Annotated in this window: 39 protein-coding genes and 3 pseudogenes; 18 read left to right on the forward strand and 24 right to left on the reverse strand. The window is 70.2% G+C overall.

The genetic code is table 11. The features are described from left to right. Positions 1-83 precede the first annotated feature (83 nt). The 3 genes from ACFVYE_RS33965 to ACFVYE_RS33975 all read left to right on the forward strand — a co-directional run bounded on the left by ACFVYE_RS33965 (position 84) and on the right by ACFVYE_RS33975 (position 2,511). On the forward strand, positions 84-1,058 hold the full coding sequence (locus tag ACFVYE_RS33965; protein ID WP_389608104.1) for an acetylxylan esterase: 975 nt from the start codon (positions 84-86) through the stop codon (positions 1,056-1,058). Positions 1,059-1,201: 143 nt separating this feature from the next. Next, positions 1,202-1,885 carry a hypothetical protein gene (locus tag ACFVYE_RS33970; RefSeq protein WP_389608091.1) on the forward strand — a complete coding sequence of 228 codons (684 nt, stop codon included), beginning with the start codon at positions 1,202-1,204 and terminating at the stop codon, positions 1,883-1,885. Continuing rightward, positions 1,882-2,511, forward strand: coding sequence for a hypothetical protein (locus ACFVYE_RS33975; RefSeq protein ID WP_389608092.1), 630 nt, complete (start codon positions 1,882-1,884; stop codon positions 2,509-2,511). The genes ACFVYE_RS33970 and ACFVYE_RS33975 overlap by 4 nt, the downstream gene beginning before the upstream one ends. Positions 2,512-2,523: 12 nt before the next feature. Here ACFVYE_RS33975 and ACFVYE_RS33980 read toward each other — a convergent pair whose 3' ends face one another. The 12 genes from ACFVYE_RS33980 to ACFVYE_RS34035 all read right to left on the reverse strand — a co-directional run bounded on the left by ACFVYE_RS33980 (position 2,524) and on the right by ACFVYE_RS34035 (position 18,475). Continuing rightward, the gene (locus tag ACFVYE_RS33980; protein ID WP_383967603.1) at positions 2,524-4,254 is read right to left on the reverse strand and encodes a protein kinase; all 1,731 of its coding nucleotides are present in this window, start codon (positions 4,252-4,254) and stop codon (positions 2,524-2,526) included. 53 nt (positions 4,255-4,307) lie between these two features. Next, positions 4,308-7,319, reverse strand: coding sequence for an alpha-mannosidase (locus tag ACFVYE_RS33985; protein WP_389608093.1), 3,012 nt, complete (start codon positions 7,317-7,319; stop codon positions 4,308-4,310). Between the two features lie 46 nt (positions 7,320-7,365). After that, positions 7,366-8,091, reverse strand: coding sequence for a polysaccharide deacetylase family protein (locus ACFVYE_RS33990; RefSeq protein WP_383967597.1), 726 nt, complete (start codon positions 8,089-8,091; stop codon positions 7,366-7,368). After that, positions 8,088-9,134 carry a Gfo/Idh/MocA family protein gene (locus ACFVYE_RS33995; protein ID WP_389608105.1) on the reverse strand — a complete coding sequence of 349 codons (1,047 nt, stop codon included), beginning with the start codon at positions 9,132-9,134 and terminating at the stop codon, positions 8,088-8,090. The genes ACFVYE_RS33990 and ACFVYE_RS33995 overlap by 4 nt, the downstream gene beginning before the upstream one ends. 160 nt (positions 9,135-9,294) lie before the next feature. After that, the gene (locus tag ACFVYE_RS34000; protein ID WP_383967594.1) at positions 9,295-10,929 is read right to left on the reverse strand and encodes an FAD-dependent oxidoreductase; all 1,635 of its coding nucleotides are present in this window, start codon (positions 10,927-10,929) and stop codon (positions 9,295-9,297) included. 14 nt (positions 10,930-10,943) lie between these two features. Beyond that, positions 10,944-12,116, reverse strand: a complete 1,173-nt coding sequence (locus tag ACFVYE_RS34005; RefSeq protein ID WP_383967591.1) for a LacI family DNA-binding transcriptional regulator — start codon at positions 12,114-12,116, stop codon at positions 10,944-10,946. Between the two features lie 181 nt (positions 12,117-12,297). Continuing rightward, complete coding sequence (locus tag ACFVYE_RS34010) at positions 12,298-13,368, reverse strand: LacI family DNA-binding transcriptional regulator (RefSeq protein ID WP_383967588.1); 1,071 nt, start codon at positions 13,366-13,368, stop codon at positions 12,298-12,300. An 87-nt stretch (positions 13,369-13,455) separates the two neighbouring features. Next, positions 13,456-14,697, reverse strand: coding sequence for a mandelate racemase/muconate lactonizing enzyme family protein (locus ACFVYE_RS34015; RefSeq protein ID WP_389608094.1), 1,242 nt, complete (start codon positions 14,695-14,697; stop codon positions 13,456-13,458). 12 nt (positions 14,698-14,709) lie between these two features. Continuing rightward, positions 14,710-15,675: a D-2-hydroxyacid dehydrogenase gene (locus ACFVYE_RS34020; protein ID WP_389608095.1), complete on the reverse strand. Its 966-nt coding sequence runs from the start codon at positions 15,673-15,675 to the stop codon at positions 14,710-14,712. Then, positions 15,669-16,610 carry a PmoA family protein gene (locus tag ACFVYE_RS34025; RefSeq protein ID WP_389608096.1) on the reverse strand — a complete coding sequence of 314 codons (942 nt, stop codon included), beginning with the start codon at positions 16,608-16,610 and terminating at the stop codon, positions 15,669-15,671. The genes ACFVYE_RS34020 and ACFVYE_RS34025 overlap by 7 nt, the downstream gene beginning before the upstream one ends. A gap of 116 nt (positions 16,611-16,726) precedes the next feature. After that, the gene (locus ACFVYE_RS34030; protein WP_389608097.1) at positions 16,727-16,906 is read right to left on the reverse strand and encodes a hypothetical protein; all 180 of its coding nucleotides are present in this window, start codon (positions 16,904-16,906) and stop codon (positions 16,727-16,729) included. 327 nt (positions 16,907-17,233) lie between these two features. Then, the gene (locus ACFVYE_RS34035) at positions 17,234-18,475 is read right to left on the reverse strand and encodes an MFS transporter (RefSeq protein WP_389608098.1); all 1,242 of its coding nucleotides are present in this window, start codon (positions 18,473-18,475) and stop codon (positions 17,234-17,236) included. Between the two features lie 99 nt (positions 18,476-18,574). Between ACFVYE_RS34035 and ACFVYE_RS34040 the strand changes: the two genes are divergently transcribed. Next, on the forward strand, positions 18,575-19,660 hold the full coding sequence (locus ACFVYE_RS34040; protein ID WP_383967570.1) for a DUF5937 family protein: 1,086 nt from the start codon (positions 18,575-18,577) through the stop codon (positions 19,658-19,660). 480 nt (positions 19,661-20,140) lie between these two features. On the opposite strand, the gene ACFVYE_RS34045 is transcribed toward ACFVYE_RS34040, so the two are convergent. Beyond that, positions 20,141-20,803, reverse strand: a complete 663-nt coding sequence (locus ACFVYE_RS34045; RefSeq protein ID WP_389608099.1) for an antibiotic biosynthesis monooxygenase — start codon at positions 20,801-20,803, stop codon at positions 20,141-20,143. 7 nt (positions 20,804-20,810) lie between these two features. On the opposite strand from ACFVYE_RS34045, the gene ACFVYE_RS34050 reads away from it, so the two are divergent. Further along, complete coding sequence (locus ACFVYE_RS34050; RefSeq protein ID WP_389608100.1) at positions 20,811-21,101, forward strand: hypothetical protein; 291 nt, start codon at positions 20,811-20,813, stop codon at positions 21,099-21,101. 145 nt (positions 21,102-21,246) lie between these two features. Here the strand turns inward: ACFVYE_RS34050 and ACFVYE_RS34055 are convergent, their stop codons facing one another. Continuing rightward, positions 21,247-21,438 carry a DUF6381 family protein gene (locus tag ACFVYE_RS34055; RefSeq protein WP_383967562.1) on the reverse strand — a complete coding sequence of 64 codons (192 nt, stop codon included), beginning with the start codon at positions 21,436-21,438 and terminating at the stop codon, positions 21,247-21,249. Positions 21,439-21,570: 132 nt separating this feature from the next. Here ACFVYE_RS34055 and ACFVYE_RS34060 point away from each other — a divergent pair, with 132 nt between their 5' ends. Both ACFVYE_RS34060 and ACFVYE_RS34065 read left to right on the forward strand, forming a co-directional pair. After that, on the forward strand, positions 21,571-22,254 hold the full coding sequence (locus tag ACFVYE_RS34060; RefSeq protein WP_383967559.1) for a ribonuclease H: 684 nt from the start codon (positions 21,571-21,573) through the stop codon (positions 22,252-22,254). Between the two features lie 173 nt (positions 22,255-22,427). Beyond that, on the forward strand, positions 22,428-23,159 hold the full coding sequence (locus ACFVYE_RS34065; RefSeq protein ID WP_383967557.1) for a CDP-alcohol phosphatidyltransferase family protein: 732 nt from the start codon (positions 22,428-22,430) through the stop codon (positions 23,157-23,159). On the opposite strand, the gene ACFVYE_RS34070 is transcribed toward ACFVYE_RS34065, so the two are convergent. After that, positions 23,125-23,574: an adenylyltransferase/cytidyltransferase family protein gene (locus tag ACFVYE_RS34070; protein WP_114242908.1), complete on the reverse strand. Its 450-nt coding sequence runs from the start codon at positions 23,572-23,574 to the stop codon at positions 23,125-23,127. The two genes, ACFVYE_RS34065 and ACFVYE_RS34070, sit on opposite strands and share 35 nt — an antisense overlap. A 211-nt stretch (positions 23,575-23,785) precedes the next feature. Here ACFVYE_RS34070 and ACFVYE_RS34075 point away from each other — a divergent pair, with 211 nt between their 5' ends. From ACFVYE_RS34075 to ACFVYE_RS34085, 3 genes are read left to right on the forward strand one after another with little or no spacing between them, the layout of a single operon-like run. Beyond that, entirely contained in the window at positions 23,786-25,051 is a 1,266-nt protein-coding gene (locus ACFVYE_RS34075) for a glycosyltransferase (protein ID WP_383967552.1), read from the forward strand. Next, positions 25,048-26,745 (forward strand): lipopolysaccharide biosynthesis protein, encoded by a 1,698-nt coding sequence (locus ACFVYE_RS34080; protein WP_383967551.1) that lies wholly within the window; start codon positions 25,048-25,050, stop codon positions 26,743-26,745. Before ACFVYE_RS34075 ends, ACFVYE_RS34080 begins: the two co-directional genes overlap by 4 nt. Next, a complete protein-coding gene (locus tag ACFVYE_RS34085) occupies positions 26,742-27,986 on the forward strand; it encodes a hypothetical protein (protein ID WP_383967548.1) in 1,245 nt (414 codons plus the stop codon). The genes ACFVYE_RS34080 and ACFVYE_RS34085 overlap by 4 nt, the downstream gene beginning before the upstream one ends. On the opposite strand, the gene ACFVYE_RS34090 is transcribed toward ACFVYE_RS34085, so the two are convergent. Continuing rightward, complete coding sequence (locus ACFVYE_RS34090) at positions 27,955-29,469, reverse strand: hypothetical protein (RefSeq protein WP_383967545.1); 1,515 nt, start codon at positions 29,467-29,469, stop codon at positions 27,955-27,957. The genes ACFVYE_RS34085 and ACFVYE_RS34090 overlap by 32 nt on opposite strands. A 105-nt stretch (positions 29,470-29,574) precedes the next feature. Here ACFVYE_RS34090 and ACFVYE_RS34095 point away from each other — a divergent pair, with 105 nt between their 5' ends. Beyond that, a complete protein-coding gene (locus ACFVYE_RS34095; RefSeq protein ID WP_383967543.1) occupies positions 29,575-30,735 on the forward strand; it encodes a glycosyltransferase in 1,161 nt (386 codons plus the stop codon). Position 30,736: 1 nt separating this feature from the next. Here the strand turns inward: ACFVYE_RS34095 and ACFVYE_RS34100 are convergent, their stop codons facing one another. From ACFVYE_RS34100 to gmd, 5 genes are read right to left on the reverse strand one after another with little or no spacing between them, the layout of a single operon-like run. Continuing rightward, on the reverse strand, positions 30,737-31,564 hold the full coding sequence (locus ACFVYE_RS34100) for a glycosyltransferase family 2 protein (protein ID WP_383967542.1): 828 nt from the start codon (positions 31,562-31,564) through the stop codon (positions 30,737-30,739). After that, positions 31,561-32,256, reverse strand: a complete 696-nt coding sequence (locus ACFVYE_RS34105; protein WP_389608101.1) for a hypothetical protein — start codon at positions 32,254-32,256, stop codon at positions 31,561-31,563. Before ACFVYE_RS34105 ends, ACFVYE_RS34100 begins: the two co-directional genes overlap by 4 nt. Further along, positions 32,253-34,514: a LamG-like jellyroll fold domain-containing protein gene (locus tag ACFVYE_RS34110; protein WP_389608102.1), complete on the reverse strand. Its 2,262-nt coding sequence runs from the start codon at positions 34,512-34,514 to the stop codon at positions 32,253-32,255. Before ACFVYE_RS34110 ends, ACFVYE_RS34105 begins: the two co-directional genes overlap by 4 nt. Then, complete coding sequence (locus ACFVYE_RS34115; RefSeq protein ID WP_383976368.1) at positions 34,511-34,822, reverse strand: hypothetical protein; 312 nt, start codon at positions 34,820-34,822, stop codon at positions 34,511-34,513. Before ACFVYE_RS34115 ends, ACFVYE_RS34110 begins: the two co-directional genes overlap by 4 nt. Beyond that, on the reverse strand, positions 34,819-35,832 hold the full coding sequence (gene gmd / locus ACFVYE_RS34120; RefSeq protein ID WP_093893843.1) for a GDP-mannose 4,6-dehydratase: 1,014 nt from the start codon (positions 35,830-35,832) through the stop codon (positions 34,819-34,821). The genes ACFVYE_RS34115 and gmd overlap by 4 nt, the downstream gene beginning before the upstream one ends. 115 nt (positions 35,833-35,947) lie before the next feature. Between gmd and ACFVYE_RS34125 the strand changes: the two genes are divergently transcribed. Next, entirely contained in the window at positions 35,948-36,931 is a 984-nt protein-coding gene (locus tag ACFVYE_RS34125; protein ID WP_383976366.1) for a GDP-L-fucose synthase family protein, read from the forward strand. A 114-nt stretch (positions 36,932-37,045) separates the two neighbouring features. Here the strand turns inward: ACFVYE_RS34125 and ACFVYE_RS34130 are convergent, their stop codons facing one another. Next, positions 37,046-38,581 carry a sugar transferase gene (locus tag ACFVYE_RS34130; protein WP_383976364.1) on the reverse strand — a complete coding sequence of 512 codons (1,536 nt, stop codon included), beginning with the start codon at positions 38,579-38,581 and terminating at the stop codon, positions 37,046-37,048. Positions 38,582-38,916: 335 nt separating this feature from the next. On the opposite strand from ACFVYE_RS34130, the gene ACFVYE_RS34135 reads away from it, so the two are divergent. Beyond that, the gene (locus ACFVYE_RS34135) at positions 38,917-40,176 is read left to right on the forward strand and encodes a D-arabinono-1,4-lactone oxidase (RefSeq protein ID WP_383976362.1); all 1,260 of its coding nucleotides are present in this window, start codon (positions 38,917-38,919) and stop codon (positions 40,174-40,176) included. A 48-nt stretch (positions 40,177-40,224) separates the two neighbouring features. Here the strand turns inward: ACFVYE_RS34135 and ACFVYE_RS34140 are convergent. Then, positions 40,225-40,499 (reverse strand): annotated as a pseudogene (locus ACFVYE_RS34140) (serine/threonine-protein phosphatase); the annotation flags it as partial. A gap of 166 nt (positions 40,500-40,665) precedes the next feature. Between ACFVYE_RS34140 and ACFVYE_RS34145 the strand changes: the two are divergent. The 4 genes and pseudogenes from ACFVYE_RS34145 to ACFVYE_RS34160 all read left to right on the forward strand — a co-directional run bounded on the left by ACFVYE_RS34145 (position 40,666) and on the right by ACFVYE_RS34160 (position 43,361). Next, the gene (locus ACFVYE_RS34145; RefSeq protein WP_383976360.1) at positions 40,666-40,965 is read left to right on the forward strand and encodes a DUF1876 domain-containing protein; all 300 of its coding nucleotides are present in this window, start codon (positions 40,666-40,668) and stop codon (positions 40,963-40,965) included. 400 nt (positions 40,966-41,365) lie between these two features. Continuing rightward, positions 41,366-42,478 carry an XdhC family protein gene (locus ACFVYE_RS34150; RefSeq protein WP_383976358.1) on the forward strand — a complete coding sequence of 371 codons (1,113 nt, stop codon included), beginning with the start codon at positions 41,366-41,368 and terminating at the stop codon, positions 42,476-42,478. Between the two features lie 6 nt (positions 42,479-42,484). After that, positions 42,485-42,688 carry a hypothetical protein gene (locus tag ACFVYE_RS34155; RefSeq protein ID WP_389608103.1) on the forward strand — a complete coding sequence of 68 codons (204 nt, stop codon included), beginning with the start codon at positions 42,485-42,487 and terminating at the stop codon, positions 42,686-42,688. A gap of 51 nt (positions 42,689-42,739) precedes the next feature. After that, a pseudogene (locus ACFVYE_RS34160) lies at positions 42,740-43,361 on the forward strand (DUF6629 family protein). A gap of 98 nt (positions 43,362-43,459) precedes the next feature. Here ACFVYE_RS34160 and ACFVYE_RS34165 read toward each other — a convergent pair. Next, positions 43,460-45,163 carry an acyl-CoA dehydrogenase family protein gene (locus ACFVYE_RS34165; protein ID WP_383976357.1) on the reverse strand — a complete coding sequence of 568 codons (1,704 nt, stop codon included), beginning with the start codon at positions 45,161-45,163 and terminating at the stop codon, positions 43,460-43,462. Between the two features lie 733 nt (positions 45,164-45,896). Between ACFVYE_RS34165 and ACFVYE_RS34170 the strand changes: the two are divergent. Continuing rightward, positions 45,897-46,388, forward strand: a pseudogene (locus ACFVYE_RS34170) (lamin tail domain-containing protein); the annotation flags it as partial. Positions 46,389-46,688 lie beyond the last annotated feature (300 nt).

A 46,688-nucleotide genomic window follows, 5' to 3' on the forward strand; every position in this document is an offset into this window, starting at 1 on the left:
CCTCCCCTGACCGGGCGGGGCCGGGCGCACCGGACCGCACCCGGCCCCGCCGCTCCATGCAACACCGTGAGGAGACCCGAACCATGGCCCTGTTCGACCTGCCGCTCCACGAACTGCGCGACTACCGGCCGCGGATCGACGAACCGGACGACTTCGACGCCTTCTGGTCGAAGACCCTGGCCGAGACCCGTGCCCACGACCCCGCGGTCTCCTTCGAACCCGTGGAGACCGGGCTGACCGGACTGCGCACCTGGGACACCACGTTCGCCGGTTTCGGCGGCCACCCGATCAAGGGATGGTTCAGCGCCCCCGCGCACGCCGAGGGCCCGCTCCCGCTCATCGTCCAGTTCCACGGCTACAACGGCGGCCGCAGCCTTCCGCACTGCTGGGGCATGTGGCCGCTGGCCGGCTTCGCCCACTTCATCATGGACGTACGCGGACAGGGCAGCGGCGGCAACGTCGGCGACACCCCCGACCCGGTCGGCTCCGGACCCTCCCACGCCGGCTTCATGACCCGCGGCATCGAGGACCCGGAGAGCTACTACTACCGCCGGGTCCACGCCGATGCCGTACGCGCCGTGGAAGCGGCCCGCTCCCATCCGCTCGCCGACCCCGCACGCACGGTCGCACTCGGCGGCAGCCAGGGCGGCGGCATCACTCTCGCGGTCGGCGGACTCGTTCCCGACCTGGCGGCCATCGCCGCCGATGTGCCGTTCCTCTGCCACTTCGGACGGGCCGTCACCCTCACCGACGCCAACCCGTACTCGGAGATAGCCCGCTATCTCAAGATGCACCGCGGCAAGGAGGAGACCGTCCTGCGCACCCTGTCGTACTTCGACGGGGTGTCGTTCGCCGCCCGGGGCAGCGTCCCCGCGCTCTTCTCCGTCGCCCTGATGGACCAGACCTGCCCGCCGTCCACGGTTTTCGCCGCCCACAACGCATACCGCGGCGAGAAGGAGATCGAGATCTACCCGTTCAACGGACACGAGGGCGGAGCCATGTTCCAGGAGGCGGCTCAACTCCGCTGGGTACCGAAGGCGCTGGAAAGGGCCGACTGAGTCCTGGTGGGGTCCGGTCGAGTGTTGTGGATCACGGACAGAGTGTGGACAGCACATATATCGTCCGTCGGGGCACGTCATGACGCCCCGGGACGTGGCAAGGGCAAGGGCGGACAGTGCGGCAGAGAGCCTATGCGCAGGCGATGCGTGTCATCGCCTGCGCGCTGATGGTGTGGCAGGTCTGGATGATGTGGCACATCTCCAGCTACGAGGCGTCAGGCGTGCAATGGGCCTGCGACGCGACCGGGGGCTGCGCCAGCGACCAGTTCGCCGCCATGTCCCCGATGCTCGGCACAGTCTGTGCCGTCGTACTCGGTCTGCTCTCCGCCCGGTACCTGCACCGCGCGGCACCGGGCGCGATGGTCGCACTATCCGCCGTCGCAGCCGCAGCCGGCTGGTACGACGCGGTGGCGGACGGCCGGGTCGAGTACAGCACCGTCACCAGCTTCCACATCTTCCTTCCGCTCGGCGATTTCTCCGTCTCCCAATGGCTCACCTTCCTGTGGTCCGCCGCGGGCGCGGGCTGCCTCGTCGCCTGGTGGGGCGCGGCAGTGAGCCTGCGGCGCACCGCTGGACTGCGCAGGCTGTTCCGCCGCTGCACCACGGCCGACGCTGTGCTGGAGGGCTGGCGGCCGGTGGGCCGCAAGTACGGTGAGGTCACCGTGGTGTTCGACGACAAGGCCGGTGTGCGCCACGAGGTCCCGGCCGTCGTGGAACGCAGCGCCCTGCGACGAGACGTCCTCGCCGTGTACGACGCCGACCGCCCCGGCGACCCCGCTCTCACCCGGGTCGCGGTTCCCCACCGAAAGCTGCTGCGCCTTTCATGAACCGATCGACAGCGTCCCTGCGCAGGCTCTTCTCCTCGCTCAGGCCGGTGGCCGCACTCTGTACCGGACTCTCCTTCGCCGCGCTGGCCCGGGGCGCCATGGACGGCCCCCGCTGGCTGCTGCTGACCGGCATCCCCGCGACGGCCCTGGTCCTGACGATTCTCGGTGATGTGGCCGAGCCGTTGCGGACGAACATCGCGAAGTCGGGGCTGCGCCCCGGCGGGCCGCGGGCCTTCGCGCCCGCCGTGGTCAACGGGGTGAAGACCGTCGACAAGAAGACCGGCCGGCCGGTCCTCGACGGGCGGTCGGTGGAGTCCGTGTTCGCCTTCGACCTGACCGTGATGTCCGACGAGCTCCCCGCGTACCGGGTCCAGGTCATTCACCCCCTCGACCTGCAGGGCCTGCTGCACCGGTCCAGGGCCGTCGTCGAGTACGACCCCGAGCAGCCCTGGCGGGTCGTCATCCCCAACAACCCGCCGCGCGAATGGCTGGCCCGCGCGAACACCGTCTCCCTGCCGGCCGAGGTCAAGGAGCGTGTCGGCGGGTTCCCGGCCGGTTTCCGGACGCTGGTGACGGGCTTGGCCCTCGCGGCCGTGCTGCTGGTGCTGATGCGGCTGCTCGGCTGACCCGCGCCCGGTTCAGCCGTTGCGCGGATACGTCTTGAGCACCTTGCCGTTGATGTCGGCCCGCAGATAGGCGCCGCCGTACTCGTCCGAGACATAGACGCTGATGGTCGGCTGGTAGTCGTCGAACGGGGACGCCGGATCGATGTCCACGTAGTGGCTGGTGGGTTCGGTGACGCCGAGCTCCTTGTCCGCCCGGCGTATCAGGCCCGGGAGGGCGTCCCAGTCGAACTTCTCCAGGTCCACGGACTTGGCGCCCGACATGAGGGTGCCGCCCGCTCGGTCGCGGGTGGCCTTGCCGTCCTCGTACGCGTAGACGTCGTACAGGTTCTTGTTCTTCGCGACCGGGGCCTCGATGCGCGCGTGTTCCGCGTACAGCGAGAACGACGTGACCCGGGTGCCGCCCATCACCGGCTCGAGAGCGGCGATGACGGACCGTGCCCCGGCAGGCGTCAGCAGATTCCTGGTCTTCGCCTCGTTCGCCGTCTCCGCCTCCTTCGCCTTGTCCGTGCCGGTGGCCGAAGGGCTGCTGGAGGAGCGCTCAGAAACGGACGGCGAGCTGCCGGAAGCGTTCGTGTCCGGGGCGGGCAGCAGCGACCACACCAGGACGCCGGTCAGGGCGGTCCCCGAGAGGGCGATGGTCACCGCGACGGCGCGGCCCCGCCGGACCCGGCGGCGGATCTCGTGCGTCCCGAGCGTCGCGGGCTCCGGACGGGCAGGATCGGCGACGGGGTGACGACCGGCCTCGGGCGCCCCGGCCGGTCGACGGACGGGGGCCGTGGGCAGGACCGCGGTCCGGCCGGCGTGCTCGTGGCCGGGCGGCACCGCATCCTGCCGCGTGTCCGGCTCGGGACGCTGCGGTATCGCATCCCGCGGAGCCGCGGCGCTCTGCCGAGGCGCCCCGACCGGCTCGCTCACCGACGCCAGCATCCGGTCCAGTTCCTCGGCCCCGGGTCTTGCCGCCGTGTCCCGGGTCAGCAGCGCGTTCAGTACGGGAGTCAGCGCACCGGCCTGCCGGGGCGGCGGAATCTCCTCGTCGAGCACGGCCGCCAGCGTCGCCAGCGTGGAGGCCTTGCGCAGCGGATGCCGGCCCTCCACAGCGACGTACAGCATCATGCCGAGCGACCACAGGTCCGACGACGGATCGCCCTCCTCACCGCGAATCCGCTCGGGCGCCATGTAGTCGGGGGAGCCGATGATGGAGCCGGTCGCCGTCAGGCTCGTGGACTCACGGATCGCGGCGATGCCGAAGTCCGTGAGCACCGGACTGCCGTCGGCCCGCAGCAGTACGTTGGCCGGTTTCACGTCGCGGTGGTGGATACCGGCGGCGTGGGCGGCGCGCAGCGCGGACAGCACTCCGCGGCCGAGCTCGGCGGCCTCGACGGGGGTGAGGGTGCCCTCGGCGAGGCGTTCTGCGAGCGAGGCGCCGGGCACCAGCTCCATCACGATCCACGGGTACGCGTGCTCGCCGCTGTCCACGATGTGGTGGACCGTGACGACGCCCGGGTGGTCGAGCCGGGCCAGCGCACGGGCCTCGCGCAGCACGCGCGCCCGCAGCAGCCGGGCCGCCTCCGGATCGTTCTCGGCGAGCGCGGGGTCCGGGGGCCGTACCTCCTTGAGCGCCACATCGCGGTGCAGAGCCAGGTCATGGGCTCGCCACACCATGCCCATACCGCCACTGCCGAGCCGGTTCAGCAGCTCGAAACGGTCGTCGATCACTCGGCGCACAGGCCCCCCGGCGTTCATGGAAAAGAGGGTACGGGGCGGGTTCGCAGCAGTGCTCACCCGCCCCGTACGCCTCACGCGTCTTCGCTCGGTGTGAGCCGCAGCGTCACGATCTGGAACGGCCGCAGCCGCAACCGCACCGAATCGCCCGCCACATCGGCGGACTCCTCGGCGAGCGGACGCTCCAGCAGGTCCGTGACGCTCGCCCCGGCCAGTGCGAACCCCGCTGTCAGACGGGCCGAGACCCGGCCGCCGTGGGCCTCGTGGAGTCTGACCACCACATCCCCGCTGCCGTCGTCGGCGAGCTTCACCGCGGTCACGACCACCGCGTCGTCATCGACCGCGACCAGCGGGGCCACCGCGGCACTCCCCGGCACCCGGCGCTCGGGGAGGCTGAACCGCCAGCCCTCACGCACCGCGTCACCGATCGTCGCCCCCGGCATCAGCGCGTACCGCAACCGGTGCACGCCCTGGTCGGTCGTTGGGTCGGGATAGCGGGGAGCCCGCAGCAGCGACAGCCGTACCGTGGTCGTGGTGGAGCCGTCCTCGCGGACCGTACGGGTCACATCGTGCCCGTACGTCGAATCGTTGATCAGCGCCGCACCCCAGCCCGGCTCACCGACATGCAGGAAGCGATGGGCGCAGATCTCGAACTTCGCCGCCTCCCAGCTCGTGTTGGTGTGCGTCGGCCGCTGGACATGCCCGAACTGGGTCTCCGCCGTGGAGTGATCGGCACGCACATCGATCGGGAACGCCGCCTTGAGGAACTTCTCCTGCTCGTGCCAGTCGACCTCGGTGTCGATGTCCAGGCGCCGGGCCCCCGGCCGCAGCGTCAGCAACTGGGTGACGCGGGACGAACCGAAGGTGCGCACCACCTCGACGCCGTCACCGCTGCGGCGCACCGCGTCGGCCTCCGTCAGATCGGTCACCGTATTGCGGTAGAAGGCATCGACATCCCAGGCGTCCCAGCGGTTCGGCAGATCCGGGTGGACCTGGAGCAGATTCGCCGCGCAGCCCGGGGCGACCGTCTCGCGCCCGGCCACCAGATCGACGACCGAGACCACCAGACCCCGCGCGTCCACGGTCACCCGGAGCAGTCCGTTGTCCAGCCGGAAGCCACCGTCGTACGCCTCGGCCTCCACCGGCCGCTCCCGCTGCTCCGACGCGAGCGCCGCGCCACCGGCTGCGACGCCGGCCCGACCGTGCGGAGCGGAGTTGAAGACGACCGTGCCCGCGCCGTCCGCAGCACCGGTCAGGGCCCGCTGCGCCGCCTCGATCACCGCTTCGAGCTCCCCGGCGATCCGGGCGTACGTCGCCTCCGCCTCACGGTGCACCCAGGCAATGGACGAACCCGGCAGGATGTCGTGGAACTGATGCAGCAGCACGCTCTTCCAGATCCGGTCCAACTCCGCGTACGGATAAGGGAATCCGGCCCGCACCGCCGCGGTGGCCGCCCACAGCTCCGCCTCCCGCAGCAGATGCTCGCTGCGCCGGTTGCCCTGCTTGGTCCGCGCCTGCGAGGTGTACGTACCGCGGTGCAGCTCCAGATACAGCTCACCCAGCCACACCGGCGGCCGGTCGTACTCGGCCTCGGCGGCGGCGAAGAAGTCCGCGGGCTTCTCGATCACCACCCGGGGCGAGCCCTCCAGATCCGCGAGACGACCGGCGCGCGCCAGCATCTCGCGGGTGGGGCCACCACCTCCGTCCCCCCAGCCGAACGGGACGAGCGAACGTGTGGCGTGTCCCTTGTCCCGGAAGTTCTTCTCGGCGTGCGCGAGCTCCTCGCCCGACAGCTCCGCCACATAGGTGTCCACAGGCGGGAAGTGCGTGAAGACGCGCGTGCCGTCCAGCCCCTCCCACAGGAAGGAATGGTGCGGGAACGGGTTGGTCGTGTTCCACGAGATCTTCTGGGTGAGGAACCAGCGCGAACCGGAGAGCGCCACCAACTGCGGCAGGGCCGCCGAGTAGCCGAACGAATCGGGCAGCCACACCTCCTCGGTCTCGACCCCGAACTCCTCCAGGAAGAACCGCTTGCCGTACACGAACTGCCGGGCCAGCGCCTCCGACCCGGGCATATTGGTGTCGGACTCCACCCACATCCCGCCGACCGGCACGAACTGTCCGGCCGCGGTCTTCTCCTTGACCCGCGCGTACAGCGCCGGCTGATGCTCCCGCAGCCAGTCCAGCTGCTGGGCCTGCGACATCGCGAAGACGAACTCCGGATGGTCGTCCATCAGCGCCACCACATTGGAGGTGGTGCGGGCGACCTTGCGCACGGTCTCCCGCAGCGGCCACAGCCACGCCGAGTCGATATGCGCATGACCCACCGCCGACAACCGGTGGGCGGAGGCATGCGCGGGGGAGGAGAGCACGGCGCGCAGCTGCTCCCGGGCGGCGGTTGCGCTCGCGCCGACGGCGTCCAGGTCCAGCGAGTCCAGACAGCGTTCCACTGCGCGCAGGATCTCCCAGCGGCGCGCCGAACCGAGCGGCAGCTGTCGCATCAGCTGGTCGAGCACCTCCAGGTCCTGGACCAGCTCCCACACCTGCCGGTCGAAGACCGCGACGACCATCCGCTCGACGCGGTACAGCGGCTCGCTGCCCGCGGTCTCCCGGTCGCCGAGCGCACCGACGCCGTCCAGGATCTCCGGATTGGCGGCCGCCTCCAGGTAGTACGTGAACTCCTCGCCGCCTGCCACCGGTTGGCCGATGCGCAGCCAGGTGTTGCGCGGGTTGAGTGCCTTGACCACGCTGCCGTTCGGCCGCAGGGCCAGCGCCTCCGCGGAGAACCCCGGCCGGTCCCGGGCGAAACCGAGGTCGATCACCGCTTCGACGGTCTCACCCGCCCAGTCGGCCGGGACGCGGCCGGTCACCCGGAACCAGCTGGTGCCCCAGGCCGGCCCCCAGTCGTCGCCGATGGCGCCGGGCTTGTACGGGGCGGCCACCGCCTCGGCGAAGGGCACCGGTTCACCGGGGGCGTGCCAGACCTCGAATTCGAGCGGTGCCGTGCGGGGATGGACGGCGGGGCGGATGCGCTCGCGCAGGGCGCGGTCGAGTCGTTCCTCGGTCAGTGTGCGGTCGTCATGCATGAGTGAAGGGCCCCTCTGAATGAAATGTGTGCGGCGCGGTGGTGGTTCACCGGAGCTCGTCGAAGCCCACGCAGGGCAGTGACATCCCGTCGGCCAGGGCCAGGAGCTTCTCCAGCCGGGCCGGTGTCACATGGTTGGCCTCATGGGCGTCGGCGATGCAGTGGGCGTAGAGCGTGGTCACGCCGCCGTCATCGGCGGTCCGGCGCAGTGCCGTCTCCACGCCGGTCAGATCGTCTCCGTACGCGACGGCCCCGCGCCCGGAGTCCACCGAGCACCCCGGCAGGACCCGCCGGACGGCGATGTCGCCGGCCGGGACACGCAGCTCGGCCGCGAGGGACGGATCGGCGCGGCGGTCGGCGGACACACCGCCGCGCAGCCGCTCGAAGAGCGCGAGAAGCAGCCGGTCGGTGCTCTCGTCGCGGGCACTGCACGGGTAGGCGAAGCTCCGGGCCGGAAAGCCGAGGCGGCGCAGCGCCTCCAGGGCGGGCACCACCTCCTGGTCGAGATAGGCGGCCGCGCCGTGCGCGGCGATGAACTCGGGCGCCCGCTCGTGCCGCAGACCGTGGCAGCCGATGGTGTGGCCGTCGTCCGCGAGTCGGCGCAGCAGCCGCACGTCGTCGCGGTCGAGCCGGTCGGGCTCACAGATGAAGAAGGTGACACGGGCGCCGAACAACGTGAACAGCGGCGCGGCGGCGGCCCACTCGCGCACATGCCGGTCGTCGAAGGTGAGCAGCAGGGCGCGGTCGACGTGACTTTCCCCGCGGCGGGTCATCGCCCGGACTCCTCGGGCGCCCAGCCGGGCACGGAGCCGTGCAGTGCCGTGTAGAAGGGATCGCCCGGGACGATCTCGCCGGCCAGGACGGGGCGGCCGGTGAGCGCCGCCTTGTACATCGCGGTGATCAGCTCCAGGGAGCGGCGGCCGTCCCCGGCGCTCGCCCTGGGCCGTCGGCCCGCCCGCATGTCGGCCAGGAGCGAACGGAGTTGGGCGCTGTGCGAGCTGGGGACGTCCTCGGAGGGGGAGGTCCAGCCGGCCGCCCGGCCGGGCTCGACTCCTGGTGCCGGGGTGTAGTTCCAGTCACCGTTTCCGTACCCGTAAAGATGGTTCAGCTCGATCGTGGCGTCCCGAAGATCGATCCGCAGATGGCTCAGCTGACGCGGCGAGAGGGCGCTGTTGACCACGGTGGCGAGGGCGCCCGAGGCGAAGCGCACGGTGGCGGTGGTGACATCGTCGGTCTCGACGTCGCGGGCCAGCCGTCCCGCCATGGCCCGGATCTCCGCCCAGTCCCCGAGCAGTTCCAGCAGCAGATCGATCTGGTGGATGCCGAGCCCCATGGCGGGGCCCGCGCCCTCGGTCGCCCACTTTCCGCGCCAGGGGACCGCGTAGTAGGCGTCGTCGCGGTACCAGGTGGTCTGGCAGTGGGCGACCAGCGGTGCACCCAGCTCGCCGGAGGCGATGAGGGCCTTGGCGTGCTCCGCGCCCGATCCGAACCGGTGCTGGAAGACGATCGGGGCGTACGGACCCCGCTCGCCCTCGGCGGCGGTCATGGCGTCGTACTCCGCGAGACTGAGCGCGGGCGGCTTCTCGCACCACACCCACGCCCCGGCCCCCAGGGCTGCCACGACCTGATCCCGGTGGGCGACGGGTGGCGAGGCGACGACGACGAGATCGGGACGGACCTCGCTCAGCGACGCGGCGAGATCGGTGCAGTGGTGGGGGAGCGAGAAGTCGGTGGCGAAGGCGCGGGCCGCGGTGGGATCGGTGTCGACGGCGCCGACCACCGCGAAGTCCGAGGGAAGTTCGAGGAACGCCGGCATATGGACGGCGCGGGCGATGTTGCCCGCGCCGACGAGCAGTACACGGTAGGGAGACACAGTCACAAGGGCCGTCCAGGCTGAGGGCGTGAGCCGCCGGGATTGGTAAGCGTTTTCCAGCAGGCCGGTAAAGTGCCCTTCCCGAGGGAAGGGCGGTTGGGTTTCAGAGAGTGGCGTAGAGCGCCCCGGCACTGTTCACGGGTCCGGTGCGGAGCCGGTCCGGCCAGTCGAGGGCGAGGCCGAGCGAGTTGCTCAACCGGCTCTGGAAGGAGGCGAGTCGGTGCTCGGCGCCGCGGACCGCGCGCGGCGGCAGCCGGTGTTCGAGGCAGTACGACACGAGCGCGCCGACGGCCTCGCCGATGCTCCACTGGCCCGCGTGCCCGCCGAGCGCGGGTGCGCTGAGATGCGTGGCGCCGATGTTCCGCCCGGCGGGGAGCAGATTCTCCACCCTTACGGGCAGCAGTGCGCCCAGCGGCAGTTGGAACGGCAGGCACTCCAGATCGAGGCCCGCGCCGCCACCGGTTCCAGGGTGCAGCGTGATCCGGGACCGCAGGGTGCCCACGCTGTCCGTGAAGGTCTCGGCGCCCGGTGCCCCGGCCCGTGCCGCAGCGGTCAGATGGTGTTCCAGCAGGGTGAACTCGGCCCGGATGCGCCGGGATTCGCGTACGTGGAGTGTCTTGGCGAACCCGTCCGCCGTGCCGGTGACATCGGGCCGCAGGCGCAGCTCGGGGTAGCCGTGGCCGCCGTCGTGCCGGGGCGCCCGCGTCTGCATCCAGTGGAGGAACGAAAGTGCCTGCTCGGATGCGTCCCGTTCGGCGCGGGCCCGTACCTCGTCCCCGAGCCCGGCGAGCGGCAGGCGTGTGTATGCCGTCTGCTCCCAGTCGACCAGGGTGATGTCGCTGTCGAAGGTGCCGGGCAGATACCGGCTCCGGGCGAATGCCCGCAGCTGGTGCCAGCGGTCGTTGGGCGGTGCGGCCCACGGCGGGACCTCGTCCGGTTCGTGCAGGAAGAGCGGCACGGAGCGGGCCGGGGCGCCACCGGGTTCCGCGGTGTCCCAGGAGAAGGCGTCGGACCACCGGGCGTAGCCGTCCGGCCGGTCGACGGTGTGGTCCTCGCCGGGGCGGTGGTCCAGGGCGAAGACCCAGGAGACCGGCTGCTGGTCCAGCGGATCGGCGACGGCGGCCGCGTGCGGTTCGCCGGTCTCCTCGCGGGACTCGGCGCCGGTGACATGTTCGACGCCCGCGAGGTCGAGCAGCTCGCCCAGGTCCGTCGCGTCGACGATGTACGGGGCGCTGACCGTCAGCAGCTCGCCGTCAGCTGCCTCCAGGGTGACCGCGGCCACCCGGTCCCCGTTTGCCTGGGCCGCGACCGGGCGGTGGCGGAGCAGCAGGGTGAGCCGGCCCGAGGCGAGATGCGGGGCGAGGAGCTCCTGGACGACAGCGAGTGCGGCGCGCGGCTCATGGCTGAGATGACCGGTGGTACTGAGGCCGGGATCGAGCAGCGGATCCGCGTAAGGGCCCGGGCACAGTGGGTAGTTGCGCCGGTAGAAGTCGCGTATCCGCTCGCGCAGATCGCGGTAGCCGGGGGAGACGGGATCCAGTTCGATGCGGTGGCCGTCGGCGAGCGGCACCGCCTGCGCGGTGAACAGGCCACCGGGCCAGTCGGTCGCCTCGGTGAGCACGACGCGGTGTCCGAACCGTGCGGCGGTCAGCGCGGCGGCGAGACCACCGAGACCGGCACCGACCACCAGGACATCGGTCCCGAGTTCGCGGGTACGGGGTGCGGGGGCGGCGAACACAGGAGTCTCCTCCCTCAGGGCCGACGGGCGGCGACGGTACGGAGCCGGACCGGCGCGGACTCGCGCGTCCTGATCCGGACGGGGAGCACGATCTGCTCGGCGCTGCGGTACGGATCCTCGCCCGCCGTGCGCTCCGCGATCCGGGTGATCAGTTGCTCGACCGCCCGGCTGCCGATCTCCCTGGCGGGCAGCCGGGCGGCGAAACTGGTGAGCGGCAGCAGATCGTAGGGGCCCGCGTCGTCCATGCCGGCCAGCACGATCTCGTCGGGCACGGCAATGCCGAGCGACGCCAGATCGGAGGCGGCGGTGGCGACGGCGAAACCATGTGCACACAACAGGGCGGTCGGTGGCTCGGGTGACGTGAGGAGACCGGACAGCAACTGCTTGCGGTCGTCCTCGGACAATGCCGTGTACGAGCGCAGCGCGGTGAACCGGGGGAGCAGGGGCTGGTCATGGGCGCGCAGCGCCTGCTTGTGCCCGGTCATCCGGTCGTGGACGCTGGTGCACTGCGTCTCGCCCCAGAGCGTCGCTATGCGTTCGTGGCCGTCGGCCAGCAGATGCTCGGTGAGCCGGTAGCCGACGTCGTAGTTGTCGGCGGTGACCGCGTCGATGGCGAGGCCGGGAAAATACCGGTCGACCAGGACCATCGGGATGCGCAGGCGTCTGATCTCGTCCAGCACGTCGAGATCGGGCGCGCCCTGGACGGGGTAGAGGATGATGCCCTCGACCCGGTCCTCGACGGCCTGGCGCAGCGCCTGGTCCTGGCGGGCGAGGGACGCGGTGTGATCGGCGTGCCCCGTGTCGGTCATCTGGACAGCGGAGTCCGAGAAGAACAGCCGCAGCCCGCGCTCCGAACAGCCGGACTCGACCCCGCGCAGCACTTCGGACTGGTACGGCCCCTGTCCGCTGATGATGCAGGCGATCACACCGGATCTGTGGGCCGAGGCGGGTTCCGCGGCCCGGTCCGAAGAATCGGCGACGAAGGTGCCCAGTCCCCGGCGGCGTACCAACAACCCTTCCGCGACAAGGTCGTTGAGTGCCCGGACGGCGGTGGTGGAACTGACCCCGAAGCGCTCGCGCAGCTGGTTCTGAGTGATGAACGGGGCGCCGGCTTCGTACTCGTCACGTGCCACCTCGGCCCGCAACTCGTCCTTGATTCGCTGGTACTTGGGTCCGGACGTACCCATCCAGCCACCACCTTCTCGGATTTGACGCGTCAATCGGCGTTGATCTCAGTGTGGTGGCGGTTAACGCGTTATTTCAAGGGGGTTGCAGCGAAATAATCGGCAACTTAGTGCGTCAATCAGGGGAGTTGCCGATTCAATGCGTCAATCCGGTGGCCCGACGGGGTTCTCAGTCGGTCAGGCCTCAGCCGGTCGTACGGGGCGGCGGTGCCGTGCTGGCACGCACCACCAGTCGCGACGGCACGGCGAGCGTGCGCGGCGAAGCCGTCGCGTCGCCGAGGGCCAGCAGCAGTGCCCGGCGGCCGATCTCTTCGAGCGGCAGCCGCACGGTGGTCAACGCGGGCGTGACGTCGCAGGCCACCGGCAGATCGTCGAAGCCGACGACGGAGACATCGGCGGGCACGCTCCGCCCGAGGTCGTCACGGAGCGCCGCGAGCGCCCCGAGCGCCATGGCGTCATTGAGCGCGAAGAGTGCGGTGATCCCCGGCGACCTGCGAAACAGCTGCGCCGCCGCGGCCCGCCCGCCGTCCCGGGTGAAGTCGGCCTCGGCGCGATGGCGCTCCTGGACGCAGATGCCCAGTTCGGCCGCCCGCTCCAGGAAGCCGTGCAGCCGGTCCTGTACGGAGACCAGGGCCAGCGGTCCGCAGATGATGCCGATCTCCGTGTGTCCCAGCTGGGCGAGATGCTCGGCGACCGCCCGGCCACCCTCTCGGTTTCCCGGCATGATCGTGTCCACCGGAAGATCCTGGTGCGCGACCGCGGTCACCCGGCCGCCCTGCGCCGCGAACGCCTCCAGCTCCTGGGTGAGCGCGGGACTCCCTCCGGTGAAGCCCGAGCCGGCGAGAACGACGGCGCGGGCCCGCTGCGCCCGCAGCCGTGCCACGTACTCCGCCTGGAGTCCGGGCTCATGGAAGGTGCCGGCCAGCATCACGAGGAGCTTGTGGTCGCGGGCGACCTCCATGACCCCGGCCGCGATGGCGGAGTAGTAGGCGTCGTTCACATCGTGCACGATCAGACCGATGATGGACGTCGTGGACTGCACGAGCGCGCGGGCCGGCGCGTTGGACACATAGCGGAGCCGGGCGGCCGCCTCCAGGACGCGCTCCTGCAGCTCCTGGGTGACGTTGCGGTCGCTGTCGCTGAGGACGCGCGAAGCCGTGGCGAGAGAGACCCCGGCGTCCTGCGCGACCTGCTGGAGCGTCACGGCGGACGGCGGGCGGGGACGGGCGGAACGTCGATTGACCTGGCTCTGCATAGGGCTACGATAGCTGCACTGAAAGCGTTTTCCCATTGCGTACGCAATAGGAAACCCGGCACCGGGACCGTCCTGCCGCCCTCTCGGTCAGCCCGTGCTCCATCGGCCCGGCGCGGTAGGCGGCATCGTGGCCGGACAGCGGTAGACGGCATCGCTGCGGAAGGCGTACCGCCGCTCGGTCTCCGGGGTGAGCCGGACACCGAGTCCCGGCGCCTGTGGGGCGAGCAGACATCCCGTCTCCATGCGGAACGGCTCGACCAGGAGCGCGGACCGCAGGGGATATGCGGGCATCGGCCACTCGGCCAGCCGGCCGCCGCCGGCGAAGGCCGCGTGGTAGTTGGCAGCCTGGCACACCGCACTGCCCCAACAGTGGACGACCGCGTCGACGCCGTGCTCCGCGGCGCCCGCGAAGACGGCCAGTGTCTGCCGCAGACCGCCGACGACGGTGGCGTCCGGCTGGACCATGTCGTAGCACCCCTCGGCCATGCGCCCCAGCAGCTCCTGCGCGGTGGTGACGGTCTCCCCGCCCGCCACCGGGCAGCCGGCCGCCCGCCGCAGAGCCGGGTACTCGTGCACATGGGCAGGCCCCAGCGGCTCCTCCAGGAAATGCACCGGCCGCTGCGTGCCGGCCCTGACCGTGTCGAGGAAGGCGAGGGTGTCCGCCGCCGACTGGCCGGGGTCGTCGAGATTCTGCGCCATGTCGATGGCGATACCGACACCGTGCGGGGCCGCGTGCTCCAGCGTCCACACCGCCTTGTCCGCCTCGTGGCCCCGCGCCCTGATCTTGAAGGTGCTGATCCCGAGCCCGGCCACCGCGGCGATCTCGGCGCTCATCGCCGACGGGGAGGTCGAGTCTCCCCCGCTGGCGTAGAGCCGGATCCTGTCTGTACGACGGCCGCCCAGCAGCTCGTACGCGGGCACGCCGGCCCGTTTCCCGAGGGCGTCGACCAGGGCTGCCTCCACGGCGGAGACGACATGGCGGGCCGCCCCCTGCAGACTCCAGTACCCCGTCACGAGCACCATGTCCCGGTAGCGTTCCGCCAGGTCCCCGGCCCGACGCCCGAGGAGGTAGGGGACCAGCAGATCGACCGTGGACACGAAGACCTGCGGTGCGAAGACGGCGAGATAGCCCTCACCGAGCCCCGTCGTGCCGTCGTCCAATGTGACCTCGACCAGGCCGGTCGTGCGCCACCCCGTGGGCAGCGCCACGCGCACCTCCAGATTCTCCGGATCGGCATACGGGGCGCTGAGCAGGACCGGCCGGATCGCCGCGATGCGTACCCCGTCGCCGGTGAGCGCACCGACGTGTGCGAAAGCAGGTTCGGACATGTCGTCGCGTCCTCAGAATCCTCTGGACCACTGCACGGAATTGCGCAGTGGGGCGCCGGCGTCGAACCGGAGCCGGTTGTCGGCGAACAGGTCGACGACCCGAGCGCTCTCGTCCGTCGAACCGCCCGCGGTGTGCTGGGTGAGAATCACGTTGGAACAGCTCCACAGGGGGTGCCCGGCAGGCAGCGGCTCCTGTTCGGTGACGTCCAGCACCGCACCGCCGAGTCGCCCGGAGGTCAGCTCGGAGACCAGTGCCGCCTCGTCCACCAGCGACCCCCGGCCCGCGTTCACCAGAACGGCCCCCGGCCGTAGCAGGGCGAGGCGTCGCGCATCGAGCAGTCCGCTCGTCGCAGGTGTCCCGGGCAACAGAGCCACCACCACGTCGAAGCCGGGCAGCTGCTCGTCGAGCTCGGCGAGGGTGCGGATGTCGCCCGAGCCGCGTGCGAAGTGCGACACCGGGCAGCCGAACGGACCGAGCAGCTCGGCGAACCGCCGGGCGATGGACCCACGTCCCAGCACGAGCACCCGTGCCCCGGCCAGTAGACGCAGCCGGGGCCGTACGACGGGCTTCGCCCATGTGCCGCGGGCTCGCAGCCCGGCGAGTTCGTCGATACCGCGGTGGAGCGCGAGAATTCCTGCCAGGCACGACTCGGCCACCGGGTCGGCGAAGGCATCACCCAGGTTGGTGACGGTCAGCCGACGGCCGAGGACGGGCCAGTCCAGCCCGAGATAACTGTCGATCCCGACCGAGGCGAGCTGCAGCCATCGGAGCCTGGGAGCTTCGGCCACCCAGGCCGCCCTGGGGTTGCCGAGCGCGATGTCGGCATCGGCGAGCGCACGTGCGTCCGCTTCGGAGGTCGTCCCCGGCTCGGCGAACCACACAGGCCCGGGCCCGAGATCGCGCAGGCGCGCCCGACCGGAATCGTCGAGGGGCAGTTCCACGTACAGGCTGACCCCGTCCATTCCCTCGTTCACCACGGGTGTTCCGTGAGGTACTCGGTGATCCGCTCCCGGTCCCATGCACCGTCTGCGACGGTGACCCGGTAGCGGCGGGACAGGGTGTCGCCCGGGGCCAGTTCCAGTTCGTCGTAGAACGCGAAGGAGGGCGCGACGGCCGCGAAGGGCTCGTTGCGGACGAACCAGTGCGCCGGGTGGATCCCGCCCTCTCCCATGTGGTCGTTCTCCGGGGCGTGTTGGAAAATCACTGTGGCGTGGCCGTCGGCGCCGTCGTGCTCACCGCTGTAGGCCAGCCACGGCGCCTGTGTCCCCATCAACTCCGGCCCCGCGCAGTCCGGCCCGAGAATCTGCCCGCCCCGGAAGGCCCGCGGCCCGCGCCAGAAGAGACCGGTATAGCCTGCCGCCTCCCGGCCGTGCGTCGTGGGACTGCCGAAGTGCAGCGGCTCGGTACGCCGATTGGTGATCGCGCTCGACCAGGTCAGCGTCCAGCTGCCTCCGGCGCCGGATTCGGCGTGCTCCACGTCATGCAGCTCGATACGCCGCTGCTCGTCCGCCCAGTGCGTGCCGTCGTGGTGGCGCCAGCTCAGCCGCTCCCCGATGACCGCGCGCCCGGCGGCCGCCGTCACCTCGTCGAACCCGATGTGCGCCATTGATCCGACCCGTTCGGGCAACGGCCGGTAGTCCTGGCCGTGGACATAGGTGTTGCCTCCCCACAGGTTCTGCCCGGACAGATGGGAGGCCGTCATCTGGAGGCCCTTGTGCCAGCGATGATCATTGGGCCGATAGTCGGTGACAACGTTATCGGCCAGTGTGCGCATGGGGTGGACGTACGGCTTCGGGGCCTCCCAGGCCGCCTCCGGACGGTAGACATAGCTGATCAGATCGATGCCGCCCCGCTCCTCCGTGACCGTGATCCGGTCCCCGTGGGCGTGTGTGATGCGCAGTGGACTGCTCATGTCCCAAGTCTCCCGGATCCGGTTGGAAAGCGCTTACCGAAACCTAGGCCCTTCGCCGGATGAACGTCAACAAGAAGAAAACGTGCGGGTGTTCCGCACGCTGGTTCAGCGCCGCGTCAATTCGTTGAGGGGTCGGTGAAGCAGGCCGCGGGGGTCCGAGTGCGGGCAGCCGTTGACTCCACGGAGCCCATCGCCTCGCGCAGCCGGCAGGCGTTGACGTCGTCTTCCGTCGGGTCGTGCCGGATGGAGTACGGGACGACGTAGCCCGATCCGAGCACCGAGAAACGCCATGTCACACAGCAGTTCCACATTGTGCGACGCGGAAGACCCGCACCAGCTGTGCCCGGGGGTTGATACTGGTGGGCTCTCCTGTTCAACTGGCGCCGGTTCCCCGAAGGAATCCAGCCTGCTGGTGACCTTGCGTGATCCCCTGGGGCGTATCGGTTCCAGGTTCCGCCGGTCTCGTTGCAAAGGCGGCTGGTGGTCTTGTCGTGGTAGCCGAGAGCGTCTGCGACGACGGGTGCGGGAAGTTCGAGGAGTTGCCGCCGGATGGCGGCGCCGCGAGCGGCGGCGATCGGGATTCCGACCTTGTTCAGGACTGCCGTCAGAGGCGATTGCCGAGCTCACGAGCCTGCTCGTGCCCGGCGGAAGTATCCGCTGAGCCGCGTTCCTTGATCCTTCTCGGTGGCAACGGCGGAGGCGGACAGAAGCGTCGCAGCGGCGAGGCTGCCCCAGAGGGCAGCGGAGCCGTGGGAGGCGAGAGCGGTGATGACCGCCGGGGAGACGGCGAGGCCGAAGCCCGTGGCGAGCTGGAAGCGGGCGAGGGCGCGTCCCAGGACATGGGCCGGGGCAAGGGCGGTGACGAGCGCGGTGGCGCTGCCGGCATAGATGATCTCGCCGATGGTGCAGACAACGGACACCATGGCGACGGCCGGGGCACCCCAGCCGTGTCCCAGTGAGGTGGCCACCAGGAAGCCGAGGTAGGACGCGGCGAGTACCACGCCGGCAAGAGCCAGCACGGCCCGCCGGGAGAAGCGGGACAGCAGGACGGTGACCGGAACCTGCAGGGTGACCACCAGCACAGTGTTCGCCACGAAGATGGCTGCCGACCACACCGAGGATGCGTGCAACTGTGTCAGCAGGACCAGAGGGAGCGCGATTTCGGGGACGTTGAGGCAGAAGACGTAGACCACGTTGGCGGCCAGCAGCACGCGCATCCGAGGTGCGGGCCCGTCGGCCCTGTCCTTGGCCGCATTAGCGGCCGGATGCGTGTGCAGGTGAACCGACCATGCCAAGGCTGCCGCAGCGAGATAGGCGAGCCCGGTGACGGCTGCCAGCGCCTGCAATGCGGTGGTGCCGCCCGCCAGGCATGCGGTGGCGAGGAGGGCACCCGCGCCCAGGCCGGCGTTGCGCAGGGCGCGGCCTGCTGCGAGAGCGGCGTCGCGTTCGCGGCCGTGGGCGACCGTGGCCACGAGAGCTGCATGGGCGGCTGGCCATGCCTGGTTGCCGATGCCGAGGAAGAGTGCCGCCGTCGCGAACAGCCAGACGTGCCCAGCCGGGGCGACCAGCAGCAGCGCCACGCCCACCACCCGCACCAGCATCGACGCCGCCACGACCGTGCTGCGTGCGCCCCGGTCCAGCCATCGGCCCACCGCGGGCATGCACACCAGACCCACGACGACGCCGGCCGTCATGCCGATGCCGGTGGCCGACGCGGACAGCCTCAGCACGGTCACCCCGTAGAGCAGCAGAAAGGGCCGCAGCAGGCCGGTGCCGAGCGCGTCCACGGCCAGGGCGACGGCATAGCGGGGGCCTCCGGAGGCACGGACGAGGGCGCGTGGCTGGAGCTTGGTGGTGGTTGCCATGGCGTCAACGGTGCGTTCGGCCGCCGGGCCGACTATGCCGGTTGACGGACACCGTCAATCGACGCGTTCGTCGGCCATCCGACCAGCGATGATGAGGGGATGACGTTGAGGATCGACATCGGCGGCCTGCCGTCCGGGCGACTGCGGTTCGCTGCCTCCCCGCTGGCCGAGCTGACCGCGATGCTGCACGTGCTGGCCGAACCCGCGCATCACCCGCAGTTCGCCGGCTGGGCCGGGGACGTCTGGGCTGGGCTGCGGCCGGAGCTGGCCGAGCGGCTCAGGGAAGCGGAGTTCCTCTGGCGTTCCTCACGAGCCGACTTCCTGGTCCCCGCGCGTCCCCGGCCCACTCTCGCCGAGGAGTTGGACGATGTAGACCGGATCGACGACGAAACCTATGTGACCGCCGCGCTCATCACCACGTGCGGCAGCAACCGGGTCCACTTCGCCGCGCCGTCACCGCTCGCCGACGCGACGGCGCGCGAGCGGGCCCTGGACCTCGCCCAGGCCCGCGGCGCGCTCCAAGAGGCCTTCGCGGAACGGCTGCTCGCGGACCCGGCCGTCGTGCGGGCGCGGGTGCGTCACACCCTCGAACAGTGCGCCGAGGCCTTCTTCGACACCGCCTGGACGGGCGTCGCCGTGCAACTCGCCACCGACCTGCGCCTGAAGAACGACCTGCTGAAGCGCCAGGGCATCGGGGCGGCACTCGCGTCAATCTCCAGCGCCGTCACCCTGGCGCCGGACGGCAACGGCATCATCGTGGACAAGCTGCAGGACAATGCGACCGCCGCCCACGGCACCGGGGTCACCTTCCTCCCCAGCGTCTTCGGCCGCCCGCACCTGGTGGCGGTCCACGCGCCCGGGTGGCAGCCGGTGGTGCAGTACCCCGTCGCCGAGCCGAGTCCACCGGAGCCGGTATCGCTGGAAACGGTCACGCTACGGCTGGAGGCACTCGCGCATCCGGTACGGCTGCGGCTGCTGCGCACCCTGGCCCGCGGCCCGCACACCACCGGTGAGCTGGCCCACGCCTGGGAACTCTCACCTCCGGAGGTTTCCCGCCACCTCGCTGTCCTGCGCCGCGCGGGCCTGCTCACGGCCCGGCGTCACGGTCGTTACGTCCGTTACACCCTCAATCTGCCCGATCTGACGGCGCTGGGGGCCGACCTGCTGGCGGCCGTACTGCGCTGAGTGGCTTCGGTCTGCCAGAACACGGGCGACCGCCGCCTTCGCGACATCGTCAGACTCGGCAGGCCGCCGAGCAGTACCGGCGCGACCGCCTGCTGCCCTCGGGCAGCCGGGCAGCGCACTGGCTGCACCGCCGGACGTTCCTCCTGGCCCATACCCCCCCCGGGGGGGCATTCTGTCCGGCCGTGCGGGCCGGGCGCCCAGCCGGACCCGGCACCAGCACAGACGGCAGTAATCCCACTTCAGCGGCTGGACGCGGCGGCAGTCGGCGCAGACGGCCGCCGCGTACTGCGGCCGAACATGCAGCAGGCAGGGCAGAGTCGTCGTCCGCTGAAGTCGCCCCAGGCCAGACAGCCGTCGCAGGAGTCGGTGGGCTTGCGGTAGCCCTTCGGACACCGGCTCATGCAGGCGGCAGCGACCGGCCGTCGCGACGCTTGGGCACCACAGTCGGAACCGGTATGACGAAGGCGGTGCGCAGTGTCCCTACCCCGTGGTCAGACCGAAGATTGTGATGATCACCAGGCAGCACGCCGCCACGACCGCGGCGCCCGCCACATGGACGCCGACGGAGCGCGCCCGGCTGGGCACCAGCCAGAAGGCGAGCGCTCGGTTGACCAGCGGCATCAGCAACCAGGTCAGCACACTGCCACTCAGTACGTTGCTGATGAACAGAGCGAGATACCCGGGCGCCCTCAGGCGACTGAGCCAGTCACCGACCGTCAGATTCAGGATCATCACCGTGGGATACAGGGCCAGTACCACGGACATGGCCTGCTTCCAATTGGAGGGAACTCCTCCCGCCGTGCCCTCACCGAAGCGGAACCAGGCGCCGAACGCCGACCCGATCTTGCGCACGTCGTAGGCACCGAAGTACTCGTGCCCCTCCGTCAGAAGCTTTTCGCGCGCCTTGGAGTTGAGCCATTCCTCAAGGTGTTCGCGTGTGTCGAAGCGGAAGGCGACCACCCAACGGTCCTGAACTCCCTTGACCGGCTTGAACAGCTCCGACCCCATGAAACCGGGATGCCTCTCCTGTTCCTTGAGGATTCTGTCCTGCCAGTGCATGAATTCCCGCTCGCGCCCCGGCCGTACATCATGCGAGACGACCGCGGTGACGACATCCTCGGTCGGCGTACCACCGGAGAGCACCTCTTGCGTGGGGGTTCCGTCGAACAGCGGACGGCCCTCGTCGAGGAGCTGCCGACGCGCGTTCGAGTCCAGCCATTCGGTCAGCTGCTCAACACGGGAGAAGCGGAATACGACGACCGTCTACTACAGCTGCGACTGGAAGGCCACTCAGGAAATCGGCTTCGACGATGCCTTTCAGTACGAAGATTTCGCGAAACCCCCGGACCGGCGGAGCATCACTCTCGAACAGCTCCACCCCGAGCTCGGGGCCACGTCCTACGAGGCGTGGGCGGACAAGACGAACAAACACCCGTACTGAAGCGGCTCGGAGCGGGAAACCGATGGCTGCGTCGCGGATGTGCCGAGGTGTCGTGGGCCGAGCGGCCGACGGCTTGCCACTCACTCATGGAAGGGCAGCAAGACGCCGGCCGTTCTTCTGAGACAGGTACTACGTGACGCAGGTGCTACTTCGGCGGGCGGATGTTCTCGCTGCCGATGTTGCCCTGCTGGTCACTCTGCTCCTGCAGCTTCCGGGCCTTCTCCTGGAGCCGCTGGCGCTGCTCAGGGTCGGTGGTGCGCTCAGCAGCCTCGGTCATGTGCCGGGCCTTGTCGCGCAGCTGCTGCGCACGGTCACCGGATTCACGTGCAACGCTCATCATCGCTCCTTGTGCGGTTGGGAAGAGCTTGCTCCATCAGAGAACCAGCGTCGCCGGTCCACCGCACCTCGAATCGTCACTCAGCGTTACGGTGTGCCGTGGGGGTGGTGCGGCGCTGGCATGATCGAGGGCATGAACGAGAGCATCATCGCCGCGTGTGACGGGGCATCGAAGGGCAATCCCGGGCCTGCGGCCTGGGCGTGGGTCGTGGCCGACGCGCAGGGACGACCGGAGCGCTGGGAAGCGGGACCGCTGGGGACCGCCACCAACAATGTCGCCGAACTGACAGCGCTGCAGGAGCTGTTGGAGTCCACGGATCCGTCCGTGGCGATCGAAGTGCGGATGGATTCGCAGTACGCGATGAACGCGGTGACGAAGTGGCTGCCGGGATGGAAGCGCAACGGCTGGAAGACCTCGGCCGGAAAGCCGGTGGCCAACCGTGACCTGGTGTCCCGCATCGACGCCCTGCTGACCGGCCGGACCGTGGACTTCGTCTATGTGCCCGCCCACCAGGTGGACGGAGATCCGCTCAACGCCCTCGCCGACCAGGCGGCCAGCGAGGCCGCCGTGGCGCAGCGGCCGGCCGGTACCGCGCACGGCTCGCAGCTGCCGACGCCCGCTGCGGCCCGGGCGACCGAGGGGCGGGGCAAGGGTGCTCCGGCGAAGAAGGCAGGGGGTGCGGCACGCTCCGGTGGAACCATCCGGGCCAGGTTCGCGGGCCGTTGCCATTGCGGAAAGCCTTACGCGGCACAGGAGATGATCGCCAAGAACCCGAACGGCTGGGGCCACCCGGAGTGCCGCACCGCGCCCGCCTGAGGCATGGTCCGTCGGGCCCGCGCACCCGGTGCGGGCCCGACGGAGGCGGATTGCCGGCCTGAGCGGGTGAGTGGCCACGCGAAATGGGGCCTGCGTGCCATGATGCGGCTCCGACGGCAGCGTCCGCAGTGCTCTGCCGATGCCGCCGGCAATGGCGACACGCTGGGGGGCGTATGGGAAGCACAAGCACGGTTCTGCGCGAGTTGCGCGGTGCGCAGAAGACGGCCAAGGGGGTGTCGCTGTACTCGCGGTATGTGAACCGCCCGGCCGGACGGGTGTTCGCGGCAGGTGCATACCGTATTGGACTGACACCGAACCAAGTCACCCTGATCAGCGCGGCATTCACCTTCACCGCCATCGCTTCGGTGGCTCTCGTCCGGCCGTCCTGGGGGCTCGCGGTCGCGGTGTACGCGGGGCTCGTCATCGGCTTCGCTTTCGATTCGGCCGACGGGCAGCTGGCCAGGCTGACCGGCAGGGGAAGTCCGGACGGCGAGTGGCTGGACCATGTCGTGGACTGCGCCAAGATGATCCTCGTACACACCGCCGTGCTCATCTCGTTCCAGCGGTTCTTCGATCTGCCGGCCGAGGGCTGGCTGCTCCTGCCGCTGGGATTCCTGTTCACCGCCGTTCTGACCTTCTGCGCCGGGCTGCTGCGCGAGCAGCTGGGCAGGGCGGCCGCCTCGCCCGCGGCGGGCAGCGGTGCCGCGGTCCCGGTGTCCCGGGTGCGGGCCATGGCACTGCTGCCCGCCGACTACGGGGTGTTCTGCCTGGTGTTCCTGCTGCTCGGCGACCGGACCGCGTTCCTCATCGGCTATGCGGTGCTCGCCGTCGTGCACGCACTGTTCCTGGTGGCGTTCCTCGCCAAGTGGTTCAGGGAGCTGACAGCGCTCCGGACTGCGGACTGACGAGCGTGTCCAGCGCCCGGCGCAGCTGGGTGCTGGACGTGTGCACGGTGTACGGGAAGTAGACCACCTCGACGCCGACCTCGGCGAAATCGCGCTCCAGCCGCTTGCCCTTCTCCGTGTCCCGCCAGTCGTCCCCCTTGAAGATGACGTCGAACCTGACCTGCTGCCAGGTCTCGACCTTGTCGGGCACGGTCTCGACGAACGCGGCGTCCACGTAGCGGACACTGCGGACGATCTCCAGCCGTTCCGGCAGCGGAATCACCGGTTTGTGGCCCTTGGCGAGCGCGGCCATCTCGTCCGAGACGACGCCCGCGACGAGGTAGTCGCACTGGCTGCGGGCATGCCGCAGGATGTTGAGGTGCCCTATGTGGAACAGGTCGTAGACCCCCGGCGCGTAGCCGACCCTGTGCACCATCCGTTCTCTCCCCCCACGGTGAACGTGATGTCCGTGTCCAGCAGCTGTTGTCCGGACATGCCATCCGGTGCTGCGGGATATCGGTATCGGTGTTGATGGTGCAACGACCTTACTGTGAAGACCACTTGCGCATCTCGTGAACGGATAAGCTCACTTTTGGGGCTGTTCCTTGGGGGGAACACAGAATGTTCCGGGGGGAAGGCGAGCGTCCATGTCCGATGCCGATCGTCACAAGCCGTTCGAAGACCGCACTCTGCTGGTCGTCTCGACCAACTACGCACCGGAGCTGACGGGCATCGGCCCGTACGCCGCGCAGCTCGCCGAGCACTGGGCCGCGTCCGGGGCCGAGACCCATGCGCTGACCGGCATGCCGCACTACCCGTCCTGGCGTACCGAAACGGAGTACCGGGGTGTGTGGCGAGTGGCCGAGAAGCGGGCCGGGGTCACCGTCCACCGGCGAAGGCACTATGTGCCGCCGCGCCAGACTGCCCTGCGCAGAGCGGCGTTCGAGGCCACGGTGCTCGGGCACGGTCTGCTGTCGCCGCCCGTTTCGCGTCCGCCGGACGCGGTGATCTCCCAGATGCCGAGCCTTGCGGGCGGTGTCATCGGGGCCCGGCTGGCGGGCCGGCACCGAGTCCCGCACATACCGGTCGTGCAGGATCTGATGGGTGCCGCCGCCGCGCAGAGCGGTATCCGGGGCGGGGGCCGGGCGGCCGCCGTCGCCTCGGCGGCCGAACGCTACGCGCTGCGCGGCGCCGCCCTCGTCGGAGTCATCCATGAGAGTTTCGTCCCGCGTGTGACCGAGTACGGCGTGGACCCGGGGCGTATCCGGATCGTTCCCAACTGGTCGCATGTGCAGGCGTCTTCGGCAGACCGTGCGGGGACCCGGGCAAGACTCGGCTGGAGCGAGGGCACTCCCGTGGTACTGCACTCGGGGAACATGGGACTCAAACAGGGCCTGGAGGTCCTGGTCGACGCGGCCCGGCTGGCACCGGAGATACGTGTCGTGCTGATGGGGGACGGGAATCAGCGCGAGGCGCTGCTGGGGCGTGCGACGGGCCTGCGCAATCTCGACTTCCTGCCGCCGGCCGGCGCGGACGAGTTCACGGACATTCTCGCTGCCGCCGATGTGCTGGCGGTGACACAGCGGGCATCCGTGCTCGACATGAGCGTCCCGTCCAAACTCACCTCGTACTTCGTCTCGGGCCGCCCCGTCGTCGCCTCTGTCGCCGACGGGGGAGGCACCGCCCAGGAGGTCGAGCGGTCCGGTGCCGGGATCCTCGTCGCACCGGAGGATCCCGCCGCGCTGCTGTCAGCCGTACGCAAGCTCTTCGAAGCGCCTGCCGAAGCGGACCGGCTCGGCGCCAACGGACCGCAGTACGTAGCACGTCACCTGAGCCGAGAGGCGGGCCTGGCCCGCTTCGACGCACTGCTCACCGAGGCCCTCGCGGACGCACAAGGGAGACCACGCCGATGACCCAGCCGATCCGTGCCCTGGAGGACCAGGACGAACCCGCGCTTCTGAGGGACCAGTTCCGTCAGCTCCTGCGCTACCGCGCACTGCTCGCCTGCGGCGTGGTCCTCGGACTGCTCGGCGGCGGCTGGCTCGCCCTGAGCGGCGAGGACAGCTACACATCGACGGGCGAGGTGGTCGTACGCTCCGCCGCCTCGGACCCCTTCGCCGCGGGCGCCTCCGCCGACAAGGGCATCAACATCGGCTCCGAGCGGCAGACCGCCGTCAGCGACACCGTGGGCACCCTGGCCGTCGGCTCCCTGGCCAGGCGCGGCGACCGGGTGGAGGTCGGGACCCTGCTGTCCGGTCTCCAGGTCACCAACCCGCCGAACACCCTCGTGCTCCGCTTCTCCTACACCGCCCGCACCCCCGCGCTGGCGAAGGCTCGGGCCGAGGCGCTCGCCGATGCCTATCTGGAGATCCGCAGACAGCGCACCGAGGACAGCATCGCCAACATGGTCGACGGCTACCGCGCCCAGCTGAAGCCCCTCACCGAACAGCGCGATCAACTGGCGGAGCAGGCCGGGACGAGCAACGACGTGACCAGCGCACGGGCCAACCTCGTGGTCTCGATCTCCGAACTGAGCAGGAAAATCTCGGAGTTGCGTGCCCTGGACACCACTCCCGGCTATCTGACGAAGAAGCCCGTCGCGCCCACGGACCCCACCGGTGCGGGGCTGCCCCTGCTGCTCGGACTCGGCGGTGTCGTCGGGCTCGCGCTCGGACTGCTCCTTTCGTGGGTACGCCTGGTCTTCGACCCAGCCGTGCGCTCCACCCGGGAGCTGGTCCGTTCGCTGGGCGCCCCGCTGCTCGGCACCCTGCCCAGGGAACGAGCATCCGCGGGCGCGCTGCTCGCCATCGGGCGGAGCGGGAGCCGGCTCGCCGAGGAGTACCGGGCGGTCGCCTTCCGGCTCGCCTACGACCCGTCGTTCGCCCAGCGCCGCAGACTCCTGGTCACGGCCCCGCGCGGGGACAACGACGCGGCGGCCGCCGCCGCGGTCAACCTGGCCGCGGCCTTCGCCGAGATGGGACGTGACGTACTCCTGGTCGAGGCCGATCTGCGCACCCCCTCGCTGGCCAGGGACCTCGGCCCGGCCGTGCAGGGCGCCGGGCCGCGCTGGGCATCGGAGGGCGAACGGGCCTGGCCGTCGGACAGCCGGATGAATGTGGACGTACCCGGGTCGGGTGCCTTCACCCTGATAGCGGGCCGGCGCACGGACAACGTCCCGCGTGCCCTGACCTCCGCGCCCGTCGGACGGATCGTCGCCGAGGGCGACCGGCCGGGCGCCGTCGTCATCGTGCTGGCCCCGCCCGTGCTCTCGTACGCCGACGCCGTCGCACTGATCGACCGGGTGGAGGGTGTCGTGGTGGTCTGCGACCCGCGCGAGGTGCACCGCAGCGACCTGGAGCGGATCCGCGAGATCATCGGGGCGGCCGGAGGCTCCGTGCTCGGTGCCTTGCTGCACTCCGGCCGGAGCCGCTACGAGCGCCGGGCCCGCAAGAAGGCCGGCCGGCGCCGCACCGGAGGCGGCCGGCCCGGCTCCGCGACGGGCCGGGGCGACGGCGGCGGCCGCGGCCGCGGCGGCCGGGAGCACACCGGTGACCCGGCCGAGACGCTCGGTCTGCGCACCTTCGACTCCACCGCGGGACACAGATGAAGGCACGGACCGCGATCGTCTGCTCGGTCGCGGACCAGGGCGTGGCGGCGCTCACCAACATCCTGGTGCTGGTGGCCGCCGCCCGGCTCTCCACGGTGGCCGACTTCGCCCGCTTCTCGGCGGTCTACCTCGTCTTCACCGTGCTGCTGGGGGTGTCCGGCGCCTACACCGGGCAGCCGCTCGTGCTGCGGCGCGGCGAGAGCGACGAGGTGCGAGGGGCGTGCCGGTCGGCGGTCGCCTTCACCCTGCTCACCGCGACCGCACTCGGCGCCCTGCTCGCCACCGTCTGCCTGACGCTGCCGGGGGCCACCGCACGTGCCCTGATGATGCTGGGACTCGTCCTGCCGGTGGTCCTGGGCCAGGACACCATGCGTTACGCCTTCTCCACCCTGCACCTGCCGCACCTGGCGCTGGCGAGCGATGTGCTCAGACTGGTCTGTGTGCTGGGCGCGCTGGCCGTGCAGCCGTACGGTGCCCCGGCGGCCAGGCTCATCAGCGTCTGGGGGCTGTCCGCGCTGCCCGCCCTCCTGCTGTCGGCCGCCCTGCTGCACCGCAGAGTGGCCGGTACGACCCTGCGGCTCAAGGTTCTGCTGCGGAGGGGGCATCTGGGACGGCGCTTCGTGGTGGAGTTCGGGGTGGGAAACGCCACCAGTCAGCTCTCCGTGCTCGGACTCGGCATGGTCGGCAACTCGCTCGTGGTGGGCGCCCTGCGCGGTGCCACCACTCTCTTCGGGCCGTTGAACGTGCTGTTCACCTCGGCCACCGGCTTCGGCCCGCCGCTGCTCGGTCGGCTCGCCTCCGAACGGCGCAGGATACGCGCCACAGCGACGCTCGCCGCGGTCCTGGCCGCCACAGCCGCCGTCTGGGCCACCGCACTCGCCCTGCTGCCCGACACGATCGGCCGCCATCTGCTCGGTGACACCTGGCCCACGGCCGCCGCCCTGCTCCCGGCGACGGGCAGCCAGTACGCGGCGATGGCCGTCGGCACCTGCGGGCTGCTGGCGCTCCGCATGCTCGACCCCCGTACCACCCTCTCCATCCAGGTGGTCTTCTCGCTCGCCGCAGTCGCCTTCCTCACCGGCGGCTATGTGCTCGGCGGAGTGCCGGGCGCGGCCTGGGGCCTGTGCCTGGGGTCCGTCTGCAAGGCGGTGGCCACCTGGACCCGGGTGGTCCGGCTCGGACGCCGCACAACGGTGGAACAGACGCCCGTCAGTGCGAGCGCTGTCCGCTCCGGCTCCTGAAGCTTGTGATCAGCAGCAGACAGAGCGCTGCGATTGCCAGTTTCCCGACGGACTGCAGCAGCGGTCCGCGCAACAGAATGAAGGTGTACCCGGCGATCAGCGGCGCGGCGATGGCCAGAACACTGCCGGGGCCCGGGCCGTCCCGGGACACCGCCCGCGCGTATCGCCGGTCGGTGCGTGCGGCGACGTACCCGATCAGTGCGAGACCGCCGACCATGCCCGGAGCACCGAAGTCGACCCAGAGCTCGGTCCACAGCGGCGCCGACAGGTTGGTCATGTTCATCCCCATCCACTGGCCGACGCGGACACCCGTGTCCTCCGGCTTGCCGCTCCACACCGACCGGGGCACGAAGAAGAGGGCGGAGCCCGCCAGTTGACGCCCATAGGTGTGGCCGCGGGTGTCGACCCAGGTAATGGTGTTGGCGAACATCACCGTCTGGTCGTAGTCCTTGGTGGCCAGCGGCTCGAAGACCGACGACGAATCCACCGGTCGGTACCCGGCGCTGTCGTAGCGGAACCGGTCCGCGTACGGGAACAGCACCAGCGCCCCGACCACCCCCATGGCCAGCACCGACCGGTACATCGCCGCGCTGCTCGGGAACGCGGTGAAAAGGAGCGAGACCAGTACCGTCAGGAACCAGTAGCGGGCATTGGATATCGGGTTGTTGACGATGATGTTGAGGATCAGCAGCGCGCACCAGACCAGAACCGTCGAGGGGGAGCGCCGGGCCCTGCGTGAGGTCACCAGGCGGCGCGTGTAGAAGAGCAGCCCCAGCAGCGCGGGCACCGTGCCGAAGCCCTTGAGGAAGGCCGATCCCACGTTGGACTGGCTCGACGCAACCCCGCTGACCGCGACCGAGGCGCTGATCTCCTGACGGCTGGTGAAGAAGATCGCGGGCCCGCCCAGCTTCAGGATGTAGTAGCCGCTCGCCGCGAAGGCCAGCACCACCAGCAGCCTGAGCCGCATCCGGTGCGCGGTGGCCGGACCGCTTCCGGAGCGTGCGACGGCCCGGCGGCGCAGCGGACGCCGGGACGCCAGCAGCGCCCCGAGGTCGAACGCGGCGCACCCCACCAGGATCAGCGCGATGGCCGTCATCAGATCCGACCGCGGCCCGACCATCGGGGTGGGGGTCTGCCCGATGACCGCCTGCGCGAACGGCGCCACCCCCATCGCGATGTACACGAACATCCAGAACACGCCCTGCAGCAGACGCCGCCGCGTGGACAGAATCATCGTGGCGAGCCGGGCTCCCGCATAACACGTCAGCACCAGCTGCAGCCAGTACGCGGTGTCCCGGACGCCCGTCCCCGGCTGCGCGGCGATCACCGCGGGAAGGAAGCAGACCAGGCCGAGGATGACAGGCACGGCCAGGGCCCGCGACAGCATCGCCCACGACATGGGCTTCGCCGGCGGCTGGACCGGGTCTTGCGGGCCGTGCTCCGGTACGGGTGCGGACGGCGCCGACTCGTGCACGGACGTCATCTGCTCCCCGTTCCGTGGACCTGTGAACACTCTAACGAATCAACCCACTTGGGGGGTTTGGATGACTAGTCTGTAAAAGGTCGGCCGAGGTTGAGGGGAACCCTGGTGAAGATCCTGCACGTTGTCACACTGCACACCCCGGACCATGCGTTCGGCGGCCCGACAAGGGTGGCGCTCAACCTGTCGAAGGTTCAGCGGGCCGGGGGCGACGACGCCCGCATCGTGGCACTGGGCGACGGCTTCGAAGGCCGGCTGCCGCGCGAGGTCGAGGGAGTGCCGGTCCATCTCTTCCGGGCCCGCCATCTGCTCCCCATGTTCGAGGTCAGCGGAATCACCTCCGGTGCGCTGTTGCTCGCCGCCCGTCGCATGATGCGCGGCGCCGATCTCGTCCATGTCCATCTGATGCGCGACCTGGTGACGCTGCCCGCCGCGCTGCTCGCGCTGGCCTCCCGCACACCCCTGGTCGTCCAGACCCATGGCATGGTGGACCCGACCGAGAAGCGGGTTGCCCAGCTGACCGATCTGCTGGGGGTACGCAAGGTGCTGCGCGACGCCGACGCCGTGCTGCATCTGACCGAGATGGAACGCCTCGATGTGAACGCCGTTGCCGCACCGGTGCCGTTGACCCGCACCGTACGGCTGGTCAACGGCGTGCGACCACAGAAGCTGGGGCCCGCCAGGGAGCCGGGGCGGCCGCCGATGGTCCTCTTCCTGGCCCGGATCCAGGAGCGCAAGCGCCCGGAGGACTTCGTCGCCGCGATGCCGACGGTCCTGGCCGAGCATCCGGACGCCCGGTTCGTGCTGGCCGGCCCCGACACCGGAGCGCTGCCCGCGACTCTCGAACTCGCCCGCAGGCTGGGGGTGATGGACTCCCTGGACCATGTGGGAGCGCTCGATCACGAAGAGGTCCTGGCGGCGGGGCGGCAGGCCGATGTGTATGTACTGCCGTCGATCGAGGAACCCCTGGGCGTATCCGTCCTCGAAGCGATGTCGGTCGGCACCCCCGTGGTCATCACCCGCACGTGTGGTCTCGGCCCCGATGTCGCGCGGGCCGGGGCGGGCCGGGTGATCGACAGCCGGGTCGGCGAGGACGGGAAGAACGCGCTCAAGGTCGCCGAGGCGATACTGGAACTCCTCGATCCCGAGGCCAACGCCCGGGCGGGAAAGGCTGCTTGGGACCTGGTCAATGAGCACTTCACCATAGAGGCCGTGACCCGGACCCTCCGGCGGACCTACGAGGACGTGGTCCGCCGGAAGGGCCGCTGAGTCAAAGAGCCTTCCCCTCACGGGACTTGAGCGCGATCTGCCAGCGGTAGAAACTCATTGCCAGTGCGAAGTCGAAGCCCGCCCGCCCGTCGAGGAACCCCCGCCGGTACACATACATGTACGCGAACGACACCAGGGGCTTGAAGGGCGCCTTGTGGAACAACTGCCCCTGGCGCGACTTTACTTTCCGCACCTGCTCCTTGACCTCGGGGTGGTGCTCCAGCCACGCCTCCCAGTCCGAGTACCGGTTGTGCCGCTCGAACCATGCGGTGACCGGGTCGAGGTCCTGGTGCTCGATCGGATTACGGAGCGAGCCCGCCGACTCGGCGACCGGCTGGTAGTGGCCTTCGACCTCGCCGATGCCCGGCGCGTCGAGATCCCCGACCTCCGGGTATCCGCAACGGGTGCGGTCGGTCAGTGATCGCTTGCGGATGGTGTAGCCGTGCCGCAGCCGCTTCCCGGAGAACCAGTAGCCCAGAGGTATGTCGTACGCCGCGGGCTTCGGCGCGCCGGGATCGGCGAAGATCTGCCGCAGTTCGGCCAGCAGACCGGGGCTGAGCCGCTCGTCCCCGTCGAGCAGCAGAATCCAGTCCAGGTCCGTGCGGACATGGTCCAGGCACCACTGCTTCTTGCGCGGATGACCGCCGTCCCAGGTGTACGTCATCACCTCGGCCCCGCACTCCTCGGCGATCTTCGCCGTGTCGTCCGTACTGTGCGAGTCGACGACGACGACCGCCTCGAAGTGGCCGAGCACCGACTTCACCGCCTCCGCGATGTTCAGGCCCTCGTTCTTCGTGGGGATCACCACGGCTATCGGCAGCTTGCTCATCCATGGTCTCCTTCGGGCAGCCAGGCGTAGCAGCCTGTGGAGGTGAACGCGCGGGCCGTCTGCGGGACGGTGATCTCGGCCCGCTTCCCGGAGGCGGAGGAGCCCGACACCAGGTTCCTGCCGTTCGCTCCGGTGATCTGCCAGGTGCAGCTCTTGGTGGGAGTGACATCGCGGTAGCGGCCGGGCCGGATCTGCTCGTCCTTGTACGTGCCGTCCGCGTACCCCTGGGAAGCCTCCTGCACCAGCTCTTCGTGCTGGGTGCAGAGGTGCTCGACGGCGGGTTTCGCATCGGCGATCTCGCCCGTCACGATCGCGCCGACCGCCGTGTCCCGGTCGACCTTCACGAGGTACGTCAGCTTGTCGCAGGTCTCCTGACCGGTCTGGAGTACGGCCGCCGGGTCCATGCCCTTGGGCACACGGTTGACCAGATACTCCTTCTGCTCCTTGTTGAAGGAGCCGGTGGCCGGGGTGAGTTCATCGGTGGGCAGTTTCGGTGGTTCGCTCGTCCGCGGAGCCGCAGGGTCACTGGGCGAGGTGGCGCCGGGACCTGCCGAGGGGGCCGTGACAGGGGTCCGGGTGGCCGATGGCCTTTCCTCGCTCGCCGCCTCGTGTCCGTCGGAGGACGAGCCGCAGGCGGCCAGCGCCGCCGTCAGTACGACGACGGCGGCGCCGGCCGGGAACGGATACCTCATCCACCCGTCCTCAGGGCGTAGTGGGCGCTGACCTGCGAGCCGCTCAGCGCGGTCGGGTAGACGGCGGTCTCGTCGATCTGCCCGGCGAAGAAGCTGCTCGTCGGCTGGCTCGGCCAGTTGTTCAGGTTGTCCCCGCCCACCCTCCAGAAGCCGCTGTAGCTCTCGTTTCCGGTGTACAGGGCGTTCGAGGCGCGGAGCTGCCCGTCCACGTACAGCGCCATGCCGCCGGCGCCCTGCGTGGCGACGACATGGTGCCAGGCGCCGTTGTTGTAGGCGGCAGGCGTAGTGATGGTCCTGGTGCCGCCGCTGTACACCCCGAAGACCAGCCGCCCGTCATTGCGCATGTACACATGTTTGTCGTACTGGTTGCTGTTCTGCATGGTCACATTGCCGAAGCCGATGATCTTCCCTCCTCTGGTGGTCGTCGTCTTGATCCATGTCTCCACCGAGAACCTGGTGGGCTGCGCATGACGCTTGTTGCTGTACGCGTACTGGTTCGATCCGTTGAAGCCGATCGCGGTCGAGGCACCCGCCACAGCGGCCGGAGTCTGCCGGTAGGCGGGGGAGTTGCGCAGGAATCCGTTGTCCAGCCCGCTGCCGGTGTCTCCGGCGAAGGTCGAGGTGCCTTCGTCGTACCGCCAGTACAACGAAGCACCGTCCGCCAGCACCTTGGCGGGGTATTTCTCGGCGGCTGATGCCACGGTGGCGGACAGGGCGGGCGACTTGGCACTGGTGTTGGTGCCGTCGCTCGCACTGATCCGGTACGAGTGGGTCTCACCCGCGGCCACGTCCGTATCGGTCCACCTCAGCTGTGGCCGGTCCCAGAACAGCGAGTACCCCGTCGTGGTGTACACCGGGGTGCTCGCACCGTCCTTGTAGATCCGGTACGTGAGCTCACCGTCGTCGGCGTCGAAGCTCGTCTGCCAATCGACCTGCACCTTGCCCGCGGCAACGGTGGACAGGCTGACGTTCGGCACCCAAGGCGCCCCGGTGTCGGGGCCGTCGGCGAACCGGGTGAGCCCCTGCTGTGCGGAGCCGTTGACGGTGGTGAACTCGCCGCCCACCCACAGATAGTGGTGGCCGCCCTTGTCGGTCTGCGCCATCACCCGCGGTCCGACCGGCTCCCCGATGCCGTCGTTGGTGTCCGGGAACCAGGGGAGCAGCTTCGGATCGTCGACGGACTGGGCCAGCAGATGCTTGCGCGGCTGGTCCGGGAACTCACCCATGCTGGCGCAGTCGTGGGCGTGACTTCCGCTGTACAGAACGCCGTTGTGCACGAGGACGGCCTGGGTGGCACCCAGGCAGGTGTCCCGCCAGCGCTGCTCGAAGTTGCTCAGGTTCAGCGCGATCCGGCCGTCGAAGACACCGCCTCCGGTGCCCTCGTTGGCGGTGTAGAAGCCGGTGGCGTCCGTGGTCAGATCCTGCACCGTGGAGGTGTCCGGAATGAACCCGGCCGGGTAGCTCTTGGCGATCGCCCCGGTGGTGGCGTCCACGACGGCCAGTGCGTGCGAGGTGGTGCCGTTGACGGTGAAGAAGTCACCGCCGATCAGCACATGCTCCTGATCCGGCGTCAGCTCCACGGCCCGGCCCACCTCGTCGGTGTTGGCCGTCCACGGCTTCAGCGCGGCGCCCGTGGTGACCGCGGCGAACTTGTTCCGGGTCTGCCCCGCCACGGTGTTGAAGTCACCGCCCAGATAGACGGTGTCGGCCGTGACGGCCAGCGCCCGTACCGTCGCGGAGACGGAGACCTTGAAGTTCTGGCGCGGGGTGCAGGTCGCGGTGTCGATCGCGGCGATATTGCTCACCCCGACCCCGCTCACCGCCCCGAACTGCCCGCCGACGTACAGGGTCTTCTGATCGGGAGAGAGCGCGAGGGCCCGTACGGTCGCTGTCCCCGACGAAAGCGTGAACGACAGACTGCAGCCGGTCGGTGCGCCGGTCGCCGCATCGAACGCGGCGAAGTTCACCGCGGGCTGTTCGGAGGTTCCGGCGGCCGCGTCCGGCGGCCGGACGGTGGAGAAGGTCCCACCGGTGTACACGACACCGGCGTCCGACGCGGCCATCGACCAGACGATGCCGTTGGTCTGCCAGGTGGTGAGGTCGTCCGCGGTCAGGGAGACCGGCGGTGTGAGGGCCGCGGCCGGGGAGCCCCCGGACGCGGCGGCGGTCAGGGCTCCGGCGAGCAGGCAGAGCGCGGCGGCCGCGGCACGTGCCCTGCCGCGTCCGACGGGTCTGCGCCCCGTACTTCCGTTCATCATTCAGCTCCGAAGGTGAGAACGAGCTGCGGCCGGAAGGCCGCGGTTCCTGCCTCGTCCGACCGGCGGCGGAAACTGTCCGTCCCGCTGCCGGCAAGGGCGAGTGAGTGGTCCGGGCCCGGGGCCCGGACCGGTGCGGACGTGCTCGGGTCCACCGGGCAGCCGGTGGAGACCGAGGTCGTGCCCGTTTTGGTCCCCGGCGCGGTCGTGGAGTGCGACGGCCGGGTGGTGCTGTGGGTGATTGCCGAACCGGTCCACACACCGGTGACCGGCAGGGCGGTGCGGCTGTCGGATGTGCCCGGATCTCTCATCGGTCCACCCGCACGGCCGCTCCGGCGAGTTGGTCGGACAGCTGACGGATGTCCGCCTCCACCATGATCCTGGCGAGTTCCTGCGATTTCACGGCCGGTTTCCAGCCGAGCAGTTCCTCGGCCTTGGCGGCGTCACCGATCAGTGCATCGACCTCGCTGGGGCGCTCGTACTTGGCGTCGTAGCGGACGTGCTCCCGCCAGTCCAGGCCTGCGTGCGCGAAGGCGTACTCCAGGAACTGCCGGACGCTGACACCCTCGCCCGTGGCCACCACATAGTCGTCAGGGTTGTCGCACTGCAGCATTCGCCACATCGCGTCGACGTATTCGGGGGCGTAGCCCCAGTCGCGCACGGCATCGAGATTCCCCAGATGGAGGTGGGTCTGCAGACCCGCCCTGATCCTGGCCACCCCACGAGTGATCTTCCGGGTCACGAATGTCTCACCGCGGCGCGGGGACTCGTGGTTGAAGAGAATCCCGTTGACCGCGAACATCCCGTACGCCTCACGGTAGTTGACGGTCGCCCAGTACGAATAGACCTTGGCGACGCTGTACGGGCTCCGCGGATGGAAGGGGGTCTTCTCGTTCTGCGGCGGCGGGGTGGCGCCGAACATCTCCGACGAGGACGCCTGATAGATGCGGGTGTCGATTCCGCTCGCGCGGACGGCCTCCAGCAGCCGGATGGTGCCGAGACCGGTGATGTCACCGGTGTACAGCGGAGCGTCGAACGAGACGCGGACGTGCGACTGCGCACCCAGGTTGTAGACCTCGTCCGGCCGGATGTCGCGCAGCAGATTCACCAGCGCGACCCCGTCGGCGAGGTCGGCGTGATGCAGGACGAACGAACGGTTCTCTTCCTCCGGTCCCTGGTAGATGTGGTCGATCCGCTCGGTGTTGAAGCTCGACGAGCGGCGTATCAGTCCATGGACCGTGTACCCCTTGTCGAGCAGCAGCTCGGACAGGTACGAACCGTCCTGTCCGGTCACGCCGGTGATGAGTGCGGTCTTCGCCACGACTCCCCCCTCTGTGTTCGCCTGGAAAGGCTGTTGGTTCTCACCGAAATATCGGAATTGAGCGATCCGCGGCAAAACGTCACCGCGGCCTGCGGCTGCTGGCACAATCCGAGCCATGACGACTGATCTCCCCGGCCCTCCCCAGGAATCCGTCCGCCCCCTCCTACGACCCGGCGCCCGCATATTCGTCGCGGGCCACCGCGGTCTGGTCGGTTCGGCGGTGGTGCGCCGCCTCACCGCCGCCGGACACGAGGTGATCACCCGCGATCGCGATCACCTCGATCTGCGCGACGCCGCGCCGACCGAGGCATTTCTCCGGGAGGTCCGTCCGGACGCAGTGGTGCTGGCCGCCGCCAAGGTCGGCGGGATCATGGCCAACAACACGTATCCGGTGCAGTTCCTCGAGGACAATCTGCGCATCCAGCTGAGCGTCATCGCCGGAGCACATGCCGCCGGGGTCGAGCGGCTGCTCTTCCTCGGCTCGTCCTGTATCTACCCCAGGCGCGCCCCACAGCCGATTCCCGAAAGCGCCCTGCTCACCGGTCCGTTGGAGCCGACGAACGAGGCATACGCACTGGCCAAGATCGCCGGAATCGTGCAGACCCAGTCCTACCGCCGGCAGTACGGCGCCTCGTACATCAGCGCCATGCCCACCAACCTCTACGGCCCGGGTGACAACTTCGACCTGGAGACCTCGCATGTACTGCCTGCGCTGATCCGCCGCTTCCACGAGGCGCGCCGCGACGGCGCGCCCGCGGTCACGCTCTGGGGCTCCGGCAGTCCCCGCCGCGAATTCCTGCACGTCGACGATCTGGCCGCCGCGTGCCTCCTGCTGCTGGAGTGCTACGACGGTGACGAGCCCGTCAACGTCGGCTGCGGGGAGGACCTGACAATCCGTGAACTCGCCGGAATCATATGTGATGTGACGCAGTATCAGGGATCTGTCGAATGGGACACGTCGAAGCCTGACGGCACCCCGCGCAAGCTGCTCGATGTCTCCCGGCTCACCTCCCTCGGCTTCGCACCGCAGATTCCACTGCGCGACGGGATCGCCCGCACCTACGCATGGTGGCTGGAGCGCCAGACCGCACAGGTCTGAGCGGACCCGACGGGCCGACCGGCACGGGCGGGCCGCCGCAACGCGACGGCCGCCCGTCCCTCCGGCCCCGCACGGCCGGAGGCTTCGCACTCTTCGCATCGACGGCCGCCGCACTCAGTACGCCCCGCGTCCGTCGGTGACGGCGCGCAGCGTACGGGCCATGAGTCCCATGTCCGTGGCCATCGACCAGTTGTCGACGTACCACAGGTCGAGCGAGACGGTCTCCTGCCAGGACAGGTCCGAGCGACCGCTGACCTGCCACAGGCCGGTCAGCCCCGGCCTCACCGCGAGCCTCCGGAGCTCGCGCTCGTCGTAGCAGGACACCTCGTCCGGCAGCGGAGGCCGAGGACCGACCAGTGACATGTCGCCCCGGAGCACATTGAGCAGTTGTGGCAGCTCGTCGAGCGACGTCCGGCGCAGCAGACGGCCGATACCGGTCACCCGGGGGTCGCGGCGCATCTTGAACATCGGGCCGTCGTTCTCGTTCGCCGTGACCAGCTGAGCCTTGTGGCTCTCGGCGTCCACCACCATCGTCCGGAACTTCCACATGGTGAACGGCCGACTGTGCTGCCCGTGGCGGATCTGGCGGTGGAAGACCGGCCCGTTCGAGCCGAGCCGCACCGCCGCCCCGATCAGGAGCAGCAGGGGTGCCAGAACCAGCAGACCGAGTGCGGCGCCGGTGCGGTCCACCGCGGCTTTCAGGATCATCTGCGGTCCCCGGCGCAGCGGCGGCGCGATGTGCAGCAGGGTCAGCCCGGCCGCTGCGGACGGCCGTACCCGGGCGGCCGCGATGCCCGAGAGCTCCGACAGCACGGACAGCGGTAGCCCGCCGTCGTGCAGTCCCCAGGAGAGCCGGCGCAGCCGCTCCTCGGAGAGCTGCGGCCCGGGCACGACCAGAGCCAGGTCCGCGTCATGGGCGAACGCTCCGCCCAGCACGGTCGACGCATCGTCGTCGGCCGGTGCCGGTGCGAGCCGGCCCGGCACCTGGACCTCGCACTCCAGCGGCGTGGTCCCCACCGGTATGGCGGCCACGACCGAGTACGGATGGTCCGCACGGGAACCGAGCAGCTGCACCGCGCGTTCCACCCCCGGAGCCTCACCGACCACCAGCACCCGCTGCTGCCGCCCCGGCCAGGGCAACCGCCGCACCCCCCATATCGCAGTGCCCACGAGCAGGCCGGGCAGCAGGGCCACGACCGCCGTCGCAGGATCGGCCGAACCGCCGGTCATGGTCCGGAGCACGGCGAGTACGCCGATGAGCAGCAGCCAGTCGCCTGTCGTGCTCAGTGCTCCCGGCAGATCGCCCGGAGGCCGGTCCGCGTACCGGCCGCGCGCGGCCCGCACACCGGACCACGCAAGCGCGGCCACGGCCGCGGCGACCGCGGCCCGCGACTGCCCGCCGGCCCGCAGCACGAGCCATGCCGGAATCCCCAGGCCGAGAAGTTCGGCCCCGATGACGACCGGCAGACACCGGCCTGTTCTTCTCTTCGTCGCGGCCGGTCCTGAACGTTCACGCTGTACGGTCGGCGCCCTCCACAGATCGTCGAGTTCCTTGTTGCGAGGCCGATTTGAAGCAGTCCGTGGACGAGGCGCCCCCGCCAGTCCCACAGGTCCTGATCTGTCCGAATCGGGTAGCTCGACATGCCCCATGAACCCCCCAGTCACAGTTGCATCGCCACAAACGGGGCGCATCCGCCGATCCCATGGACTGACGGATGCGCCCTCGCTCGCTGCACGATATCCACACACGTGCCATTTCGCTGGAGTTCCAGTGAAGTTCAGACATGCGCACTGACTCGGAACTCGTCCCGTTCCGCGTTGGATCTCTTGGTCTGTGGGTGACTGTTCGCATTTGGAAGGTGCCGGAATCGGCTGGTGTGCGGACATGTACGTCACCAGTTGCGTGGCCTCACCAACAGGTTTGTCTGGGAGGATGCACCGTCGGGATCACGACACCCGGCCATGAACGAAAGTGGGGACGTGCGGTGACTCCCGCGGAGAAGAACTGGGCCGGAAACATCACGTTCGGCGCGCGGCGGCTGAGTATGCCCCGCTCCGAGGCCGAGCTGCGGGAGACGGTGTCCGCCTCGACCGCGGTACACGCGCTCGGCACCCGGCACTCCTTCAACACCGTCGCCGACACCCGCGGCGATCTGGTGTCGGTGGCCGGGCTGCCGCGCAGGGTCGAGATCGACCGGGAGGCAGGGGCGGTCACCGTCGCCGCGGGGCTGCGCTTCGGGGAGTTCGCCGGCGTACTGCACGAGAACGGGTACGCCCTGCACAACCTCGGTTCGCTGCCGCACATCTCGGTCGCCGGGGCCTGCGCGACCGGAACCCACGGTTCGGGAGTCGGTAACAGTTCCATTGCGGGGGCCGTCCGGGCGCTGGACATGGTCACGGCCGACGGCCGGAACGTGTCGCTGAGGCGCGGCGACGCGGATTTTCCCGGAGCCGTGGTGGCGATGGGCGCGCTGGGTGTGGTGACCGCGCTGACGCTGGATCTGGTGCCCGCCTTCGACGTACAGCAGTGGGTCTACGAGGATCTGCCCGAGTCCCGGCTCACGGACAGTTTCGACGAGGTGATGTCGGCCGCGTACAGCGTCAGTGTCTTCACCGACTGGCGTGAGGGGCCGCTCAATCAGGTGTGGCTCAAGCAGCGGGTGGGTTCCGAGGGGCCGCAGCGGGCGCCCGAGGAGTGGCTCGGCGCGCGGCTCGCGGACGGGCCGTGTCATCCGATCGCCGGGATGCCGGCCGAGAACTGCACCCGCCAGCAGGGTGTTGCCGGACCGTGGCACCGGCGCCTTCCGCACTTCCGCCTGGAGTTCACCCCCAGCAACGGGGACGAACTGCAGTCGGAGTACTTCGTGGCCCGGCAGGACGCGCCTGCGGCGTACGAGGCACTGGGCCGGCTCCGGGAGCGGATCGCCCCACTGCTGCAGATCACCGAGATCCGCACCGTCGCCCGCGACGATCTGTGGCTGAGCCCGGCGGGCGGCAGGGACTCGGTGGCCTTCCATTTCACCTGGGTGCCGGACACGGCCGCCGTCGCACCGGTGCTCGGGGCGATCGAGGAGGCCCTGGCACCGTTCGGTGCGCGGCCGCACTGGGGAAAAGTGTTCACCACCACCCCCGGGACACTGCGCGCGCTGTACGGCAAGTACGCCGATTTTGAACGGCTGACGGCCCGGTTCGACCCGGAGGGCAAGTTCCGGAACGACTTCCTGGCGCGCCATTTCATCCGTTGAGCGGCCTTCGGCAGCGGTGTCCTGGCCGCCCGGGGGGTGCGAGGTAGAGACGGCGAACGCCCGCGCACCGTCCGGCAGCACGAATCCGTCGTACCAGTCACCGCCGATGTCCAGCCCGCTGAGGGCCGGCGTGTACCGGGCAGCGGTCTGCAGCCCCGGGAGGGCGGGCAGCGCCGAAGGGAGCATCCCGCGCTGCAGCGCCTCGGCCGGCTGCACCCACGCCTGATGCAGCTCACCTCACGGCGTGCCCGTGAGGTGAGCTGTTGCAGAGTGGTGAGCAGTTCGCAGGCGCCGGCCGAACGAGCAGGACGACACCGGTTCAAGGGCCGCTCAGCACTCGGTGGAAGTGACTCCACGCATCCTATTTCGGCGGTGTGATCCCCGCAGGACGAGCCGGAACGCGCGAACAGGCCCGGCCGGGTGGATCCTGGTGACAGGACCGCGTCGTGGCGGCGGACCGAGGCCGGGCGCGGTCGCAGGAGGTGCGCGATGACTCGCACGCTGGAGTGGCAGGTCCGCGTCGGTCTGTCCGAGGAGGACGGTACGACCAGGGCCGAGGCGGTACTGGACACCGGCTCCGAAAGGCTCATCGGACATGGGGTCGCCCGCTGCAACCCGCAGGACGTGGACGTTCCCGTCATCGGCGACGAACTCGCGGCGAGCCGAGCCATGAAGGACGTCGCCGCGCAGTTGATGAAGGCCGCCGACCACGAACTGGAAACGGTCGGAGCTGGACCCGCGAGCGGGCCGGTCGCACCGCCGTACGCATGGTCCGACACCACGGCCTGAGCCCTGGGGAGGACGTCATGACGCTCGTCCTCGACCTGGGCACGACGCCCCCGCTCGTCCACGCGGACAAGGGCATCAATCGCTGCTGCACCCGGCCGTTCGCCACGGGTGACTACGCAGCGAAGAAGGCCCGCGCCGACGTCGTGCTCCACCGCCGAGACACCCGGCAGCGCCTCGTTCCCAGTGCCATGGAACCCGGAGCCGTGGCCTCCACAGCGCCCACGGCCTCCGACGAATACACCCTGTACTCCTCGACCCGGGTCCTGCCCGTGGCCCGGGTCATCCTGTACCAGGCCACCGGTCACGGGCGTGGCCAGATCCAGGACATCGAGATCGCGGCAACCGGGGACGGACGGATCCTCGCGCCCGCCTGGAGAGACGGTGCGAGGGGTGGCCGCCGATGCGTGAGATCCTTCCGGCGCTCAGCCGCTGGTACACAGCCGGGGAGCCCTTCGGGCTCGCCACCGTCGTCGCGGTCAGCCGCAGCGCGCCGCGCGGTCCCGGCGCGGCGATGGCCGTCGGCCCGGACGACGAGGTCGTGGGCAGCGTCTCCGGCGGCTGCGTCGAGGGCGCGGTCTTCGAACTGGCCAAGGAGGTCGTGGAAACGGGCCGGGCCCAGCTCCAGACCTTCGGCTACAGCGACGAGGACGCCTTCGCCGTCGGCCTCACCTGCGGCGGCGAGATCACACTCCTCGTGCGTCCCGTGACGGCGGTGTACGACACCACCTTCGGCGAGGTCGCCGCATCGGTCGCCGGGCACCGCCCGGTGGTGGTCGCCACCGTGACCGACGGACCCGCCCCGCGCGGCGCCGCCCTCGCCGTCTGGCCGGACACCGTCTCAGGATCGCTGGGCGCGAGCGGCCTCGACGCCGCCGTCACCGCCGACGCGCGAGGAGAACTGGCCCAAGGCGCAACCGGATTGCGGCACTACGGCCCCAACGGCGAACGGCGCGAGGACGACGTCACCGTGTTCCTCCAGTCGTTCGCCCCGCCGCCCCGGATGCTGGTCTTCGGCGCCATCGACTTCGCTGCCGCGGTGGCCCGTATCGGTGCGTTCCTCGGCTACCGCGTCACCGTCTGCGACGCCCGCCCCGCCTTCGCCGACCCCCGCCGCTTCCCGGACGGTGCGGAGGTGGTCGTCGACTGGCCGCACCGGTACCTGAGCGACACGGAGATCGACAGACGGACAGTGTTGTGCGTACTCACCCACGACCCGAAGTTCGACGTTCCGCTGCTGGAGGTGGCCCTGCGCACCCCGGCCGCGTACATCGGCGTGATGGGCAGCCGCCGGACCCACGAGGACCGCCTGGCCCGGCTGCGCGAGACCGGTCTCGGCGAAGCGGAACTGGCCCGGCTGCGCTCGCCCATCGGCCTCGACCTCGGCGCGCGTACCCCCGAGGAGGTGGCCGTCTCGATCGCGGCGGAGATCGTCGCACTGCGCTGGGGCGGCACCGGCAGCCCGCTCGCGGACACGGTCGGGGCGATCCACCCGCCGCGGCTGAAATCCGTATGACTTCCGATGCGCGAGGCCGAGTCGATCGATCTGCTGCGCACAGCAGCCGGCCCGGTGACCAGGCGCGCGGCGGGAGCCTTTGCAGTGGTCGCAATCGCGGCACTGACCGTGATCCTCGCCCGCCGCAGCGGCAGCCGCAGCCGCAGCCGCAGCCGCAGCGGCGGAGTGTGCCGGTCGTGTCACATCGGGCGCCTGCCGGGAGAGCCGTAGCGTTGCGCACGGAAGAGGCCGAAGCCGCAATGCCGGGTCCAGGGGGGAGACATGTGCTGGAGCGCGACCGCCGATCTCGTCGCGGGCACCTGCATCGTTGCCGTCGGAGTGGCGTGTGTCGTGCAGGTGCGCCGGGTCCGCGACCTGCCGCTCGCGGCGTTGCCGCTGCTCCTCGGGGCCCATCAGATCATCGAGTCCGTGATCTGGCGCTCGGGCGGTGGCACCGGGCCCGCCACCCTTGCCTGGGCCGTCATCGCCTTTCCGCTGCTGCCGTTGTGGGTTCCGCTGGGTGCGCTGAGCGCCGAGCCGCCGCACGCCCGACGCCGGTTGCTGGTGCCCCTCGCGGCCGGAATCGCGACCGCCGTCTCGCTCGCGTACTGCCTGGCGACCCGTCCCGTGACCGCAGAGATCCGCGGGCACACCCTCGGCTACGTCCTCGACCTCCCCGGCTCCGGGCTGCTCGTCGGCGGGTACCTCCTGGCCACAGTGGGCTCACTGCTCCTGGCCGGGGACCGCCTGCTGCGATGGCTCGGCGTGCTGGTCGCGGTCGGGGCCGCCGTCTGTGCTGTTCTGGCGGCTGGAGTCCGTCTCGACCTGGTGCGCCTTCGCGGCGGTGTGCTCGGTGATCCTGCTCGGCTGGACCCGCCGACGCCCTGCGGAGCAATTCGTCTAGACGGCGGATACGCCGTACGACGACGGGCGGGCGGGGGCTCTCTTCGGCCTCTGCCCGCCCGTCGTTGCCGCACCGGGGGATCGGCGGCGGTGACTGCCTCAGACGGTCCCGCCGAAGTGCCGCTCCACGATCGCCGCGGCATCGGTGCCGCGCGGCAGGATGCCGTACTGATGACCACGGGCCTCGCCGAGCCGGGCGGCGACGAACGCTTCGGCCGTTGCCGCGGGAGCGTGACGCAGCATCAGCGAGGACTGCAGAGCCAGCGCCATGCCCTCGACGGTCGCCCGGGCGCGGGTCTGCGCGGCCGACGGGTCGCGCAGGTCCTCGGCCAGCTCCTGGCGTACCCGACGGATGTGTGCGTCCAGTACGGAACTGGCACCGGCCGTGGTATTCAGCTCGGCCCAGAAGGCGTCGAGCGACTGCGGGGTCCTGGCGACGCCCCGCAGCACATCGAGCGCGATGACGTTTCCGGAGCCCTCCCACACCGCCATCACCGGCTGCTCGCGGTAGCGCCGGGCCAGCGGCCAGTCCTCGGTGTAGCCGTTGCCGCCCAGGCACTCCAGCGCCTCGTAGGCGTGGTGCGGGCCGCGCTTGCAGATCCAGTACTTGGACACCGCGGTGGCCAGCCGCCGGAACATCGCCTCGGACTCGCCGCTGTCGGCCTCGTACGCATGGGCCAGGCGCAGTGAGGTCCAGGTCGCGGCCTCCGTCTCCAGCGCCAGATCGGCAAGGACCGCCGTCATGGCCGGCTGGTCGACCAGCCGGGCACCGAACGCGCTGCGATGGTGCGCGTGCCAGATCGCCTCGGAAACGGACTGGCGCATGCCGGCGGTGGTGCCGAGCACACAGTCGAGCCGGGTGTGGTTGACCATCTCGATGATGGTCGGGACGCCGCGGCCGGGCTCGCCGACCCGTACCGCCCAGGTGCCGTCGAACTCCACCTCGGAGGAGGCGTTCGACTTGTTGCCGAGCTTGTTCTTCAGCCGCTGGATACGCACGGTGTTACGGGTGCCGTCGGCCAGTACCCGCGGTACGAGGAAGCAGGTGAGCCCGGCCTCGGCCTGGGCCAGGACCAGGAAGGCGTCCGACTGCGGGGCCGAGAAGAACCACTTGTGGCCGGTGAGCAGATGGGCTCGGCCCTCGGGGTCGGAGGCCAGCGGGACGGCCCGCGTGGTGTTGGCGCGGACGTCGGAGCCGCCCTGCTTCTCCGTCATCCCCATGCCGAAGGTCAGCCCGGACTTGCTCCCCGGGGCGATCAGCCGCGGGTCGTAGGAACGGCTGAGCAGGCCGGGCAGCCAGTCCCGTCCCACGTCCGGATCGCGCTGCAGGACCGGGACCACGGCATGCGACATGGACATCGGGCAGGCGTGGCCGGGCTCGATCTGGGCGAACAGCATGAACGAAGCCGCCCGCGCCACCGCTGCTCCGGGCTTCGGGTCGGCCCAGCCCGCGGTGTGCGTGCCATGACTGACCGCCGCGCCGATGACCTCGTGGTACGCGGGGTGGAAGTCGATCTCGTCGACGCGGTTGCCGTAACGGTCATGGGTGCGCAGGACGGGCGGGGAGGTGTGGGCGAGCTCGGCACTGGTCTGGAACCCCTCGGAACCGACCAGGGTGCCGATGTCGTGCAGCTCCGGCTCGTGCCAGGCCGCGCCGAACGTCCGGACGGCCTGTGCGAGCGGCAGATTGGTGCCGTACTCGTCGAGGCCGGTCCGGGGCGGCGCCTGGTTGGTGACCTCATGGGTGGGGTGCGGCGCGGGGGCTTCGGGTCGAACGTCGGTCCGGTGCGGGGTGAGGGTCATCGCGGGTTCCTGTCCTGGGTCCGTGGGCGGGGCGGCGGGGGAGTGGGCGCGTCGGTGTGCGGCTCGCGCTCAGGTGCCGCCGGCTACGACGGCTCTGAGGCACAGCGTGGCGATGCCCTCCACGACCGGTCCCGGGTCGGTCCGCTCGCCAACCGGAGACAACGGGCCGAGAAGTGCTTCGCCGACCGCCCCGATCACGGCGGCGGCCGACAGCTGTGCATGCGCCGCAGGCAGCCCACCTGCGGCGATACCCGCGGTGACGGCCGGCTCGACGAGGGCGTGTCAGCGATGTTCTGAACCTCAATTCATATCTTCCTCTGTCACTCAACCACTCTTGTTCTCGCGGTGCAATGGCTCGCAGTGGAACTGTCGTTCTTCTTTCCGTAGGTAAGGGAACGGGTGTTCAAGACTGTGCGGACTGTGGTTGTTACGGATTTCCCGGACCGGTCACGCAGGGGGTGGGTGGGTGTGCGCCGGGTATTGGATGCCACCTCCGGCTGCATCGGTTCGGTGTCGCGCGGATGGGTGCAGCGGGCAGGGGTTGACAGGTACTCGGAGGGTCGGATGTGTGCCGGTTACAGACGCGTGTGACGGAAATGTCCGTACTTCGTAACATGTATCGGTGCGTCTTTCGTGACTCGGTCAATCGGGCCACAGTGTGCGTTCTCGGCAACAGACCGAGTCCGAAAAACGCTCGGACCGCACGGTCCGGGCCCGCATCTGAGGGGTCTTCATGTCCCGTTCCGCACGGCGGCTCACCGCTACCGTTCTCGCCTCCGGCGCATTGGTGGCCGCCGCCGCACTGCCGGCGATCGCAGCCGAACACGACCATGGGATCGGTCGCGACCGCGGTCATGGCCACACCTGGACCGACCCGCGTTCGTCCGTGGTCCTGGGCGCGATCCAGTACAACAGCCCCGGTTACGACAACGGCTCCAACTACAGCCTCAACGGTGAATGGGTCACCGTCACCAACACCGGCCGTCACTCGGTCAACCTCCGCGGCTGGACCCTGAGCGACGAGAGCCGCCGCACCTACCGGTTCGACCTGCGGCTGGCCGGCCGCTCCTCGGTGCGTGTGCACACCGGAGTCGGCCGCGACACCAGCCGCGACGTCTACCAGGACCTTCGCCACTACGTATGGGACGCCGGCGACACGGCGACTCTGCGGGACGCGTACGGTCACAGGGTCGACTCGAAGTCCTGGGGCCGCGACCGCGATGGCCGCAACCACGACGGCCGGGACCGTGACCGCGATGGTCGTGACCGCGGCGGCCGCGACCACGACCGCGACGGCCGGGACCGTGACCGCGATGGTCGTGACCGCGGCGGCCGCGACCACGACCGCGACGGCCGGGACCATGACGGCCGCAATGGCCACGACGGCCGCAATGGTCACGACGGCCGCAACGGCCACGACAACCGTGGCGGCCGTAACCACCACGACGGTCGCGACTGACCCGACCGGCGACCGCTCCCCGTCCCCGGAACGGCCGCCACCACCCTGATCGCGGCGCCCCCCCGC

Source organism: Streptomyces sp. NPDC058239, assembly GCF_042882185.1.
In the GTDB taxonomy this organism is placed as follows: domain Bacteria; phylum Actinomycetota; class Actinomycetes; order Streptomycetales; family Streptomycetaceae; genus Streptomyces.

What these genes read in the sequence shown, in the direction of transcription:
- ACFVYE_RS33965 (WP_389608104.1), top strand. Translation starts at nt 84, where the DNA reads ATGGCCCTGTTCGACCTGCCGCTCCACGAACTGCGCGACTACCGGCCG.
- ACFVYE_RS33970 (WP_389608091.1), top strand. Translation starts at nt 1,202, where the DNA reads ATGCGTGTCATCGCCTGCGCGCTGATGGTGTGGCAGGTCTGGATGATG.
- ACFVYE_RS33975 (WP_389608092.1), top strand. Translation starts at nt 1,882, where the DNA reads ATGAACCGATCGACAGCGTCCCTGCGCAGGCTCTTCTCCTCGCTCAGG.
- ACFVYE_RS33980 (WP_383967603.1), bottom strand. Translation starts at nt 4,254, where the DNA reads ATGAACGCCGGGGGGCCTGTGCGCCGAGTGATCGACGACCGTTTCGAG.
- ACFVYE_RS33985 (WP_389608093.1), bottom strand. Translation starts at nt 7,319, where the DNA reads ATGCATGACGACCGCACACTGACCGAGGAACGACTCGACCGCGCCCTG.
- ACFVYE_RS33990 (WP_383967597.1), bottom strand. Translation starts at nt 8,091, where the DNA reads ATGACCCGCCGCGGGGAAAGTCACGTCGACCGCGCCCTGCTGCTCACC.
- ACFVYE_RS33995 (WP_389608105.1), bottom strand. Translation starts at nt 9,134, where the DNA reads ATGCCGGCGTTCCTCGAACTTCCCTCGGACTTCGCGGTGGTCGGCGCC.
- ACFVYE_RS34005 (WP_383967591.1), bottom strand. Translation starts at nt 12,116, where the DNA reads ATGGGTACGTCCGGACCCAAGTACCAGCGAATCAAGGACGAGTTGCGG.
- ACFVYE_RS34010 (WP_383967588.1), bottom strand. Translation starts at nt 13,368, where the DNA reads ATGCAGAGCCAGGTCAATCGACGTTCCGCCCGTCCCCGCCCGCCGTCC.
- ACFVYE_RS34015 (WP_389608094.1), bottom strand. Translation starts at nt 14,697, where the DNA reads ATGTCCGAACCTGCTTTCGCACACGTCGGTGCGCTCACCGGCGACGGG.
- ACFVYE_RS34025 (WP_389608096.1), bottom strand. Translation starts at nt 16,610, where the DNA reads ATGAGCAGTCCACTGCGCATCACACACGCCCACGGGGACCGGATCACG.
- ACFVYE_RS34035 (WP_389608098.1), bottom strand. Translation starts at nt 18,475, where the DNA reads ATGGCAACCACCACCAAGCTCCAGCCACGCGCCCTCGTCCGTGCCTCC.
- ACFVYE_RS34040 (WP_383967570.1), top strand. Translation starts at nt 18,575, where the DNA reads ATGACGTTGAGGATCGACATCGGCGGCCTGCCGTCCGGGCGACTGCGG.
- ACFVYE_RS34055 (WP_383967562.1), bottom strand. Translation starts at nt 21,438, where the DNA reads ATGAGCGTTGCACGTGAATCCGGTGACCGTGCGCAGCAGCTGCGCGAC.
- ACFVYE_RS34060 (WP_383967559.1), top strand. Translation starts at nt 21,571, where the DNA reads ATGAACGAGAGCATCATCGCCGCGTGTGACGGGGCATCGAAGGGCAAT.
- ACFVYE_RS34065 (WP_383967557.1), top strand. Translation starts at nt 22,428, where the DNA reads ATGGGAAGCACAAGCACGGTTCTGCGCGAGTTGCGCGGTGCGCAGAAG.
- ACFVYE_RS34070 (WP_114242908.1), bottom strand. Translation starts at nt 23,574, where the DNA reads ATGGTGCACAGGGTCGGCTACGCGCCGGGGGTCTACGACCTGTTCCAC.
- ACFVYE_RS34075 (WP_383967552.1), top strand. Translation starts at nt 23,786, where the DNA reads ATGTCCGATGCCGATCGTCACAAGCCGTTCGAAGACCGCACTCTGCTG.
- ACFVYE_RS34080 (WP_383967551.1), top strand. Translation starts at nt 25,048, where the DNA reads ATGACCCAGCCGATCCGTGCCCTGGAGGACCAGGACGAACCCGCGCTT.
- ACFVYE_RS34085 (WP_383967548.1), top strand. Translation starts at nt 26,742, where the DNA reads ATGAAGGCACGGACCGCGATCGTCTGCTCGGTCGCGGACCAGGGCGTG.
- ACFVYE_RS34090 (WP_383967545.1), bottom strand. Translation starts at nt 29,469, where the DNA reads ATGACGTCCGTGCACGAGTCGGCGCCGTCCGCACCCGTACCGGAGCAC.
- ACFVYE_RS34100 (WP_383967542.1), bottom strand. Translation starts at nt 31,564, where the DNA reads ATGAGCAAGCTGCCGATAGCCGTGGTGATCCCCACGAAGAACGAGGGC.
- ACFVYE_RS34105 (WP_389608101.1), bottom strand. Translation starts at nt 32,256, where the DNA reads ATGAGGTATCCGTTCCCGGCCGGCGCCGCCGTCGTCGTACTGACGGCG.
- ACFVYE_RS34110 (WP_389608102.1), bottom strand. Translation starts at nt 34,514, where the DNA reads ATGATGAACGGAAGTACGGGGCGCAGACCCGTCGGACGCGGCAGGGCA.
- ACFVYE_RS34115 (WP_383976368.1), bottom strand. Translation starts at nt 34,822, where the DNA reads ATGAGAGATCCGGGCACATCCGACAGCCGCACCGCCCTGCCGGTCACC.
- ACFVYE_RS34125 (WP_383976366.1), top strand. Translation starts at nt 35,948, where the DNA reads ATGACGACTGATCTCCCCGGCCCTCCCCAGGAATCCGTCCGCCCCCTC.
- ACFVYE_RS34130 (WP_383976364.1), bottom strand. Translation starts at nt 38,581, where the DNA reads ATGGGGCATGTCGAGCTACCCGATTCGGACAGATCAGGACCTGTGGGA.
- ACFVYE_RS34145 (WP_383976360.1), top strand. Translation starts at nt 40,666, where the DNA reads ATGACTCGCACGCTGGAGTGGCAGGTCCGCGTCGGTCTGTCCGAGGAG.
- ACFVYE_RS34150 (WP_383976358.1), top strand. Translation starts at nt 41,366, where the DNA reads ATGCGTGAGATCCTTCCGGCGCTCAGCCGCTGGTACACAGCCGGGGAG.
- ACFVYE_RS34155 (WP_389608103.1), top strand. Translation starts at nt 42,485, where the DNA reads ATGCGCGAGGCCGAGTCGATCGATCTGCTGCGCACAGCAGCCGGCCCG.
- ACFVYE_RS34165 (WP_383976357.1), bottom strand. Translation starts at nt 45,163, where the DNA reads ATGACCCTCACCCCGCACCGGACCGACGTTCGACCCGAAGCCCCCGCG.